Source organism: Novosphingobium sp. GV079, assembly GCF_003058045.1.
GTDB classification, from domain to species: Bacteria; Pseudomonadota; Alphaproteobacteria; order Sphingomonadales; family Sphingomonadaceae; genus Novosphingobium; species Novosphingobium capsulatum.
Genome location: NZ_QBUE01000003.1, coordinates 226022 through 282535, shown reverse-complemented (window position 1 = coordinate 282535; position 56514 = coordinate 226022). Strand labels below are relative to the sequence as shown.

The following is a 56514-nucleotide window of genomic DNA, read 5'->3' as shown; positions in this document are numbered from 1 at the left end:
GGGCAGGGCTGGTCACCGCGCGGGAGTGGCATAGACGGCAAGCATCTTGCAACCGGCCATTCCACCAACGACATGGGGGCAGCACCTGTCTTTATGGGAAACCCGATGCGCGCGCCTGTTTATGCTGTTCCGGTTCTTGCTGCCCTGGCTGCGCTGTCGCTGACCGGCTGTTCGCGCGACAAGGCGCCCGATGCGCTGGAAACGCGGGATGCGACGACCGCCGCTGGCGCAGCAGCGCCCGCCCCCGTGCCGGCGGACGCGCCGGTGATCCTGGCATTTGGGGACAGCCTCTATGCCGGATACCAGCTGGACCAGGGGCAAAGCTATCCGGCGCGGTTGCAGGCGGCGCTCAATGCCGCGGGGGTCAAGGCGCGGGTGATCAATGCCGGCGTTTCGGGCGATACCACGGCGGCGGCGCGGCAGCGGCTGGCCTTCACGCTGGACAACCAGCCGCGCAAGCCGGCGCTGGTGATGGTCGGCCTGGGCGGCAACGACATGCTGCGCGGCCTGCCGCCCGCACAGACCCGCGCCAACCTCGATGCGATCCTCGCGGAACTCAAGCGGCGCGGCATTCCCGTGATGCTCACCGGCATGCTCGCCGCGCCCAACATGGGGGCGGATTACGTGGCCGCGTTTAACCCGATTTGGCCGTCTCTGGCGAAAAAGTATGATGCCGCGCTGGTGCCGTTCTTCCTGCAACCGATCATTGCCCGGCCGGCGCTGCAACTGCCCGATCACATGCACCCGAATGCGCAAGGGGTGGATGTGATCGTTACCGCCACCCAGCCAGCCGTGGCCCAGGCCCTGGCCAAGGCCTTGCACCAAAATAACCCGTCACCCCGGGCTTGACCCGGGGTCCCGCTGTTTTCGTGACGCGCCAAGGAAAAGCGGGACCCCGGGTCAAGCCCGAGGTGACGTGGGTATTGCTGGTTGGGATCAATCCCGCACTGCCGCTCCATCGTGGACCTGCCACATCGCCGCTTCACCGGCGATTTCGGCAAAGGGCGCCGCTTCGGTGCCAGTCATCCACACTTGCGCGCCCGAGGCAGCGAGCCGTTCATAGAGCGCGGCGCGGCGCAGCGGATCGAGATGGGCGGCGATTTCATCGAGCAGCAGCAGGCGCGGGCGCGGTCCGGCGGTGAGTTCGGCATGGGCCAGCACGATGGCGATCAGCATCGCCTTCTGCTCTCCGGTGGAACAATCGGCCGCAGGGGCATCCTTGGTGGCCAGGCGCACGGCAAGATCGTCGCGGTGTGGGCCGATCAGCGTGCGCCCGGCCGCGCGATCGCGTCGGCGGCCCTGGCGCAAGGCGCTGCGCAGGGCCTCTTCATCGGCCGGGGTTTCGCTGGCATAGGCCAGCGACGGCCGGGCAAAAGGCTGTTCGGGAACGGTTTCCAGCACGGCGCCAAGATCGGCCACCAGGCTTGCCCGCGCCGCGACGATCGCTGCGCCGGTCTGCGCAAGCTGTGTTTCCAGCGCGTCGAGCCAGGCGGGATCGGGTTCGCGGTCGTCTGCCAGCAGGCGGTTGCGTTCGCGCAGGCCGTTTTCATAGCGGGCGCTGGTCTGGGCATGGCCGGGCAGGCGCGCCAGCACCAGCCGATCGAGGAAACGGCGGCGGTTGCCTGCGCTTTCGGCAAACAGCCGGTCCATCGCCGGGGTCAGCCAGGTGAGCGAGAGCCATTCCGCCAACCGCGCCGCCGGTGCCTGTGCGCCGTTGACCTTGACCAGGCGGCGGCCAGGCGCAGCGGGCTGGGTGTGGGTGCCCAGCACAAGTTCGCCCTCCTCCATCTCGGCCGCTACGGCAAAGCTGCCGTCACCATGGCGCGCGGCCATTTCGGCCGGCTGGGCACGGCGCAGGCCCCGGCCCGGCGCCAGCAGCGACAGCGCTTCGAGCACGTTGGTCTTGCCCGCGCCGTTTTCCCCCACCAGCACGTTGAAGCGCGCCATGCCATCAAGCCGGGTGGCCGCATGGTTGCGAAAATCGCGCAGGGTCAGGCGGGTTAGCGCCATGGGGTTTGCGGGGGGCGCTTGGCTTCCACCACCCCCCGACCCCCTCCTCTGAAGAGGAGGAGGAGAACCGCATCAAAAAGTCCCCTCTTCTTCAGAGGAGGTGGTTGGGGGTGGTGGAAACCTGAAACAACACCTGCAGACATCATCCCTGCCCACGCTCCAGCAACCCGTGCTTTTTCAGGCAGTGGCGCAACTGGTCATAGGTTACGCCCAGCGCCTTGGCGGTCTGCCGCTGGTTATAGCGGTTGCGGCCCAGGTGATGCTCCAGGATGGCGCGTTCGTGGGAATCCACCGCGGCGCGCAGATCCTGGATCGTGTCGAAATCGGCGGGGCTGGCCGCGTGCTGCATCACCGTGGTGCAGGCATCGGTGGTTGCCGGGGCCATCAAGGCGGCGGGTTTCCACGGGCTTTCAAACGGATCGAACTGCACATGCGCAATCGGGCGGTCGGGATCGTCCCAGCGATAGACCGCGCGTTCCACCACGTTGCGCAATTCGCGCACGTTGCCGGGCCAGGCGTGGGTTTCCAACTGCTGCTGCGCGTGGGCAGCAAAGCCCGGCCAGGCATCCCATTGCAGTTCGGCCGCCATGCGTCGGCCGAAATACTCGGCCAGCACGGCCACGTCGCCTTCGCGCACGCGCAGCGGGGGCAGGGTGATCACTTCGAAGCTGAGGCGATCGAGCAGGTCGGGGCGAAAGCGGCCCTGTGCCGCCATCCTGGGCAGATCCTCGTTAGTGGCGGCGACGATGCGCACGTCCACGCGGATCGGCCGGCTGGCGCCGATGCGCGTCACCTCGCCATATTCCACGGCGCGGAGCAGGCGTTCCTGCGCGCCCATCGACAGCGTGCCCAACTCGTCCAGGAACAGCGTGCCTTTGTCCGCCTCTTCAAAGCGGCCGACGCGCGCGCGGGTGGCGCCGGTAAAGGCGCCGGCCTCGTGCCCGAAGAGCTCCGCCTCGATCAGGGTTTCGGGCAGGGCGGCGCAGTTCATCGTCACCAGCGGTTCCTGCCAGCGTGTGGACAGGCGGTGCAGGCGTTCGGCGATCAGTTCCTTGCCGGTGCCGCGTTCACCGATCACCAGCACCGGGCGGCGCATCGGCGCGGCGCGGCTGGCCCGCTCGACCGCGTCGAGAAAGGCGCTGGATTGGCCGATGAACTGAACTTCGCGATCCATGGCCCAACATTTGGCATATTTTCCCAAGTGCGGGCAAGATGCGCCATTCTGCGCGGCGGAGAATTTTCGAAAAACGGCGAAAATCAGCCACTTTTCAAAATTGGCACGGGCCTTGCTGAACACAGGACAACCGCTTTGGAGTAACCCCGATGACCACCGCCCCGTTCTTCTCCACCCGTCTTGGCCGCGCCGCCCTGGTCAGCATTGCCGCGATGCTGGCGATGAATGCAGTGGTCCTGGCCAACCATATGCCGGAACTGCCCGGCCTGGGCCACAGCGTCCACGCCGCGTCGGCTGGCCACACCGGCATCACCCGCTCGGTCGCGGCGATCACCGGGGGCCTGGCATGAATTCCATTCTCGAACCCGTGCCGGCAGGCCCGCAGTCTTCCGGCGGCTCCTCGCGCTTTGACGATGCGCTGCGGGCCGCGCGGATGCGGCCCTCGTCGGGGACCGGCCAAAGTGATACGAACGCCGCAAGGCCTTTTTTCAACGGAGCAAACCTGATGGGCATCTTTTCGCGCACGCGCGATATCATTGCCGCCAATTTCAACGATCTGTTGGACAAGGCCGACGATCCGGCCAAGATGATCCGCATGATCATCCTGGAAATGGAAGAGACGCTGGTCGAGGTGCGTGCCTCGGCCGCGCGGACCATTGCCGACCAGAAGGAAATGCTGCGCCACGTGGCCAAGCTTGACCGCCTGCAGGCCGATTGGGCCGACAAGGCCCAGCTCGCCCTGTCGAAGGACCGCGAGGATCTGGCCCGCGCTGCCCTGATGGAGCGCAAGAAGGCGGCCGACATGGCCGACCAGCTGCGCAGCGAAGTGGCGGTGCTCGATGATTCGATGCGCGCCTATGAACAGGACATCGAAAAGCTGCAGACCCGCCTGCGCGAAGCCCGCAGCCGCCAGACCGCCATCGCCGCCCGCCTGGAAAGCGCCGAAAACCGCGTGCGCCTGCGCGCGTTGATGACCAGCGAGCGCGTGGACGAGGCGCTGTCGCGGTTCGACCAGCTCGAACGCCGCGTCGATTATGCTGAAGGCCGCGCCGATGCGCTGAGCATCGCTGAAAGCGGCACGCCCAGCCTGGCCGACGAGATTGCCGCCCTCGCCGGGCAGGACAAGATCGACGAGGAACTGGCCGCGATGAAGCGCGCCATGGGCAAGGAGGGCTGATCACCATGGGCGATATGGACCTGACGCCGTTCTTTGCCCTGGTAACGCTGTTCGTCGCGCTGCCATGGATCGTGCTGCACTACATGACCAAGTGGAAGACCGCCGCAACCCTGACCAGCGGCGATGAGCAGCTGCTGGAAGAGCTTTATCGCGTCGCGCGCCGCCTGGAAGAGCGGATGGACACGGTGGAGCGCCTGGTTGCCAGCGAAAATCCGCAATTCCGCCCGGCCAGCCTGGCAGCCGAGCGCGCCAACCACCAGGCCGACCTGTCGGAACTCGATCGGCTGATGACGCAAACCAAGGGGACCGTGAAATGAGCGCTGCCCGTACCCGTTTCTATCGTGACAAGGTCAACGGCAAGTTCATGGGCGTGTGCGCCGGGATTGCCGATTACACCGGGGTTGATGTGCTGTGGGTGCGGCTGGCGTTGATCGTCGGCACCTGCTGCGGGCTCGGCTTCCTGCCGATCATCTATCTCGCGCTGGGTTTCCTGGCCGAAAAGAAGCCCGCCGCGCTCTATGCCGATCGGCAGGAGCAGAAGTTCTGGCAGGGCGTGCGCCAATCGCCCGCCCGTTCGGCCCGCGAAGTGCGCGCCTCGTTGCGCGACATCGACCGCCGCCTGGCCGAAGTCGAACACTTCTACGTCTCGAGCAATCCGCGCCTGGCCCAGGAAATCGAAAGCCTGCGCTAAACCACCATTCCATTCCATCCCATCCCGGCACTTCGAAGGGGACTGCTGCCATGGATCACGGAACACTTGCCCTGCTTATCCCGCTTGCCCCGTTCATGATCGCAGGCCTTGCGATCTGGACCCGGCACAGCCGGCGGATGGCGGAAATCCAGGCCAACGCCACGGCCGAAAAGGCCGCCCAATATGCCGTCCAGAACCAGGCGCTGGAAGATCGCGTGCGCGTATTGGAACGCATTGTCACCGATGGTGGCTATGACGTGGCGCTGCAGATCGAGGCCCTGCGCGATGTCAACCGCATCGAAGGCAGCCAGCACGACGGCGCCGCCCGCGCCCCGGTTTCGGGCAAGCTGCAATGACTGCCGCCGGTGCCATCGTCCTGCTGGCCTTTGCTACCCTCGCCACCTTGCTGGTCGGCCTGGTAATGGCGGCGCAGGCCTGGTCGCGCCGGATGGATCAGCGCGAGCGGGAAATCATCGCCACCACCCGCGCCACGGCCGAGCAGGCCGCGCAATACGCCGCCCAGACCGCCCGTCTGGAACAGCGCGTGCGCGTGTTGGAAGGCATGATGCAGGGGCGCGAGGCTTCGGCCATGCCCCAGTTCAACTGATCGCGTTTACCCGCCCTCCCTTTTCCCCCCGCCCGATTTACCCGGTCCAGCCAAGGATTTCCTGCCCGTGAGCTTTGGAGCCACTCTTGTTGCCATCGTCGCGATCCTGGCCTGGGCCAGCCTGCGCCACCGCCGCCACTGCGCCCAACAGGATACCTATCCCATCGCCGATGCGGCGGAAAATGCCGCCCTCGCGCGCGAAGTGGCTGCGCTGCGCAGCCGGGTTGAGGTGCTGGAGCGCATCCTGACCGATCAGCGCGGCTCGACCGACCTTGCCCGCGAAATCGAATCCCTGCGCGATCGTTGAGGCTTGAGGTGGGCTGGTTCCCGCATTAGGCGGCGTGGACAAATTCCGCAGTGCCACGGCTGGAAGCAAAAACCGCCAGTTCAAGGAGGCGAGGAAGCGGAATATCGGGAATATTGCGCGACGAGCCGACGCGGAAATGGCGGTTTTTGGTCCAGCCCCGGAGGGGTTGCCCTGCAAGAGGCCCTGGCAGCGTTGCTCCGCCTTGAAAGAGGCCCACTCTTCCTGCGGCCTCGCGCCTCGCCAGGGCCTCTTGCAGGGCAACCGTGGCATTGCGGAATTTGTCCACGCCGCCTAAGGCCCAGCCTATGCGCACCCTTGCCGACATTCTCGAAGAGTACGAGTTCAGCGATGGCGATGAACGCTATCGCCTGCTGATCGACCTTGGGCGAGAGCTTGAGCCGATGCCCGATGCGCTGAAAACCGATGCCACGCTGGTGCGTGGCTGCTCGGCAGCGGTATGGGTCTATCCCACCGAGGGGGAGGGCGGCGCCCTGCATTTCCTGGCCGATAGCAACGCGGCGATCACTAAGGGCATCATTGCCCTGGTCCTGGCCGCCGTGCAGGACCGGCCCGCTGCCGAGGTGGCAGGCATGGACATTGCCGAGGCGCTGGCGCCGTTCAATCTCAAGAACCAGCTTTCGTCCAACCGCACGCAGGGCCTGCCCAACATGATCGCGCTGGTGCAGGGCCACGCCGCGCGCCTGGCTGCAGCGGGCTGACGGCGGGCATGGTCCGCCGCCATCTCTGGACGGCTGCGGGCCTGTTCTTTGTCGGGCTGGGCACGGTGGGCGCGTTCCTGCCGCTGCTGCCCACGGTGCCGTTCCTGCTGCTGGCAGTGTTCTGCTTTGCGCGCGGCAACCCCGCGTGGGAGCAGCGCCTGCTCGATCATCCCAAGTGGGGCCCGCCCTTGCGGGAATGGCGCACCCGGCGCGCCATCCCCCGCCGCGCCAAGAAGGCCGCGCTCGCCACCATGGCGCTGAGCGTGGGGATAACCGCGTTCACCGCCGGCTGGCCCTGGGTGCTGATCCCGGCAGCGGTCATGGTCTTGAGCGGCACCTGGATCTGGACCCGCGCCGAATAGGACATCGCATGCAGCTTGCCGCCATTCATCGCTATCCGGTCAAGTCCCTGGGGGGAGAGGCGCTGGAGCGCGCCACGATTACCGCGCAGGGCGTGGCGGGTGATCGGCGCTGGATGATCGTCAATCCGCAGGGGCACTTCCTTACCCGCCGCGAACTGCCGGCGATGGCCTTGCTGCGCGCCTTGCCGCAGGCCGATGGCGGCGTGACGCTGCACCATGCGGCTGCGCCATCGGTAAAGGTGGCGATGCCGACCACGGCCGAGCGCCGCGCGGTCAAGGTGTGGGGAGACAGCCTGGCAGCCACCCCCGCTGGCGCCGAGGCCGACGCGTGGCTTTCAGCGCGGCTGGGCCAGCCGGTTCACCTTTTCCACATGGGCGATGACGTGATCCGCCCGGTCGATCCGCGCTATGGTCAGCCGGGTGACGCCGTGGGCTTTGCCGATGGCTTTCCGCTGCTGGTCACCACGCAGGAATCGCTCGATGCGCTCAATGCGCAGTTGCCCGCGCCGATCGCCATGGCGCGCTTTCGCCCCAACCTGGTGATTGCCGGGGCGCCTGCGGCCTTTGCCGAAGAAGGCTGGACCAGCTTGCGCATCGGCGCGCTCACCCTGCGGCTGGTCAAGCCCTGCACGCACTGCGTGATCACCACGCAAGACCCTGACACTGGCGAAAGCCATGACCGCGAGCCGCTGGCCACGCTGCGTCGCATGGGGCGGGTGTGGCAGCGCCAGCCGGTGTTCGGCATGAATGCCATTCCCGATGGCGCCGCCGATCTGGCCGTGGGGGATGTGGTGGAGCTGGGCTGAACGCCCCTCCGTCAGGCCTGCGGCCTGCCACCTCCCCGCCATGCGGGGAGAATCTCTTACTCGACCGCTTCGCGCAGCACGGCGATGCCGGCGGCGCGCTGTTCGCGCAATTCGCGCTTGAGCACTACGGGATCGCGCGCGACGACAAAGCCGAAGCTGACCCCGCCTTCCTTGCCGATCGTGGCATGGTGCAGCTTGTGCGCCTGGACCAGCCGCTTGGCATAGCCGCGCTTGGGCACCCAGCGGAACCAGCGCTGGTGCACCAGGCCATCGTGGATGAAGGTATAGATCAGGCCATAGACCAGCACGCCCATGCCGATCCAGGTGCCCGGCCACCAGGCATGCGCGCCCAGCACCACGGGGCTGCCAACCGCGAACATCGAAATCGAAATGGCCGCGCCGACCACGGCATAGAGATCGTTCTTTTCCAGGAAACCATCGTGCGGTTCGTGGTGATCACGGTGCCACGCCCAGCCAAAGCCGTGCATGATGTATTTGTGGCTGGACCAGGCGACCAGTTCCATGGTGGCAGCAGCGCCCAGCACGATCATGATGGCAAGCAGGATATCCATGGCCAGCGCCCATAGCGCAATGCGCGCGCGGCGGCGATGCGTTTTATCGGGCAGGGCTGGGGGCGTTGGGCAAGTTATCAAGCGCACCCCGCCATCCTTGCTGAAACCCGAACGCGCGGATCGCGTTTGGTTCAGGATCACTTTGCCACACCATGATCATCAAACGGCGCCGGCGCTCAATCGCCAGGCGCCGCTGACAAGCAAGGAGTAAAGCCCATGAAAAAGCTCATTCTCGCCGCGCTGCTTCCGGCCACGGTGGGCCTGGCTGCCCCGGCCCTGGCACAGCCCGCGCCGCCGCCGCCCGGTGGCTGGCACCACGGCCCTGGCCCGGCGATGGGCGGCTGGATGACGCCGCGCCGTGACGCTGCGATCCGCCAGGATATCGGCCAGCTGCGCTTTGCCATCGACCGTGCTGTGCGCAACCGCACCATCTCTCCGCGCGAAGCAGCGCCGTTGCGCCGCCAGGCGATGGTCGTGCAGCGCCAGTACAAGATGTATGCCCGCGATGGCCTGAGCCGCGACGAAGTGCGCTGGCTGGCCAGCCGGGTCAACCAGATCCGCCAGCAGCTGCGGATGGAACGTGCCGACTGGGATCGCGATCGCTGGTGATCGGCGCCAGTCGGGCTCGCCTTGGCACCTCCCGAACCCCGGTTTGGGCCATGCCAGGGCACCGCTAAGACAGAAAATGACGCATGCCCCCGCGTGTTCTTGCCGTTTGGTGCTTGAAATGCGCGGGGGCGATGCTTAACCGCACTGCATGACCAGCACCGGCAAGACGCTCTACGAAAAGATCTGGGATGCCCACGTCGTGGAAAACCGCGAGGATGGCACCAGCCTGATCTATATCGACCGCCATCTCGTTCACGAAGTGACGAGCCCGCAGGCGTTCGAAGCGCTTCGCATGGCCGGGCGCAAGGTGCGCCGCCCCGATCTGACGTTGGCGGTGCCCGATCACAACCTGCCCACCACCGCGCGCCGCGATGCGGCCGGCCATCGCATTCCCATCGCAGATCCCGAAAGCGCCCAGCAACTCGCCGCGCTGGAGCGCAACGCGCCCGAGTTTGGCATCCGCTATATCGGCGATGCCGATGCGGCGCAGGGCATCGTCCACGTCGTCGGGCCAGAGCAGGGCTTTTCGCTGCCCGGCGCCACGATCGTGTGCGGTGACAGCCACACCGCCTGCCATGGTGGCCTTGGGGCCTTGGCATTTGGCATCGGCACGTCGGAAGTGGAGCATGTGCTCGCCACGCAGACCCTGCTGCTCAAGCGCAGCAAGACCATGGAAGTGCGCGTCGAGGGCACGCTCACGCCGGGCGTTTCGGCCAAGGACGTGGTGCTGCACATCACCGGCGTGCTCGGTGCGGCGGGCGGCACTGGCTATGTCATCGAATATACCGGCCAGGTTATCCGTGACCTGTCGATCGAAGGCCGCCTGACGGTCTCGAACATGGCGATCGAGCATGGCGCACGGGCCGGCCTGATCGCGCCCGATGACAAGACCTTCGCCTATGTGAAGGGCCGCCCCTATGCGCCCAAGGGCGCCGATTGGGAAAAGGCCCTGGCCTGGTGGAAGAGCCTGGCGACCGATGCCGGCGCGCAGTATGACAAGGTCGTGGTGATTGATGCGGCCGATATCGCGCCGTCGGTCACCTGGGGCACCAGCCCGGAAGACGTGCTGCCGATCACCGCCACGGTGCCGGCGCCCGAAAGCTTTGCCGATCCGTCGAAGCAGGATGCTGCGCGCAAGTCTTTGGAATACATGGGCCTGGCGCCGGGCACTGCGCTCGACACGGTGGAAATCCAGAACGTCTTCATTGGCAGCTGCACCAACAGCCGGATCGAAGACCTGCGCGCCGCCGCCGCGATCCTCAAGGGCCGCAAGAAAGCCGACAATGTGCGCTGGGCGATCGTCGTGCCCGGATCGGGCCTGGTCAAGGCCATGGCCGAGGACGAAGGGCTGGACGTGATCTTCAAGGACGCGGGCCTTGAATGGCGGGAGCCGGGCTGCTCGGCGTGCCTGGGCATGAACCCCGACAAGGTGCCGGCTGGTGAGCGCTGCGCCTCTACCTCGAACCGCAATTTCGTCGGTCGCCAGGGCCCCGGCGCGCGCACCCACCTGGTCAGCCCGGCCATGGCCGCTGCGGCAGCGGTGACCGGCCGGTTGACGGACGTGCGCGAGCTGGTGTGACCGCACCGGTTTGAACGACTCGCGCAAATCCGCCTTTGCCCCGGTAGTCGATGCGCAGACCCGCGTGCTGGTCTGCGGCAGCCTGCCGGGAGAGGCGTCGCTGGCCGCTGGCCGGTATTACGCGCATCCCAAGAACCAGTTCTGGCGGCTGGTGGGTGGGGTGATCGGGCGCGATCTGGTCACGCTGGATTATCCCGAGCGGCTGGATGTGCTGCGCAGCACGGGCATCGGCCTGTGGGACACCGTCGCCAGCGCCACGCGCCGGGGCAGCCTCGATACCGCGATCAAGGCGGCGCAACTGGCACCGCTGGCACAACTGGCCGCGCGCCTGCCAGCCTTGCGTGCGATTGGCTTCAACGGGGCGACCGCGGCGCGTCATGGCCGTGCGCAAATGGCCGATCTTGCTGAAATTTCATTCATTCAACTGCCGTCAAGCAGCCCGGCCTATTGTGCGGTGACACTCGCGCAAAAGCAGCTGGAATGGAATTCTCTGCGGAAATTCCTCGATTGAGCGTTGCATTGTGCGGCAAGCGGGCCAATTCTTGCAGCCCATAAGAAGGAGGAAGGCGTGTCCAAGAAGGAAAACTGGGCCGGAACGGCTGTCCTGGCAGGAGCGGCGGCCGTCGGGTCTGCGGCACTGGCGGCGGCGCTGCTCTATACCAACCGCCGCAAGGAACGCGCCCAGAAGGTGGCCGACAAGACCCCGCTGGGCGATGCCCCCGAAACCGATTGAGGCCCCAAGACCGAACGACAGCAGGTGGGGCTGATCGTTTCCTGCCTGCACAGGCTATTTCCGCCGTTGCGCAGGGCGCGGCGGCGGCTATAGCGGGGGTATGGAACCGGTAAACCACATCGAAGGCCGCGCCATTCCGTTCGGCCGCAAGAACATCGACACCGACGTGATCATCCCGGCCAAGTGGCTCAAGACGATCAGTCGCGAGGGGCTCGGCCGTGGCGCGTTCGAAACGCTGCGCGCAGACACGGACAACCTGTTCGACAGCGAGACGTTCAAGGGCGCGCCGATCCTGATCGCGGGCGACAACTTTGGCTGTGGTTCCAGCCGCGAACATGCCGCCTGGGCCTTGCTTGACCTGGGCATCAAGGCGGTGATCGCGCCGTCGTTTTCCGATATCTTTTCCGGCAACGCGTTCAAGAACGGCATCCTTACCGTGGTGATGCCGCAGGAACAGGTCGATCGCCTGCTCGAAGTGGCGCAGACCGATCCGATCGCGATCGATCTTGATGCGCAGTCCGTAACCACGCCGTTCCAGGACCGCTTCACGTTCGAGATCGACGCGTTCCGCAAGCACTGCCTGATCAACGGGCTGGACGAGGTGGGCCTGACCCTGGCACGCAGCGACGCGATCGGCGCATTCGAAGGCCAGGTGGCCGAGGCCCGCCCGTTCCTGGCACAGGGCACCGGCGTTCCGGCCTGATCGAAGCCGTCAGCCGACCGGCTCTGTCACCGGCGCCACGTCCACCGATACCGCCACGGTCTGCCCGCCGCCGCCGTGAAACACGCCGTCCATCGGCGCGACATCGGCATAGTCGCGGCCCATCGCGGTAAACACGTGGTCGGTTGAGGCCAGCATCGCGTTGGTGGGATCAAACCCCACCCAGCCCAGCGCGTCCCCACACCACAGCGCGGCCCAGGCGTGAGTCGCATCGGCGCCGACCAGGCGCGGCTGGCCCGGCGGGGGCAGAGTGCGCAGATAGCCGCTGACATAGGCTGCGGGCAGCCCGTGGCCGCGCGCCGCCACGATCATCACGTGGGCAAAATCCTGGCACACCCCATGGCGCGCGCGAAAGGCATCGAGCGGCGGGGTTTCCGCCGTCGTGGCGCTGCCATCATAGGTGAATTCATCGTGGATGGCGTGCATCAGGGCCAGCCCCGCATCCATCACGCTGCGCGCGCCGGCCAGGATCGGGCCGGCCCAGCCCACGATCTCGGGCGAAAGCGGGGTCATCGACGAGGGGTAGATGTAGCTTGCCGGGCCCAGCGCGGAAAGATCGCGATGGGCGGCCGCGCGCGCGCCGATCTCGGCCACGCTGGGTGTCTTGGCCAGCGCCAGTTCGGGATCGGGCGCGCGCACTTCCACGCGGAAGCTGCTTTCCACTTCCAGCGCATCGAGCGGCTCGCGAATGAACAGGCGGCTGCGGTTGACCAGGAACGGCCCGGCTTCTTCCTCCATCGACCACGGCACGGGCGCTACCGCCAGGCGGAAATCGCTGACGGATTGCGTGGGCCAGGGCGCGGGGCGCAGGCGCAGGTTGAAGCGGGCCAGCCGCACGGGCGCGGCATATTCGACGCTGGTCTTGTGGCGAATATCGTAGATCATGCGAGCAAGCTGCTGCTGACGCCGCCGCCAGACTTTTCAAACTGCAGGAAATAGCGGGTGGAAATCGTGTCGGACAGCGTCAGCAGGCGCTGTTCCACCTCGGCCAGCCGCGCCAGGCTCCAGGCCTCTACCGGCAGGCTGGACAGCGGCGCCAGGATCGCGCGCGCTTCCAGCAGCGGGGCTTCGGGCAGGTTGTCTTCGCGCAGCGCCGGGAGCGCCTCGATATGGCTGACCAGGGCCTGCGCCTGAAACGCCAGGGAGCGCGGGTTGGTGGGATCGAGCAGCAGCAGATCGAGCACCGGCGCCGTGCTGGGCGCGGCAAGATAGCGCGCGCGATAGGTAATCTGGCTGTCCGACAGATCGAGTAGCACGCCCAGCGCCTCTGGCGTGTCGATCCGGGCTGACAGCGCGCGCAGCGTCTGGCACAGCGCCACAGCGCGTTCCAGGCGGCGGCCCATGTCGAGGAAATGGCGCGAGGGGCCAAGCGTGAAGTTTTCCGCCAGCAGGCCCGACAGCGCCGAAAGCCGCTCGATCAACTCGCGCGCGGTGCGCAGCAACGCGCCGGCGCGATGGCCGTCCACCGGCGGCAGGGGGCGGCTGGCAATGCGCCAGAAATCGGTGGTGAAGCGATCGCGCAGGGTGAGGGCCGTGGCACGGATCGCGGCAAACAACGCGCCGACAGAGCCGTTCATCGCCGTGTCTGACAGCGCCGCGGCGCAGGCCTGGGGCATCGGCAAATCGGCCTCTTCGCGCGAGAGGGCGCCCCAGGTTACCATCAGATCAACCAGCCGCGCGATCACCTCGGGGCTGTGGCCGGCGGCGGCATCCACCTCGATCGAATTGCCCAGCACCGCGCGGATGATCCGCACCGTGGCTTCGGCGCGCTCGACATAGCGGCCGAACCAGAACAGGTTGTCGGCCGCCTGGCTTGCCAGGATGCCGCCACCGCGCCGCACCGGGGGCGGCGCGCCCAGCACCGAGGGCGTGGCGTTGACGGCAGCGGCATCGGCCTTGGTATCCACCACGCAGACATCGGCGGAAATATCGCCTTCGCCCATCATCGTGTTGACCATTTCGCCCGAGGAGGAGAGCCGGGCAAAGCCGCCGGGCATCACTGTCCACTCGCCCGCCGCATTGCGCGCCACGAACGCGCGGACGGTAAAGGCGCGCGGCACGAATGCCTCGCCGATTAGCGCCGGCGTGGTCGACAGGGTGACGATTTCCTGGCCGCAATAGTCCACCGGCCGGCGTGCCATGGCCGCCAGCAGGGCGCCGCGCTGCGCCTTGTCGAGGCTGCGCCCGGCTACGGCGCGGCCATGGGGCAGGCCTTCCACCCCGGCGCCGAACGCGGGGGTGATCATCAACTGGTCGAGGCGCGCGGCCACGTCCTGCGCCTCGCGCGGCTGGCCGCACCACCAGGTGGCGACATTGGGCAGGATCGGCGCTTCACCCAGCAGCACCGAGAACAGGCGCGGCATGAACGCGGCAAAGGCCGGTGCTTCCAGCACTTCGGCGCCGGGCCAATTGGCCAGCGTCAACCCGCCGCGGTCCAGCGCCTCGAACAGGTCGGGCACGCCGATCTCGGATCGCGCATCAAAGCGCAGCGGATCGAGCGCATTGGTATCGATCCAGCGCCACACCGCATCCACCCGCTTGGGCCCGGCGATGGTGCGCACATAGACGCGATCGTCGCTTACCGTCAGATCGCGCCCTTCCACCAGTGGAAAGCCGAGGTAGCGTGCCAGGTGTGCCTGTTCGGGATAGGACTGGTTGAAGCGGCCGGGGGTGAGCAGGGCGATGCGCGGGTTTTCGCGCTGGCATTCGCGGGCAATGCCGCCGCGCAGATCGGAAAAGAACTGCGCCAGGCGGCGCGCGCGCATGTCGGTGAGCAGCCCGCCGGTGACGCGCGAGAGCGCCAGGCGGTTTTCCAGGGCATAGCCGATGCCGTTGGCCAGCCGCAGCCGATCGCCCAGCACGCGCCACTGCCCGCGCGGCCCGCGCGCCAGATCGACCGCATAGACATGGATATGCGGCCCGCTGCGCGGCGCCACGCCCACCATCGAGCGTGCGAAATAGCGGCTGCCAGCAATCAGTGCAGCGGGCAGGTGGCCATCGGCGACCAGGCGCCCTTCGCCATAGATATCATCGACCACTGCTTCGAGCAGGCGCGCACGCTGCACCAGGCCGCGCTCCACCTCGGCCCATTCCTGCGCGCCGACGATCAGCGGCATGGGCGAAAGCGGCCAGTCGCGCTCGTCATCCTCACCCGTCAGGCGGAACGACATGCCCAGGTCCAGGATTTGGCGGCCGACCAGTTCCTGCACGGCCACGCCAGCCTCTTCGCGCAGCGCCAGCAGGCTTTGCGCCGCGCGTTGCCAGGTCTGCGCCACATCGGGGGCGGCATCGCGATAGAGATCGCCCGCCCCCACATCCACCGGATAGGCGGCCAGGCCCGGCGCCGCGCCGGGATCAGGTTTGGCCGCCAAGGTCTGGGCTGCCATGGGGTTCAGGCCAGCCCGGCGGGGCGGCGCAGATCGAGCGTCATGGGAAATTCCCCGGGCATTTCCGCCGGCGGCACGGGCAGGTGGCCAGGCGAATGGCCATGATCCTGGAACCGCGCCTGGCGCCGCGCCTGGGCTTCATAGCCGTTGACCGGTACGGAATCGTAATTGCGCCCGCCCGGATGCGCCACATGATAGACGCAGCCACCCAGCGAACGCTGGTTCCAGCTATCGAAGATATCGAAAGTCAGCGGGGCATGGGGCGCCAGCATGGGATGCAGGCAGTTGGCCGGCAGCCAGGCCTTGTAGCGCACGCCGCCCACGGCCTCTCCCGGCGTGCCGGTAAAGTTGAGCGGCACGCGGCGCCCGTTGCAGGTGATGACATGGCGCCCCGGCACCAGGCCGCTGGCGCGCACCTGCAACCGCTCGGTCGAGCTGTCGACATAGCGCACAGTGCCGCCGATCGCGCCGGTTTCGCCCAGCACGTTCCACGGCTCCAGCGCGTGGCTCACTTCCAGGTGCACGCCCCCGCCTTCCACTTCGCCGTGCACGGGAAAGCGGAACTGACGCTGCGCCTCGAACCACACGGGATCGAAATCATAGCCCGCGCCGCGCAGATCAGCCAGCACATCGAGGAAATCGGCCCAGACGAAATGCGGCAGCATGAACTTGTCATGCAACTGCGTGCCCCAGCGTACCAGCGGGCCATCGACCGGCTGGCGCCAGAACCAGGCGCATAGCGCGCGCAGCAGCAGTTGCTGGGCCAGCGACATGCGCGCGTCTGGCGGCATCTCGAACCCGCGAAATTCCACCAGGCCGAGCCGCCCGGTGGGGCCATCGGGCGAAAACAGCTTGTCGATGCAGATTTCGGTGCGGTGGGTGTTGCCCGTCACGTCGACCAGCAGGTTGCGGAACAGGCGATCGACCACCCAGGCCAGCGGCTGTGGCTGATCGGGGCCGGGCACCTGGGCCAGCGCGATTTCCAGTTCATAGAGCCCGTCGTGCCGTGCCTCGTCGATGCGCGGCGCCTGGCAGGTGGGGCCGATGAACATGCCCGAAAACAGATAGCTGAGGCTGGGATGCCGCTGCCAATAGATCACGAACGACTTGAGCAGGTCGGGCCGGCGGATGAACGGACTGTCGAGCAGCGTGGGGCCACCCAGCACGATGTGATTGCCCCCGCCGGTGCCGATGGCGCGTCCGTCGACCATGAACTTGTCGGCTGTCAGCCCCACCTCGCGTGCGCAGTGATAGAGCGTTTCGGTGATCTCTACCGATTCGGCCCAGGAGGCGGCGGGCTGGATATTCACCTCGATCACGCCGGGATCGGGCGTGACCTTGAGCACCATCAGGCGCGGATCGGGTGGCGGGGGATAGCCTTCGATGCGTACCGGCAGGCGCGTTTCCTCGGCCACCGCCTCCACGCTGGCGATCAGGTCGAGATAGTCTTCCAGCGTTTCGACCGGCGGGATGAACACGCAGAGGTGATCGCCCTTGGGCTCTACCGAGATAGCCGTGCGCACCGCGCCTTCGATGGCGATGGTCTGTTCCACGCGGGTCTGCCGGCCCGGGCTGGCGCTGTGCAGGTCATGGCCCTGGGCGCGCGCCTCGCGGCTGCGGTCTTCGTGCGACATGGCGTCTGGCGTTGCGGCGTCGCGGGTTTGCACCGCCCGCTCGATCGCCTGGGCGCGGAAATCGGCCAGGGGTTCGCGCGGCTCGGCCGTGTCGCGCGGGTGGATATAGGGATAAGCGGCCGGCGGCACGTGGGGCAGCGAATTGAGCGGCAGGCGATAGCCCAGCGCGCTGTCGCCGGGCACGGCAAACAGGGCGCCGCGGCGCAGCTTCCACTTTTCCGAATACCACTGCCGCAGCCCATGGGCGCGGCGCGCTTGCCATGGCTGCTGGCGCTGGATCGGCAGGACATGGCCAACCGGCTTGGTCAAGCCGCGCTGGAACGTGCGGACAAAGCGCTGGCGCACTTCGGGATCGTCCAGCTTGGGATCGGTGGGCTCGGTATTTTCGGGCAGTTCGGCCTCGCGCACGATCCATTCCAGCGCGTCTTCATAAACCGGGGCGACGTTTTCGGGCGCCACGCCAAGCACAGTCGCGGTTTCGCGCAGGAATAGCGCGGCGTCATCGGCGTCAACTGTGGCGATGGCATCGGGCGTCGGCCGGTCGGGCGCGATCAGGTTCTCGTCGCGCCAGATCGGCACGCCATCCTTGCGCCAATAGATCGAATAGCCCCAGCGCGGCAGGCTTTCCCCCGGATACCACTTGCCCTGGCCATGGTGCAGCAGCGATCCCGGCGCGAAATGGCCGCGCAGCTTGCGGATCAGCTGGTCGGCATACCACGCCTTGGTCGGCCCCACCGCGCTGCTGTTCCATTCCGGTGCCTCGAAATCGCCGTCGGCCACGAAGGTTGGCTCGCCGCCGATGGTCAGGCGCACGTCTTGCGCGGCGAGATCGGCATCGACCTGCTGGCCGAGCGCGTCGAGCGCGTCCCAGCGCGCCTCGGTGAACGGCTTGGTGATGCGCACCGCCTCGGCCAGGCGGGAAACCTCCATCTCGAAATGGAAATCGGAATGAACCGGCTCCAGCACCACGCCCTCGATCGGGGCGGCTGTGCGATAATGCGGCGTGGCGCACAGCGGAATGTGCCCTTCGCCGGCAAACAGACCCCAGGTGGCATCCAGCCCGATCCAGCCGGCGCCGGGCAGATAGACTTCGGTCCAGGCGTGGAGATCGCACACGTCCTGCGGCACGCCAGCCGGGCCATCCACCGCCGCGACATCGGGCGTCAGCTGGATCGAATAGCCCGAGACAAAGCGCGCGGCAAAGCCCAGGCGGCGCAGCAGCTGCACCAGCAGCCAGGCGGAATCGCGGCACGATCCAGTGCCCACGTCCAGGGTTTCTTCCGGCGCCTGCACCCCCGGTTCCATGCGGATGACATAGCCGATGCGCTGGTTCACCGCCTGGTTGATCGCCACCAGGAAGTCGATGGTGCGGCCCTCGTACCCGGTGAACTGGGTGAGGATTTCCTCGAACAGCGGGCCCTGCGCCTCGATCTCGCGGTAGGCGGCCAGGTCTGTCTGCAATTCCTCTGCATAGGCAAAGGGATAGGTTTCTGCATAGTCTTCAACAAAGAAGTCGAACGGATTGATCACGACAAGATCGGCCAAAAGATCGACGGCAATCTCGAAATGATCGATCGGATCGGGAAAAACGATCCGGGCCAGCCAGTTGCCGTAGGGGTCTTGCTGCCAGTTGATGAAGTGATTGGCCGGGCTGATCTTCAAGGAGTAATTGGGCACTGCGGTGCGGCTATGCGCCGCGGGCCGCAATCGGATCACCTGCGGCCCCAATCGAACCGGCTTGGCATAGGAATAGCGCGTGAGGTGATGGAGGCCCGCCTTGATCATGGCTGTGGAGGTTGCCCCAATTCATGCTGCGCTGCAACGCACAATCGAACGGCGCGCGTAGCCTCGCACCACCCCCAGCCCCTCCTCTTCAGAGGAGGGGGGCGGGGGGTGGTGGAAGCTGCTCACCGAGGTCAGCCTTCTTGCCCCCACCATAGGCCGGGATCGCCAGTTTCCAGCGGATCGCCGCAGCGCGCAGGGCAAAGCCGGCCAGCGCCGATACCGCCCAGACCCAGCCCTTGGGCAGATGCAGCGCCTGCCCCGCCGAACACAGCGCGGCGGCGAGCGCGGCGGCGGTGACATAGAGTTCGGGGCGCATGATGATCGATGGGCGCCCGGCCACGCAATCGCGGATCACGCCGCCCACGCAGCCGGTGATCACCCCCATCATGAAGGCCGGCACCGGCGGAATGCCATAGGCCAGCGCCTTGGTCGTGCCCAGCACGGCATAGGCGCCCAGTCCCACCGCATCGGCCCATTCCAGCGCGGCGCCGCGCCACCAGCGGTGCGGGGTGAGCCAGCACAATACCGCCATGCCCAGGCACACCAGCGCCACCCAGCGATCGTGCACCCAGAATACCGGCGCACCGATCAGCAGATCGCGCACCGAACCGCCGCCCACCCCGGTGATCACCGCGAAAAAGCACATGGTCACCAGGGTCTGCCGCATGCGCGCGGCCACCAGTGCGCCCGAAAGCGCAAACACCGCGATCCCCGCCAAGTCGGCAAAGCCGATCACGGCGGGCAGGGCGGGGGCCACCGCATGGGGCAGCGAGGCGGGCAGGGGTGGAACCAGGGGCATGGCACCACCCTTGCCTTGGCGGTCACTTCATGTCGAGGCTGACCGTGGCGGTTCCTGTGCCTTCGACCGGCAGATACAGCCCTTGGCCGGCTGCCTTGAGCTGGCCGGTGCGCACATCCTCGATCCGCGCGCGGATGATGAAATCGCCGGTGCGCTTTTCGGTCAGCGCGCGGTCGATCTTGCCCATCAGCTTGGCATAGTCGTTCTCGAAATTCTGGGCGAGCGCGGCCGCGATCGTTTCGGACAGGCCCGGCGCATTGGCGAGGCCGAGCAGGACATCGGTGCCGGTGCTGTCGGTCACGCCGGAAACCGCCAGATCGGCAAAGCCGACCTTGCGCGAATTGGGCGCGTTGACCGGGGTGCCGGTCAGCCACACCGTGCCATGTGCAGTGTGGGGCGCAGCATCGACGGCAAACTGCACGCCCACCGCCACTTTGCCGCCGCGCGTGCCATAGCACGTCACTTTGCCAAAGCGGGCGGTGATCGGCCCCAGGCCGGGTACGTCGAACGGACGGGCCGAACGCTTGACCAGGGCACGGGCGATCACTGGCTCCAGTTCGCGATAGTCGGCAATCACCGGGATGACGAACAGCATCCGCCCCGGCGTGGTTTCCAGCTTGCGCACCGGCGGCAGCGGCGTGACGGCCGGATCGGGCGGCCGGTTGCCGACAAAGGTTTCGGTCTGCGCATGCATGCCCAGGCGCAGCACCAGACGCCGCCCTTCCACGGCATAGCCGCCATAGCGCAAGTCGTGCGGCGTTACCCGCATCCACACCGGGGGATTGGCGTGGTTGAGTTCCAGCGAGGTGAACGCGCTGGCCCAGGCCTTGCCAATCTCGCGGTCGAGATGCAGCTTGTCCAATTCCTGTGGCAGCGTGCGCTCCAGCCGGGCGACCACGTCCTTGAGCTTGGCATCGGCCTTGTCGGTAAAGGTGATGCGCTGGCCCAGGAAATCGATGCCAGGGGCATTGGTCCAGTCATAGTCGATGTCGAGCGTGGCGCGCGGTTTCCAGTCGTTGGCCAGCGACAGCCGCACATGGGCGCGCACCACGGCATCGCCAGTGGCGGTTTCCTGCTTGAACACGCCGGCAATATCCTTGGCACGCAGCGTGGCATGCAGCGGCAGCGTCACCACCAGATCCTGGCCCTGGCCCGCCAGCGTGATCGGCCCGCGCACCACATCGCCCACGATGCGGCATTCCACACGCGGGGTCTTGAGCTTGACCCCCAGCACCTTGACCCGCTGCGAGGCCAGGCAATCCTGCCCGGGCTTATCGATCGACCACAACTGGCGCGGCACCTCGCGTTCGAGCGCGGCGCTCAGTTCGTCCAGCCGCGCGACGATCGGCACCGCGATGGTAGAGGCCTGGGGCGGCACGGCGATGGCATCGTTGGCGCGCGGCGGCGCCTCTGTCACCGGGCTATGGTGGCAGCCGGCCAGCAGGATCGATGCGGTCAGCGCTGCTGCGCTGCCGACCTTACGCGAGAGTGTCATGTGCTGTTGCCCCGTTTGGGCGCACTACGCACCAAGACCGGGCAAAGTTCCCGGCGCCATGATGGCGCCCGTTCGCCCATGAAAAAGGCCGCGCCCGGTTGCCCCGGCGCGGCCTTGTTTCATCGGTTGTGCCAAAAGGCGATCAGATGTGGATCGGCTTTTCGCGGATGCCCATTGCCGCTTCCTTGAGCGCTTCCGAATGGGTCGGGTGCGCGTGGCAGGTATAGGCGATGTCTTCCGAGGTAGCGCCAAATTCCAGCGCCAGCGCGGCTTCGGCGATCATCGTGCCGGCCACCGAGGCGATCGCCCACACGCCCAGCACGCGGTCGGTCTGCGCATCGGCAATGACCTTCACGAAGCCATCGGGCTCGTGGTTGGTCTTGGCGCGGCTGTTAGCCAGCATGGGGAACTTGCTGACCTTGATCTTCGACTGGTCGCCGCCGGCCTTCTCCAGCGCGGCTTCCTGGGTCAGGCCCACGCCGGCAAATTCGGGGAAGGTATAGACCACGCCGGGGATCACGTCGTGGTTGACGATGCCCGTCAGGCCGGCGATGTTTTCGGCCACGGCAATGCCTTCGTCCTCGGCCTTGTGTGCCAGCATCGGGCCGGGGATCACGTCACCGATCGCCCACACGCCGTCTACCTTGGTGCGGAAATCGTGGTCGGTTTCGATCTGGCCGCGGCCGTTCAGTTCCAGGCCGATCTTGTCGAGGCCGAGGCCATCGGTGTTGGGCCGGCGGCCGATCGCCACCAGCACGCAATCGGCTTCGATGGTTTCGGCAGCGCCGCCGGCCGAAGGCTCGACGGTGAGCGTCGCCTTGCCGCCTTCGACGGCTACGCCGGTGACCTTGGTCGAAAGCTTGAGCGCCATGCCCTGCTTCTTGAAGATCTTGGCGGCTTCCTTGCGCACGTCGCCGTCCATGCCGGGCAGCAGCTGGTCAAGGTATTCCACCACAGTGACCTTGGCACCCAGGCGGCGCCAGACCGAGCCCAGTTCCAGGCCGATCACGCCGCCGCCGATCACCACCAGGTGTTCGGGCACGCGGTCGAGCGCCAGGGCACCGGTCGAATCGACCACCACGCCCGCGTCATTGTCCACGGTCACGCCCGGCAGTGGGGTGACCGACGAACCGGTGGCGATGACGATGTGCTTGGCCGAAACCTTTTGCCCGGCCACCGTGACGCTGTGCGCGTCTTCAAACGTGGCATAGCCCTTGAGCCAGGTGATCTTGTTCTTCTTGAACAGGAATTCGATGCCGCCGGTCAGGCCCTTGACCGAGTCGAGCTTCTGCGCCTGCATGGCAGAGAGGTCCAGTTCCACCGGGCCGGTCTTGATGCCATAGCTGGCAAAGGTGCCGTTGACGGCTTCGTCGTACTTTTCCGAACCGTGCAGCAGCGCCTTCGACGGGATGCAGCCCACGTTGAGGCAGGTGCCGCCCAGCGTTTCGCGCCCTTCGGCACAGGCAGTCTTGAGGCCCAGCTGGGCCGCCCGGATCGCCGCGACATAGCCGCCCGGGCCAGCGCCGATCACCAGGACATCATAATCATATTCAGCCATTGCGGCCTCCTGTTCGCGCGTTCCCGAAAACGGTGGCGGGACTGGCGCGACTTATCACACAAGTTCGCGTGGATGCACGCTGGCGCGCCCGGCGGTGGTCACCGGGCGCGCCGTGCAGTGCCGATCAGAGATCGATCAGCAGGCGGGTGGGATCTTCGATCGCTTCCTTGATAGTCTTGAGCGCGGTAACCGCCTCGCGACCGTCGATGATGCGGTGGTCATACGACAGGGCGATGTACATCATCGGGCGGATCACGATCTCGCCGTTGCGGACCACGGGGCGGTCCTCGATGCGGTGCAGGCCGAGCACGGCCGACTGCGGCGGGTTGATGATCGGGGTGGACATCAGGCCACCGAACACACCGCCGTTGGAAATGGTGAAGGTGCCGCCCTTCATGTCTTCCATGGTCAGCGCGCCTTCGCGGGCCTTCTTGCCGAAATCGCCGATCGCCTTTTCGATGCCGGCGAACGAGAGCTTGTCAGCGTCGCGCACCACCGGAACGACCAGGCCGTTCGGCGCCGAGACGGCCACCGAGATATCGACATAGTCGTGATAGACGATTTCATCGCCCTGGATCTGGGCATTGACGGCCGGAATGTCCTTGAGCGCCAAGCACGAAGCCTTGGCGAAGAACGACATGAAGCCCAGCTTCACGCCGTGCTTCTTCTCGAACACGTCCTTGTACTTTTCGCGCGCGGCCATCACGGCCGACATGTCCACGTCGTTGAACGTGGTGAGCAGGGCAGCGTTTTCCTGCGCGCTCTTGAGGCGCTTGGCGATGGTCTGGCGCAGGCGCGTCATCTTGACGCGTTCCTCGTTGCGGCCGGGAGCAGCAACGGCCGCAGGCACGGCAGCCGTGGCGGCCGGCGCCGGCGAGGCTGCCTTGGCCTGGGCTGCGGCGAGCACGTCTTCCTTGGTCAGGCGGCCGTCCTTGCCGGTGCCCTTGACGGTGGAAGGATCGATGCCGTGCTCCAGCACCGCGCGGCGCACCGCCGGCGACAGCGCGGCAGCGCCGGCATCGTCACCAGCAGGGGCCGAAGCAGGGACAGCAGCAGCAGCAGCCGGGGCCGGCGCGGCGGCCGGAGCCACTGTGTCGGACGCGGGCGGCACGGGCTTTTCCTCGCGCGGGGCAACCGGCACGTTGCCGGCTGCGGCAACGCCGTCTTCCACGGTGCCGAGCAGCGCGCCAACCGTGACGGTTTCGCCTTCGGCAACCAGGATCTGGCCCAGCACGCCGGCAACGGGCGAGGGCACTTCGACGGCAACCTTGTCGGTTTCGAGGCTGACGATAGGCTCGTCCAGAGCCACCGCTTCGCCGGGCTTCTTCAGCCACTGGCCGACCGTCGCTTCGCTGACGCTTTCACCGAGCGTCGGAACCTTGACTTCGATGGACATGACTTGGTGTTCCTTGGGGAGAATTCAGGTGGACGAAACGGCCGGTCAGGCCTTCTTCTTGCGGCGGATTTCCTCGCGCACCGACAGCGCCAGCGCATCGGCAACCAAGGCGGCCTGCTCGGCATTGTGGCGCTTGGCCAGGCCCGTGGCGGGCGAGGCCGAGGCGGAACGGCCGGCATAGCGGGGGCGCGTGACCTTGCCCTTGGCAGCCTTGAGCGATTCCTCGATCAGCGGCTCGGCAAAGAACCACGAACCGTTGTTCTTCGGCTCTTCCTGGCACCACACCACGTCTTCCAGATTGGTCATGCGCGACAGGCGCAGGGCCAGCGGCTCACCCGGGAAGGGATAGAGCTGCTCGATCCGGATGATCTGGGTATCGGTGATGCCGGCCGCATCGCGTGCCTCGATCAGGTCATAGGCGACCTTGCCCGAGCACAGCACCACGCGGCGGGTGTCGCGGTCTTCCGGTGCCGAAGGATCGGACAGGATGCGCTTGAACTGCGCTTCGCCCAGGAAATCGGCCGCGGTCGACTTGGCCAGCGGGTGGCGAAGCAGCGACTTGGGCGTCATGATGATCAGCGGCTTGCGGAACGAGCGGTGCATCTGCCGGCGCAGCACGTGGAAGTAGTTGGCCGGGCTGGTGATGTTGCACACCTGCAGGTTGTCTTCCGCGCAGAGCTGGAGATAGCGCTCAAGGCGGGCCGAGGAGTGTTCCGGACCCTGGCCTTCATAGCCGTGCGGCAGCAGCATGACGAGGCCGTTGGCACGCAGCCACTTGGCTTCCGATGCGGCGACGTACTGGTCGATCACGATCTGGGCGCCGTTGGCAAAGTCACCGAACTGCGCTTCCCACAGCACCAGCGTCTTGGGATCGGCGCTGGCATAGCCGTATTCGAAGCCGAGCACGCCATATTCCGACAGCGGGCTGTCGAGCACTTCGAAGCGGCCGTGGGGCAGCGTCGCCAGCGGCACATACTTGTGCTCGTCGGTCTGGTCGACCCACACTGCGTGGCGCTGGCTGAACGTGCCGCGGCCGCAATCCTGGCCCGAGAGGCGCACGTTGTAGCCTTCGGTGACCAGGCTGCCATAGGCCAGCGCTTCGGCCGTGGCCCAGTCAAACCCGTTGCCGGTGTTGAACATCTCGCGCTTGGCGTCGAGCACGCGGCCCAGCGTCTTGTGGACGGTCAGGCTTTCGGGAACCGAGGTCAGTGTGCGGCCCAGGCTGTCGAACAGCTTCTGTTCGATGCCGGTGGCCACGTTGCGGCGCGCCGTCACCGGGTCGGCCGGCTTGTTGAGGCCTGCCCAGCGTCCGCCGAACCAGTCGGCCTCGTTGGCCTTGTAGCTCTTGGCGGCTTCGAACTCGTTTTCGAGCGTGGCGGTGAAGTGGTCTTCCACGTCACCCTTCCAGCTCTTGTCGATCACGCCCTCGGCGGCCAGACGCTCGGCATAGAGCGTCGAGACGGCCGGATGCTTCTTGATCTTGGCGTACATCAGCGGCTGCGTGAACGAGGGCTCGTCGCCTTCGTTGTGGCCGAAGCGGCGGTAGCACCACATGTCGATCACGATGTCGCGGCCGAACTGCTGGCGATAGTCGATCGCCAGCTTGCACGCGAAGGTCACCGCTTCGGGATCATCGCCGTTGACGTGGATGATCGGCGCCTGGACGCCCTTGGCCACGTCAGAGGGATAGGGCGAGCCGCGCGAGAACTGCGGGCTGGTGGTGAAGCCGATCTGGTTGTTGATGATGAAGTGGATGCAACCGCCGGTGTTGTAGCCCTGCACGCCGGAAAAGCCGAAGCATTCCCAGACGATGCCCTGGCCGGCAAAGGCGGCGTCGCCGTGGATCAGCACCGGCAGCACCTGCTTGTGCTTGCCCGGGCCCACGTCATCGCGGAACTGCTGCTGGGCCAGCGTCTTGCCCAGCACGATGGGGTCCACCGTTTCCAGGTGCGACGGGTTGGGCAGCAGGCTCATGTGCACCTTTGTGCCATCGAACTCGCGGTCGGTGCTGGTGCCCAGGTGATACTTCACGTCGCCCGAACCGCCCACGTCTTCGGGGTTGGCGCTGCCGCCCGAGAATTCGTGGAAGATCACGCGATAGGGCTTGGCCATCACGTTGGCGAGGATGTTCAGGCGGCCGCGGTGGGCCATGCCATAGATGATTTCCTTCACCCCGCGCTGGCCGCCGTACTTGATCACCGCTTCGAGCGCGGGGATCATCGACTCGCCGCCGTCCAGGCCGAAGCGCTTGGTGCCGACATACTTCTTGCCGAGGAACTTCTCGTACTGCTCGCCGCGCACCACGGCCGACAGGATCGCCTTCTTGCCCTCGGGCGTGAAGTCGATCGACTTGTCGCCGCCTTCGATGCGGTCCTGCAGGAACTTGCGCTCCTCCACGTCGGAGATGTGCATGTATTCCAGGCCGACCTTGCCGCAATAGTTCTTGCGCAGGATCTCGACCACTTCGCGCACGGTGCCCCATTGCAGGCCCAGCGTGCCGCCCAGATAGATCTTGCGATCCATGTCCTTGGGCAGGAAGCCGTGGTATTCGGGGCTGAGGTCGGCCGGCAGGTACTGCTTGGACAGGCCCAGCGGATCAAGGTCTGCCGCCAGGTGGCCGCGCACGCGATAGGTGCGCACCAGCAGCATCACGCGCAGGCTGTCGTTGGCCGCCTGTTCCAGCGCGGCTTCGTCCAGCGCGGCGCCGGCCTTCTTGGCGGCCTTGGCGACCTCGACCTTGATGGTCATGGGATCGAGCGCACGGGTCAGATCATCGCCGGCGAGCGCGTCGGTAATCGGCCAGCGCTTGGACTGCCAGGACGGACCCTGCTGCGGCGCATCCTGTGAAGGATCAACTTCGTACTCGTGCACGTCCTGTGCCATGGTCAATTCACTCCTGTGCCCCCGGGGAGGGGAGGGGCTTCGGAAAAAGGTTGTGGGCAGAGTGCATACCGGCGCAGCCTGCCTGTGACTGTCATCGCTTTCCCGCCGCCATGGCCGGACCCGCCGCCCTGCGCATGCCTTGCGCGCAATGGGCCAGGTATCCTTAATGGCGTCTGGTCAGCGCCCTTCGCAAAGGGTCTTATCGCTTTTGCCGGCCTGAAAAACAGCCCGGTAGAAGGTGCCGCGGCCGCCCGGGAAAGGACGGCCGCGAACCATGCTGCCATCAGGCGAGCGAGGGATCGATGCCCTTGCACGCCACCAGCAGTTCCTTGACCGCGTCGACCGAGACCTGAAGGTTGGCCTTGGCGGTTTCATCGAGGTTGATTTCGATGACCTTTTCCACGCCGCCGGCGCCGATCACTACCGGCACGCCGACATAGAGGCCGTCAACGCCATAGGCGCCGTCGACATGGGCGGCGCAGGGCAGGATGCGCTTCTGGTCGTTGAGATAGGCTTCGGCCATGGCGATGCCCGAGGCGGCCGGGGCATAGAACGCCGAACCGGTCTTGAGCAGGCCGACGATTTCGCCGCCGCCCGAACGGGTGCGGGCGACGATCGCGTCGATCTTTTCCTGGGTGGAAGCGCCCATCTTGATCAGGTCGGTGACGGGAATGCCGGCGACGGTGGAATATTCCACGACCGGAACCATGGTGTCGCCATGGCCGCCCAGCACGAACGAGTTCACGTCACGCACCGAAACGCCGAATTCCCAGGCGAGGAACGTGCTGAAGCGTGCCGAGTCGAGCACGCCAGCCATGCCGACCACCTTGTTGGCGGGCAGGCCGGAGAATTCGCGCAGCGCCCAGACCATCGCGTCGAGCGGGTTAGTGATGCAGATCACGAAGGCGTCGGGCGCGTTGTCGCGGATGCCTTCGCCGACCGACTTCATCACCTTGAGGTTGATGCCGAGCAGGTCATCGCGGCTCATGCCGGGCTTGCGCGCCACGCCAGCCGTCACGATGATGACGTCCGCGCCAGCGATGTCCTTGTAATCGTTGGTGCCGATGATCTTGGCGTCAAAGCCTTCGACCGGGCCGCACTGCGAGAGATCGAGGGCCTTGCCCTGCGGAACGCCTTCCACCACGTCGAACAGGACGATGTCGCCCAGTTCCTTCTGCGCGGCCAGATGCGCCAGAGTGCCACCGATGTTACCCGCGCCGATGAGCGCGATCTTCTTGCGTGCCATGTGCTTTACGGTCCTTTCCCGGAGTCGTCGCGGGACAAGCGTTCAAGCGTTGCCGACTCAAGCCCCCGGATGGAGGTCCCCCCGCGCCCGCGAGACGGGAAGGGTTGCCGGCAAGTGGAGGGGCACGTAGGCCTGCCCGAGAGGGATTGCAACCGCAAAAAACCCCGCATCTGCGGGTTTCTTTGATATCAGTTCGCAATAGCGTTAAGTGGTAAATCTACCGTTCATACGAATGCGACAGGCAAGCCCTTTGCCGCGTTTCAGAACGGTGCGGCCGCCGGGTTTTTCAGGCGTGCCGGCGATGGGCGCAGCCATGACCGGCTCGGCACGATGGTGCGACGAACCGGGCAGCGTTTGACGAAGCCATCTTGGCTTGCTGCGTGAAATTCATCCGAGCCCGGCAAGTTCCCGGCGCAGGGCAATGGCCTTGCGGCGATCGAGCGTGTGGCACACCTGCGCCCACCAATCGGCCTGTTCCGCGTCCCCGGCCATCGCCGCGCGGGTGGCGGCACGGGCAGCTTGCCCGGCGGCGGCATGGCCATGGCTGGCAAACAGGCGCAGTGCTTCGGCCAGCAGGGCGTCTTCGGCCAGCCGATCAGCGAGGCGCCCGGCCATGGCGCGTACTGGCGAGGGATAGTCCTGGGCTGCCTGGAGCGACCAGGCCGGATTGTCGTTGGCATGGCGCGGCACGCGGCCGGCGGGCCGGCGGAGACAGGGCGAGATCATGCCATAGCGAGGGGCGAAACGCAGCATGCGCGGGTGGTCTCCGTTCTTCATCGCGACACCGAAAGTTCGGCTTTTTTCGTGTTCAAAGCCGATTTCGGGGTAAACTTCCTGGCGGCTCTGCCGTCCTTCTACGGGGCGTTGCGCTAACAGGGCGTGAGATGAGACGGTAAACGGGACATTGATGTTCCCGCCGACGCGGCCAAGCGTGCCGATGCAGCGCCTGCCCGGGTTCAATCAGCCTTCAGCCATGCGGCTGGGCAATCCATTTTCCGGCGTTTTCATAGGTTTCCCGCGCTTCCGGGCGAAGCTGCGGGCTGGGGGCGCCGGGCAGCGGCGTGGCCGGTGGCGGCGCGGCGCTGGCAGGGATCGCACGCTGGGGCGATTCGCCCAGGCCCCCGGTGGCCGTGCCCGTCGTGGCGCCGGCCGAAGCACCGGTGTGTTCCAGCGCGCTGATGCGGCCTTCCTCGAACGCCTTTTCCAGCGTCACCGGATCGGCCACGTCGGCCGCGGCCGGCACCCAGCTGCGCGGATGGGGCGCGGCCAGCGGCTCGCCCCCGCGATAGCTGGCATTGAAGGCGGCGGGCTGCCCGGCCGATCCGGCCCAGCGATAGAAGCGATGCGCCCCGATCGTGCCGATGAAGGCCAGCTTGTCTGACCATAGCGGATGGACCGCGCTGGTGTGGTAATGCGTAGCCAGGCCCACCGGGGCAAACACGTTGCCGGCCAGGGCATCGGCCGCCACGCGCCGGGCGCGGTCCCAGAATTGTTGCACCGGGCGGCGCGCCATGGCGCCGTCGCAGGCAAAGCTGAACTGGCAGCCGGGGCGTTCCGATCCTTGGAACACCACGCCGCATACTGTCTTGGGAAAGGCCGGGTGCGCCACGCGGTTGAGCACGACCTGCGCCACCGCGCGCTGCCCGGCATCGGGTTCGGACGCGGCTTCGTAATAGATCGCGGTGGTCAGGCATTGCAGCGCGCGCCAGCGGTCTTCGCCGCTGCCGGTGGCAAATAGCGGCCGCGCTGCTGGATTGGCAGACCAGGGCGCGGTGGTGGTGCCATCATCGGCGTCGCTGCGGATTGCGGCCACCTGCCGGTCCCAGGCACGGGCGGCGTCCTGCGGGGCAAGCAGGCCGCTGTCTTGCGCCGAAACATAGTAGAACGCCGAGCCGGGAAAGCTTTCGCCCGCCCGCTCGAAAGGTTGCAGCCCGCCGTTGCGATCCTGCGCTGCGGCGGCATCGCTGCCGGGCGAACCCCAGCCGATCGCGCCGAGCACCAGGCCTAGCGCGCCGATCGCGGCAATACCGGCGGCCCGCTCGGCCAGGCGCGAGGGCGCGCGATGCTGGTGGCGCCACGAGGTCATGTCGCGGCGGCGGATGCGTGCGGCAAAATCGCGGGGGCGCACCGGCGGCAGCGTAAGCGCCGCGATCAGCGCGCCATCGGCCTGCCGCTGCCCGGCCAGGGCGACGCGCTCTTCCGGCCCCGGCGGCGGCATCAGCGCCTTGGGCGGAAGGGTGGGCGTGGCGCCGGTGAAGGGAATCGGGTCTGGCATAGGGCGTGAAACAGGGCAGGCTTGGTCTGCGCCATGGTGCGTTACGCGTTGCACTGCAACCATGCACGGCAGGAATCGTCCTCGTCCCGATAAGGCACAGGCTGCTACGGGTTGGTTAATCACGGCTGCGGGCTTGCCCCTTGGTGCAGGTGTCGCTATCCGCCCCGCCTGACGCCACCGGTGCCCGCAACCATGCGGGCTAAGAGGGAAGCCGGAACCAGCCGGCGCTGCCCCCGCAACTGTTTCCGGACGAGCGCCGCGCCCTTGCGCGCCACTGGCCCCTTGGCGGGCTGGGAAGGCCGGCGTGTCGCGTTGACTTCGGATGAGCCAGGAAACCTGCCGGTGTGTGGTCGTTCCGCGGCCGGGCGGGGTGTACCGGGCGCAAGCGTGACGAGTCTTCCGCCAGGGCCCGGCGGACCCTCGCGCCATGGACGGCAAGACTGTCCATGGGCCGGGAGGAAAAGAACCGTGAAGACATCGCTTGTTGCACTGGCCACCGCCGTGATGCTGGCCACCCCTGCCTATGCCGATGAAGCCCCCGCCAGCGATGGCGCGCAGATCACTGTATTGGCCACCGGCAACGACCTGTCGCTCGACCAGACCGGCCAGGCCATCACCGTGTTGCCGTTGCAGACGATCGAGGCGGTGCAGGGCGTTGACCTGACCCGCGTGCTCGATCGCGTGCCGGGCCTGACCTGGTCGCGCACCGGGGGTCTGGGTGCGCAAACCGCCGTGCGCCTGCGCGGCGGGGAAGGGCAGCACACCCTGGTGCTGGTCGATGGCGTGCGCGCGGAAGATCCCTCGGCGCCATCGGGCGGGTTTGACTTCGGCACGCTGACGAGCGGCGGGATCGAGCGGATCGAAGTGCTGCGCGGCTCCAACTCGGTGGTCTGGGGCAGCTCGGCGATCGGCGGGGTGATCGCGGTTACCACGCGCGAGATCGACGGCGTCGAAGCCTCGGCCGAGGCCGGCTCGCGCCGCAGCTATGATGCCGATGCCGCAGCCGGCGTGAAGCGCGATCGCTATGCGTTCTCGATCGATGGCGGCTATGCCACCACCGATGGCGTTTCGGCCGCTGCCAGCGGGACGGAGCGCGATGGCTATGACCAATGGCGCGTGGGCGGCAAGGCGCGGGTCAACCTCACCGATACGCTCTCGCTGGTCGCCAATGCCCGCTATGCCGATGGCAAGACCCAGATCGATGGCTATCCCGCGCCCGACTATGTCTTTGCCGATACGCCGGAATATACCACCACGCGGCAGTTCTTCGGCCGCGCCGGGCTGCACTATGCCGGCGGCCCGCTGACGCTCGACGCTGGCTATGCCCTGTCCGACACGCGCCGCCGCTATTACACCGGCGGGGCCGACAATGCGTTCGAATATGGCTACAACGGCCGCAGCGAGCGGGTGGAATTGAACGGCCGCTATAGCCTGCCTGCTGATTTCGCGATCGATTTCGGGGCGGATCGCGAATGGACCCGGTTCGACAGCACCTATGACACGCGCCAGAACGCGCATCTGACCAGCGGCCATGCCATGCTTGGCTGGTACACCGCCAAGGCCAGCCTCGCCGCCGGCGTGCGCTATGACGAACAGAGCCAGTTCGGCAGCAATGTCAGCCTGGGAGCCAACGGCACGGTGGAAGTGGTGCGCGGGCTGCGCCTCAATGCCAGCTATGGCGAAGGCTTCCGCGCGCCCACGCTCTATCAGCTGCTCTCGCCCGATTATGGCAATGCCGCACTCGCTCCCGAACGCAGCCGCAGCTATGACCTGGGCGTGGTCTATGCCAGCCAGGATGGCGGCTTCCATGCCGGGGTCACGCTGTTCCGCCGCGATACCCGCAATCTGATCGCCTATGTCTCGTGCTTCATGGCGCAAAGCGCGCTGTGCCAGGGCCATGCCTATGGCGTCTATGACAACGTCGGCAAGGCGCGCGCGCAGGGGGTCGAGCTCGATGTGGGCGCCGCGCTCAGCAGCCAGGTCAAGGGCACGATCGCCTATGCCTATACCGAGGCGACCGACCGCACGCCTGGCGCCGCCACGTTCGGCAACGACCTTGCTCGCCGCCCGCGCCACGCGCTGACCACCTCGCTCGACTGGACCACGCCCTGGGCTGGCCTGGCCCTGGCCGCAGACCTGCGCTTCCAGTCGGAAAGTTTTGACAACGCGGCCAATTCGATCAAGTTGGCGGGCGGTAGCGTCACCACCGTGCGCGCCAGTTTGCCGATCCTTCATCAGGCCGAACTTTTCGGCCGGGTGGAAAACGTGTTCAATCGGCTGCTGGTGACGGCAGCGGGCTATGGCGCGCTGGGTCGTTCCGTGTTCGGTGGCGTTCGCCTGCGGTACTGATGGCGTTGCGCCGGTTGGAGGAATGGCTTTGCCGTGAGCGGCCGCATCGTGCCTGACTTTGCCTTGCTCTGCCGGCGCATGGAGCGTGGTGCCGTGGCGCTGGCGCTGGCGCTGGCGCTGATGCTGGGCGGGTGCGCGCAGGTGGCTCCCGCCGATCCGCAGGCCACCGATCGTCTGCCCCGGATCGTGTCGCTCAATCCCTGCAGCGACGCGATCCTGGCAGAAGTGGCCGATCCCGCGCAGATCCTGGCGCTGTCTTCCTACAGCCGCGATCCGGCACAAACCTCGATGGACGTGGCGCAGGCCATGCGCTTTGCCACCACCGATGGCGCGGTAGAAAGCGTGCTGGCGCTGCACCCCGATGTGGTGGTGACCAGCACCTATGCCGATCCGCCCACGCTGGCGGCGTTGCGCGGGCTGGGCCTGCGCGTGGAAACGGTGGGCATTGCCGAATCGCTCGATGCCGCGCGCGCCCAGGTGCGCAGCCTGGCCGGCTGGGCCGGGCAGCCGGCGCGCGGCGCCGCGCTGATCGCGCGGATCGACCGCGCAGTCGCCGCCGCGGCGCCGCCGCCGGGCACGGCGCCGATCACGGCCGTGCTGTGGGAACCGGGCGGCCTGGTGCCGGGCCAGAATACCCTGGCATCAGACCTGATGATGCGTGCCGGCTTTGCCAATTTCAGTGCGCAACGCGGCCTGGGCCAATCCGAACGCCTGTCGCTGGAGCGCATGCTGGCCGATCCGCCGCGCGTGATCATGGCCGTGGGCACCCCGCGCGGCACCCTGGCCGATCAGGCCGCGCCGCAGGAAGACCGCCTGCTGTTCCATCCCGCGCTCGCGGCGCTGCGCCACACCGCGCGCGTGCCGATTTCCCCCAACCTGATCTATTGCGGCGGCCCAACCATTCCCCGGTTCCTGAACCGCATGGTGGCGGTGCGCCAAGAGCTGGAAGCGATGCCATGAACCGTGCTGCCTTGCCCCTGGTGCTGGGTGGCTTGCTGCTCGTGCTGTTTCCGCTGTGCCTGCTGGCCGGGCAGGTGTGGATCAATCCGTTCGATCCGGCCGGTGCCAATGCCACGGTGATCCTGGCGCAACTGCGCCTGCCGCGCGCGGTGCTGGCGGTGATGGTCGGGGCCGGACTGGGCGCGGCGGGTGCGGCGATGCAGGGCTATCTGCGCAATCCCCTGGCCGATCCCGGCCTGTTCGGGGTGGCGCCGCTCGCCGCGCTAGGTGCGGTGCTGTCGCTGTTTACCGGCTTTGCGGTGCAGCCTTTCGCGCTGCCGGCGATGGCCTTGGCGGGCGCGGCCGGGGGCATGGTGCTGCTGGCGCTGATCGCGTCGGGCCCGCGCACGGGCCTGGCCGGGGGCGTGGCGCTGTTCACGCTGGCCGGCATGATGCTGTCCAGCCTGGCTGGCGCATTGACCAGCCTGGCGATCAGCCTGGCGCCCAATCCCTTTGCCCTGACCGAGATTGTCACCTGGCTGATGGGCGCGCTGACCGATCGCAGCTGGCACGATGTGGCGCTGGCCGCGCCGCTCACCGCGCTGGGGCTGGTGCTGCTGTGGCGTGCCGGGCCGGCGCTCGATGCGCTCACCCTGGGCGAACTGGCGGCCCGCTCGATGGGCCTCGATCCGGTGGCCTTGCGCGGATTGATGGTGGTGGGCGTGGGCCTGGTTGTGGGCGCCGGGGTTTCGGCGGCCGGGGTCATCGGCTTTGTCGGGCTGATGGTGCCGCATATCGTGCGCCCGTTCACCGATCGCCGCCCATCCAGCCTGCTGCTTCCCAGCGCGCTGGCCGGCGCACTGTTGCTGCTGCTCGCCGATACGCTGTGCCGTTGCCTGCCGCTGGCGGGCGGTGAGCTGCGCCTGGGCATAGCGCTCAGCCTGCTGGGCGCGCCGTTCTTCCTGCATCTTCTGCTGCGCCTGCGGCGCGGCCTGGCTTGAGAGGCACCGAGGCCATGGATCTTGTTGCCGATGCCCTCACCATGGTGGGCCGCCTGCGCGATGTGCGGGTGGGGCTTTCGCCGGGGCGCCTGACCGCGATTTGCGGGCCCAACGGGGCTGGCAAGTCCACGCTGCTCTCGGCCCTGGCGGGCCTGGAACAGCCCGATGGTGGCCACGTGTTGCTGGGCCAGCATCGCCTGGCCGAACTGACCGCGCGCGAACGCGCCATTGCCATCGGCTATCTGCCGCAGGCAGGTGAGGTGGCGTGGAACGTGACGGTGGAAACGCTGGTGCGGCTCGGCCGCCTGCCGCACCGCACACCGATGCGGATCGACGCGGCCGCAACCATGGCAGCCTTGCAGGCGCTTGACCTTACCGGCCTTGCCGGGCGCGAGGTGGGCACGCTGTCGGGCGGTGAGCGGGCACGTGCGCTGCTGGCGCGGGTCTTGGCCGGGCAGCCGCGCTGGATTCTGGCAGACGAGCCGCTGGCCGCGCTCGACCTGGCGCACCAGCAGGCGCTGCTCGCCCATTTCCGCCGTCTGGCGGGGCAGGGCGTGGGCGTGGTGGTGGTACTGCACGATCTGGCCCTGGCGATGAACCATGCCGATCATGTCATCGTGCTCGACCGTGGCACCGTGGCCGCCAATGGCGCGCCGCACCTGGCGCTGGCCGAAGGCGTGCTGGCCGGGGTTTGGGGCGTCAAGGCACGCTGGGTGGGCGATGGGCGCACCCGCGCGCTTGCGATCGGCTGATCGGCTCCCCACATCAGGGGCCAATCGCCCTTGCCCACCGAGCCATCTTGCGCGGTTCTTGCTGCGCTGCGACAGGCTTGCGTGAATCGAACAAATCTGGAACATTGCCCTTCATGTCGACCGCCCCCACACGTGCGCCCGGCGCCGCTCGCTCCGCGCTGACCACCCTTTCCGTGCGCGGCGCGCGCGAGCACAACCTCAAGGGGATCGATGTCGATCTGCCGCGCGACAGCCTGGTGGTGATCACCGGCCTGTCCGGTTCGGGCAAGTCCAGCCTGGCGTTCGACACGATCTATGCCGAAGGGCAGCGGCGCTATGTCGAATCGCTGTCGGCCTATGCGCGCCAGTTCCTCGAAATGATGCAGAAGCCCGATGTGGAGCACATCGACGGCCTCTCGCCGGCGATCTCGATCGAGCAGAAGACCACCAGCCGCAACCCGCGCTCCACCGTGGCGACGGTCACCGAAATCTATGACTACATGCGCCTGCTATGGGCGCGGATCGGGGTGCCCTATTCGCCGGCCACCGGCCTGCCGATCAGCGCGCAGACCGTCAGCCAGATGGTCGATCGCGTGATGGCCCTGCCCGAGGGCACGCGCGCCTACCTGCTGGCGCCGGTGGTGCGCGGCCGCAAGGGCGAATACCGCAAGGAACTGGCCGAGTGGCAGAAGGCGGGCTATACCCGCGTGCGCATCGATGGTGAACTCTACGCGATCGAAGACGCCCCCGCGCTCGACAAGAAGTACAAGCACGATATCGAGGTGGTGGTCGACCGCATCGCGGTGAAGGACGGCATCCAGACACGCCTGGCCGACAGTTTCGAGCAGGCGCTCAAGCTGGCCGATGGCCTGGTCTTTATCGACCTGGCCGATACGACCGTGGCCGAATTGAATGGTGAGGCGGCGCCGGAAAAGGCCAAGAAGGGCACTGGCGCCAAAAGCGTGAAGGGGGGCCAGCTCAAGGGCGCCGGCCTGCCCGACAACCGCATTGTCCTGTCGGAAAAGTTTGCCTGCCCGGTCTCGGGCTTCACGCTCGATGCGCTCGAACCCCGGCTGTTTTCGTTCAACGCGCCGCAGGGTGCCTGCCCGGCGTGTGACGGGCTGGGCGAAAAGCTGCTGTTCGACCCGCAACTGGTGGTGCCGAACGAGCATTTGAGCCTCAAGCAGGGCGCGATCGTGCCCTGGGCTAAGTCCAACCCGCCCAGCCCCTATTACATGCAGGTGCTGGCGAGCCTGGCGGATCACTTCGGCTTCAACCTCGATACCCCGTGGGACAAGCTGCCGGGCGAGGTGAAGATCGTGATCCTGCATGGCACGGCGGGCAAGGCCGTGCCGCTGACCTTCATCGACGGCAAGAAGAGCTACACCGTTTCCAAGGCGTTCGAAGGCGTGATCGGCAATCTCAATCGCCGCATGCTGCAAACCGAAAGCGCCTGGATGCGCGAGGAACTGGGCAAGTTCCAGACCGCGCAGCCTTGCGAAACCTGCAACGGCGCGCGGTTGAAGCCCGAGGCCCTGAGTGTGAAAGTGGCGGGCAACGACATTTCCGCCAGCACGCGCCTGTCGGTCAGCGATGCACTGGACTGGTTCGCCACGCTCGATGGCAAGCTCACCAGCCAGCAGAGCCAGATTGCCAAGGCGATCCTCAAGGAAATCAACGAGCGTCTTGGCTTCCTCAACAATGTCGGGCTCGATTACCTCAACCTCGATCGCACCTCGGGCACGCTGTCGGGCGGGGAATCGCAGCGTATTCGCCTGGCCAGCCAGATCGGTTCGGGCCTGTCGGGCGTGCTCTACGTGCTCGATGAACCCTCGATCGGCCTGCACCAGCGCGACAACGACCGCTTGCTCGAAACCTTGAAGCGGCTGCGCGACCTCGGCAACACGGTGATCGTGGTAGAGCATGACGAGGATGCGATCCGCGCGGCGGACTATGTCGTCGATCTCGGCCCCGGGGCCGGCGTCCACGGCGGCGAGATCGTTGCCCAGGGTACGCTCGAGGATATCCTCGCCAATCCCGACAGCCTGACCGGGCAATACCTGACCGGCGCGCGCCGGATCGAGGTGCCCAAGAAGCGCCGCAAGGGCAATGGCTTGTCCCTGGTGGTGGAAGGCGCGCGGGCCAACAACCTCAAGAACGTGACGGCCAAGATTCCGCTCGGCACGTTCTGCTGCGTCACCGGCGTGTCCGGCTCGGGCAAGTCCAGCCTCACTATCGATACGCTGCAGGCCGGTGCTGCCCGTGTGCTCAATGGCGCGCGCGTGGTGGCCGGCGCCCATGACGCGATCAAGGGCCTGGAGCATTGCGACAAGGTGATCGAGATCGACCAGTCGCCGATCGGCCGCACCCCGCGCTCCAATCCGGCGACCTATACCGGTTCGTTCACCCTGATCCGTGACTGGTTTGCCGGTCTGCCCGAGGCGCAGGCGCGCGGCTATAAGGCCGGGCGGTTCAGCTTCAACGTCAAGGGCGGACGCTGCGAGGCGTGCCAGGGCGATGGCCTGATCAAGATCGAGATGCATTTCCTGCCCGATGTTTACGTGACGTGCGAGGAATGCGGCGGCAAGCGCTATAACCGCGAGACGCTGGAGGTGAAGTTCAAGGGCCACTCGATCGCCGACGTGCTCGACATGACGATCGAAGACGCGGTGGAGTTCTTCAAGGCCGTGCCCCCGATCCGCGATCGCATGGCCATGCTGGGCGAAGTGGGCCTGGGCTATGTCAAGGTGGGGCAGCAGGCCACCACGCTATCGGGCGGCGAAGCGCAGCGCGTGAAGCTGGCCAAGGAACTGGCCCGCCGCTCCACCGGCAAGACGCTCTACATCCTCGATGAGCCCACCACGGGCCTGCATTTCGAAGACGTGCGCAAGCTGCTGGAAGTGCTCCACCGCCTGGTGGAGCAGGGCAACAGCGTGGTGGTGATTGAACACAATCTGGATGTGATCAAGACCGCCGACTGGATCATCGACATGGGCCCCGAAGGCGGCGTGCGCGGTGGCGAAGTGGTGGCCGTGGGCACGCCGGAACAGGTCGCCAAGAACAAGGCGAGCTTCACCGGCCACTATCTGGCGCCGTTGCTCAAGCGATGAGCGCCAAGCCCCTCGCCGCCGTGCGGGGAGGGGCTACGCCGCAGGCCGCCCGATCACGCGCCCAGCCAGGCGGCTGATAGCTCGCCCCGGTGCCCCTCTGGCGCCAGCGCGGCGCGCAGCGCTTCGAGCATGGGCGGCAGTGCCTGGGTAAAGGCGTAGGGCGGGTTGACGATGAACAGCCCGGCGCCGTTGTAGATGCCGGGCTGGTCGGCATCATAGAGCCAATGTTCGATGGTCAGCAGTTTCGGGATGCGCAGCTTGCGCAGCTGTTCTTTCCACCGGACATGCGCGGCGCGGTCCTTGAGCGGGTACCAGATCACCGTCACGCCATGGGCCCATTTGCGCTGGGCTGCGGCAAGCGTCGTGACGATCCGCGCGCGTTCGTCGGTCTGTTCATAGGGCGGATCGACCACGACCAGCCCACGCGCCGTGCGGGGTGGCACCATCGCCAGCCATAGCTCATAGGCATCACGCTGATGCACGGCCGCGGGCGTATCGCGCATTGCGCCGCGCAGGGCACAGGCATCGTCGGGGTGTTTTTCGTTCAGGATCAGCAGATCCTGCGGCCGCAGCAGCTGCGCCAGAAACCGTGGCGAACCGGGATAGAGCTGTGGCTCCGCGCCCTCGTTCACGGCCTGCACGGCGGCGCGATAGTCGTCCAGCAGGGGGTTCTGGTCGGCAAAGGCCCGCATAACGCCCTGCGTCGCCTCGCCGGTGCGCTGGGCCGCATCGCCGCGCAGGTCGTAAATCCCGCAGCCGGCATGGGTGTCGATCAGGGTCAGCGCGCCGTCTTTTTGCTGCAAGGCCCGCACCAGCGCGATCAGCAGGGCATGCTTGACGACATCGGCGCTGTTGCCCGCATGGAAGGAATGGCGGTAATTCATGCTGCTTCAAAATCCTGACGGTCTGCCGAGATGCGGGCACGCGGGCTGGCACGCCCTGGCCGCACCGCTGCGACAGCGCCCTTAGCCTGCGACGTCACTCTTCACCAGACCAGCCGTGTCAGTCGCGCAGCGCCGCGTCCCGGCGCACGAACCACAGCGCCAGGACCGCGAGCGCGACCAGCACGCCGCATAGCAGCCACGCGGCATTGACGGCGGGAACGAGCGCGGCCTTTTCCACCAGGGGCCGCACCATCTCGGTGGTGAAATCGTCGAGCGGTTGGCCGCGCTGTTCCAGGAAAGCGTCGCGCGGAATGCCGATGCGCACGGCGGTGGCTACGTCGCCGGCGCGCAACTGGTCGGCGATGTGGTTGCCGGCGGTGGCGGCGCGGCTGAAGATCGTGGTGTCGATCAACGCCAGGCCAACCGCACCGCCCAGATTGCGCATCATGTTGAACAGCCCGCTGGCATCGGCCACGAGCCGATCGGGCAGCCGCCCCAGCGCCATGCGGGTGGGCGGCAGCAGGCAGAACATGATCGCCGCCCCACGCACGATCTGTGGCACGATCATCGCCTGAAAATCGGTCTGCTCAGTCTGCCCGGTGCTGAGCAGCAGGCCGATGGCGAACAGCACGAAGCCGAAACCGGTGAGCAGGCGCGGGTCCATCCGGCGTTCGGCATAGACGGCGATCGGCGCGACCAGCAGCTGGGTGCAGCCGGTTACCAGCATGATCTCGCCAATGCGCAGCGGGCCGTGTTCGCGCACCAGGCCCAGGAAGAAGGGCATGAGATAGGTGGAGCCGAACAGCCCGAAGCCGAGCACGAAGCTGAGCAGGCAGCCGATGGTGAAGTTGCGATCGGCAAAGCAGCGCAGTTCCACCAGCGGGGCAGAGGATGTCACCGTGCGCCAGACAAAGCCGATCGCGCTGATGCCCGACGCGCAAAGCAGCGCGACCACGCGCAGGTCTGCCCAGCCGCGCGACGGCGCGTCCTTGAGGCCGAGTTGCAGCGCCACCAGCGCGGCGGCGAGCAGCACCAGCGCCAGCGCGTCTATCGGCCGGCCAGCCTGGCGGCCGGTCTGCTTGCCGCGCAGGAACAGCAACACCCCCAGGCTGGCAACGATGCCGGGCACGATGTTGACGCGAAACAGCCAGTGCCAGGAATAGGACTGGGTGATCCACCCGCCCACGATCGGGCCGATGGTGGGCGCCAGCACCGCCGCCACGCCGGCGATCGTGGTGGCAAGGCCCTGGCTGCGCGGCGGAAACAGCAGGAACACGGCGGCGAACACCGCCGGGATCAGCGTTCCCCCGGCAAAACCCTGGACCACGCGCCAGGCGATCAGCTGGGCAAAGCCGCTACTGGCCGCGCACCCTGCCGATGCCAGTGTGAACAGGCAGGCCGCTGCCACGAACAGCCAGCGCATGCCGAGCCGCGCGGTAAGAAACCCGGTCAACGGGATCGCGACGATTTCGGCGGTGAGATAGGCGGTCTGCACCCACACCATGCGATCGGGCGCGATGCCGATCGCCGCCTGGATGGCGGGCAGCGAAGTGGCGACGATCTGAATATCGAGGATGGCCATGAACATGCCCAGGCACATCAGGATAAAGCCGATCCATTCGCGATAGCTTGCGCCGTCTCTTTCGCCTAGGCTCGGGGCGTCCGTGCCAACCATGCGTCCAGCCATCGATTCTCCTGTGCGAAATCGCCCTTGTCCTATCGCAGGCAAGGAACTCGCTCTCGTCAAAATCGTTTCGGGCTGCACCTTTTTCACCGGTTCGCCGGTCTTGCAGGCGATACCGTAGATGCTGCCCGTTTCAATTCTCTCGCTTGCCACCGAAACTCCCCCGAATATCCTGCCCCAGGAAGAGGCGATCGCCACGGCGCGTACGCTCATTGGCGGGCATTTCGCCGATTTCGAGCGGCTGGCCGCGGTCTATACCAACGCCGGTGTCCACACCCGGCAACTGGCGCGGCCGGTGGCCTGGTATCGCCAGGAACGCAGCTTTGCCGAACGCAGCGCGGTCTATCTGGAGGTGGCGCTCGATCTGTGGGTCGCGGCGGCGGAGCAGGCGCTGGCCCAGGCCGATCTGCGCGCCGACCAGGTGGATACCATCGTTACCGTGTCGTCCACCGGCATCGCCACCCCCAGCCTGGAGGCGCGCGCTATGGCACGGATGCTGTTCCGCACCGATGTGGTGCGCGTGCCGGTGTTCGGGCTGGGCTGCGCCGGCGGCACAACCGGGCTGGGCCTGGCAAGCAAGCTCGCCCGCGCCACGCCGGGGTCGCATGTGCTGTTCGTGACGGTGGAGCTATGCAGCATGGCCTTGCGCACCGACCGGGCGGACAAGGCAGATATCGTATCGACCGCGCTGTTCGGCGATGGCGCGGCGGCCTGCGTGCTGCGCAGCGGCGAGGGCGGCTTTGCCGAGATTACCGCCAGCGCCGAAAAGACCTGGCCCGATACGCTCGACATCATGGGCTGGCAGGCAGAGCCAACCGGCCTGGGCGTCGTGCTCAACCGGGCCATTCCCGCCTTTGCCCGGCAGGAAATGCGCCAGGCGATGGAGGAGATGCTTGCCCCGCAAGGCTTGCGGATCGAGGACGTTGATCGCTTCATCTGCCATCCCGGCGGGGCCAAGGTGGTCGATGCATTGGAAAGCGCCCTTGCTCTGAACCAAGGCGCATTGGTCAAGGAGCGCGAGGTTTTGCGGGATCACGGCAATATGTCTGCGCCAACGGTGCTGTTCGTGCTGGATCGCTATCGGCAAGAGGGACTGCCGCCGCTTTGCGTGATGAGCGCGCTGGGGCCGGGGTTTACCGCGTCGTCGCTCACGCTGCGGTGCGCGGCATGAACGCGGCCTATGCCATCATGGCCTTTGTCACACTGCAACGCCTGAGCGAGCTGGTGATCGCGCGGCGCAACACCGCGCGCCTGATGGCGGACGGGGCGCGCGAAGTGGGCGCCAATCACTATCCGGTGATGGTGGCCATGCACACCGCATGGCTGGCGGTCTTGTGGTTCACGGTGGGTGGCCGCCCGATCTTTCTGCCGCTCCTGGCGGTATTTGCCGTGCTGCAGCTGCTGCGGGTGTGGGTGCTGGCCACGCTGGGGCCGCGCTGGACCACGCGCATTATCGTCACGCGTGACGCGCCGCTGGTAAAGCGTGGGCCGTTCCGTTTCGTGCGCCACCCCAACTATATGGTGGTGACCGCCGAAATCGCGGTGTTGCCGTTAACGTTTGGCCTGGTGTGGGTGGCGCTGCTGTTTACCGTGCTCAACGCCGCCATGCTGACGGTGCGGATCAGGGCAGAGAACAGCGCGCTCTACGGCAGCGCCGGAATCAGCGCTTAGCGGCCGCCTGGCGTTCTGCGCGGATGCGCAGCATCGCGGCGTGGCACACGGGGGAAGTCTCATTGATCTTGGCGATCATGCAGGCTTCCACCTTCTTGCGGCTCAACGATTTCATCTCGGCCGGGCACAGCCGCCGCGCTTCCTGCACGCAGGCCTTCTTGCCGGGATCAGCCTCGGCCAAAGCGGGCGTCTGGCTCATGCCGATCAGCATGGCACCAAGACCCAGAATAACGCTGGCAGCACGTGCATTCATGAACGGTTTCCTTGCAAACAGGGTGCAGTTGCGACGGCCCACCGTATTGATTGGACTGCCTGAACCCAAGCTTGTCAACGCAGCTTGGCAATGCTCAGGCCATCGGCCTTGGCCCGATCCTTGACCGATTCCTCGGTGCGGGTGAGCGCCTTGGCAATGGATTTGAGGCCCATGCCCTTTTTGGCGAGGGTGTGAAGCTTCTGGAGTTCAGCAGGAGTCCAGGGCTGGCGATGACGTTCGAACTTTTCGGCCATGGCCGCGCGGTAGGGCATGACGGGGCGCCTGTCCAAGAAAACGGTAATACCAACCTGCACGGTTTCCAACCCATGAGGACGCCTTCTGGCGGCCTTCGGCAAGGCGCATCCGCCGGCGTGATGTGGTGCATCATGCCAAGGATGCAACGCAGTCCGAAGGTCGCCAGAAGGCGCCCGCAGGGTTGCGCTCCCCCGTCCGTTGGACTTTGTCGCGACCTTGCAACGATGCTCCCACATCGCTGCTGCGGCCGCTCCTCGCCAACGAACGGGGGAGCGCAATCCTCATGGGTTGGAAACCGTGCAGGTTGGTATAAGCCACAGAAAACGGGGGCCGGCATCGCTGCCGGCCCCCAATGCGCCTGTGGCCGTTTAACCGGCGTTGTGTTCGGCCATGGCCGACGGGCCGAGGGCGGGGGCCTTCCAGGGCACGAAGCCCCTGGGCCGTTGGCGGCGTCCGGCATGGCCAGGCGGCGCCAAAGCTCCCGTGCACGGTCCGTATCGCCCGCTCGGGGAAGAGCGAGGCCTGACCTGCTGCGCAACGCCGCTTGCGGGCGGCATCACGGGCGTGGCCTTTGCCTCGAAGCACCGCTCCCACGCGCGCCGATCATGAACGCACGGGACGGACCCCGCCGGGGCAAAGGACAGGCATATGGTGGTTGCGAAACAGTTCCAGGCCGCGTGTCCAGACACCAGCCAAGGCGGAATTGCTGCGCACAAAACCATTGCCGCAAGCCCCCTCGCGGGCGCCGTCACACCCGCTCACCATGCCGTGAAGGCACGAGCGGACATGGCCGGTGTTCCGTTTGGCAAAAGGCTTGCACTTCAAGAAAATAGCGCCGTAAATCATCGGCTTGTACCAGCTGATCGGCGGCACGTTTTCCTGTCGATAAAGGGATGCTGCGCCTGTCTTTCGAGTCGCGCAAGAGGGAATTTTGCGGATGGTTTGACAGGCGGGACGAGCGGTTCAACCTGTCACAAACCATCGCGCCACGCGGCGAGCTTTCCCACGGCGGCGCGCAGCATGGGCGGCGGCTTGCAGTGGCACAGCCGCACGATATGGCGCGGCGCGGGCGGGCCTTCCCACAGCGCGGAAAGCGGAATGGTTGCCACGCCCGCTTCGGCGACGGCGCGCGTGGCGAAGGTGCGATCATCCAGGGGCACGCCGCTCTGCGCCAGATCGATGCACGAAAACCAGGTGGCGCTGCCGGGCAGGGTGGCAAAGCCATGGTGGGCCAGCGCTTCCAGCAGCGCCTGGCGCGATGCCGCCCAATCGGCCACCTGGGCATCGATCAGCGCATCATCGGTCAGCCCTTCTGCCACGGCCCATTGCAGCATCGGCGGCGTGGTAAACGTCAGGAACTGGTGCGCGCGCGCAACCACCGTGGCCAGTGCCGGATCGGCCACGAGCCAGCCCACCTTCCACCCCGTGGCGCCAAAGATCTTGCCGGCCGATCCCACCTTGATCGTGCGCGCGGCCATACCCGGCTCTGCCATCAGCGAGGCATGGCGCAGGCCATCGAACCGCACCACCTCCCACACTTCGTCACAGATGGCGATCAGGTTGGCGGAAACGCAGAGCTGCGCCAGCGCCGTCCGCTCTGCCGCGCTGGTCACCGTGCCGGTGGGATTGAGCGGATCGTTGAGGATCAGCGCGCGGGTGCGCGGCGTGATCGCGGCGCGCAGCGCATCGATTGGCATGGCCCAATCGGGCGGCGCCAGGCCCACGAACACCGGCACCCCGCCAGCGCGGCGCACCAGCGGGGCATAGGCATCATAGGCCGGCGCCAGCACCAGCACCTCGTCTCCCGCGCGGACAGTGGCAAGGATCGCCGCTGCCACCGCCTCCGTTGCGCCCGACGTAACGATGACATGCTCGCGCGCCAGGGCCAGGCCCTGCCGCCGGGCATAGAACGCGGCGACCGCATCGCGCAGTTCGGGCACGCCGGCCATCGGGGGATATTGCTGCGATCGTTCCGCCATGGCGCGTGCGGCGGCTTGCGCCAGGGCGGGCGGCGGCGGGCCATCGGGAAAGCCCTGGCCGAGGTTGATCGCGCCATGCTCCCGCGCGAGGGCCGACATCGCCTCGAAAATCGTGGTGGGCATGGTGGCATAGAGCGGGTTCAGCGAAGGCGCGGTCATCCCGCGATCTTAGGCACCCGATGCGACGACGCAAAGCCTGTTGCACTGAGATCACAATTTGCTAGCCTCTTTCAGGCGAACCGGGGGGCAAGGCAATGCGCAAGGCGTGGCAGGCAGGCGTGGCGGGATTGGCACTGGTGCTGTGCGGCGCCAGTGGGGCACAGGCGCGCCAGATGGCAGACCTGATCCTGCACAATGGCCAGGTGCTGACGGTGGACAAGCGTTTTGCCGTGGCGTCTGCTGTGGTTGTGCGCGGCGATCGTATTGTCGCGGTGGGCGGGGAAGGGCTGCTCAAGCGCTTTGCGGCGCGCAATGTGGTCGATCTCAAAGGCCGCACCCTGATGCCCGGCTTCATCGATACGCATCTGCATCCCGCGCCGATCAAGCCCAGCGACATTGCCGTGGCCAGCGCCACCAGCATGGCACAGGTGCAGGGCATGCTGCGCGACAAGGCCCGCGCGCTGGGGCCGGGGCAATGGATCACCGGCTATGGCTGGCAGGAAGCCAACCTGGCGGAAAAGCGCAATATAACCCGTGCCGATCTCGATGCGGCCGTGCCTGACAATCCCGTGCTGCTGGTGCGCGCCGGATCGCATTCGGCCGTGGCCAACAGCCTGGCGCTGAAGCTGGCGGGGATCGACCGCAACACGCCCGATCCCGCCGGTGGGCTGATCGAGCATGATGCCAATGGCGAGCCCAACGGTATCATCCGCGAAAGCTATGGCGCGGTGCTGCGCCTGATCCCCCAGCCCGGCTGGGACGTGATGAAGCCGGCAACGGTCACCTGGCTCCGCTCCATTCTGGCGCTGGGCATCACCAGTTTCCACGATGCCAGCGGATCGATCGACGACGAGCCCTATGGTGCGGGCGGCCCGGCGCCCGGCGAACAGGGGCTGGACCTGCTGGGCGCGGGAATGACCTTTCGCCGCGCGCGCGAACTCTATGCGGAAATGGGTGACCGCCTGCCGCGCGTGACCATGTACATCAGCTATCCCGGCGCCGCGCGGCTCAAGGCCTTCCCGCATCACACCGGTTATGGTGACAATCATGTGCGCCTGGGCGCGATTGGCGAGAACGCGGTAGACGGCGGCTTTACCGGCCCCACCGCGTGGCTGCTGGCCGATTACAAGGGGCAGCCTGGCTTTCGCGGCAAGGGCCGCTTCACCGACGCGCAGCTTCAGGAGATGGTCGATACCGCGGCTGCGGCCGGCTGGCAGATGGGCCTGCACTGCATTGGCGACGCGGCCATCGTGCAGACCGTCAATGCCTATGACATGGCGCTCAAACGCCTGGCGGCGCAGGGCAAGATGCCGGCTGACCACCGCTGGTTCACCGATCATTTTACGATCATGCCGCCCGATGCCACGATGCAGACTATGGCGCGCGACAAGGTGATGATCGCCCAGCAGCCCAATTTTCTCTACAACCTGGAAGACCGCTACACCCAGGTGCTGGACGATTGGCGCCTGGCGCATAACAATGCGGTGGCCACGCCGGTAAAGAAATTCGGCCTGTTCATGGCCTTCGGCAGCGACAACCTGCCGGTGGGGCCGCTCGTCGGCCTCTATGCCGCGATCACCCGCAAGGGGCCCAGCGGCGTGGTGCACGGCGCGGAAGAAGCCGTTTCACGTGCCGAGGCGATTCGCATGTACACCGCCAATGGCGCCTATCTGTCTTGGGAAGAAAGTCAGAAGGGCACGTTGGAACCGGGCAAGCTGGCCGACATGATCGTGCTGCCGTTCGATCCGCTGACCGCGCCGCCCGAAGCCCTGCTCAAGGGCAAGGTGGATATGACGTTCGTGGGTGGCAAGCTGGTCTACGACAGCCGCTTGCGTCGCTGACGGGGCATCGGCCCTGCGTCGATCGACGCGGGTCAGTGCGCCGTCGCGGGATTGTAGCCAGGATAGAGCAGCTTGATATCCTGCGGGGCATGGCACTGCTTTACCGCAGTCGTGGCATGGCGCAGCCGCTCTGCGGTGAGCGAGGCGTTGGACAGCGCATGCTGGCGCTCGCGGCCCACTTCATCGGCGGTAAACGGACGGGTGCCGGCCGGCACGCTATGCCCGCCCAGCACGAAGACCACATAGTTCATCAGATCGGCCAGCTCGGCATTGTCGCGGATGCGGCTGTGCGCGACGTTGGGCAGGCGCAGCAGATAGGCACGGCTATCGGGCGTGCACATGAACCAGCCGACGCGGCCCAGCAGTTCGGGCAGTTGCGCCGGCACCGTGCTGCCGTTCACGCCGTGGCAGCCGCCGCAATTCTCGATATAATCCACCCGCGCCTGGTTGGGATCTTCCATCACCGGTTGCGCTAGAGCGGGGGCGGGCGCGGCATCGTGCGCGGCGCTCAGCCGCGTGGCGAGGCTGGCGCTGAGCAATGCCGTGGCCGCCAGCAGGGAAAGACGCGCGATCTTCATGGCCGCTGCGCTCAGGCCGCGCCGACCAGCACGGCGGTGGAGCAGTGGTATTCCATGCTCTGCGTACCGAAGCACCAGATGATATCGTTGTTGAGCTGCGGCACATAGATCTGCGTTTCGCGGTCGGCATTGTCGCAATTGCACTTGTTGCAATAGGATTTGCCGCAGCAATCGCGATAGGCGATCAGGTACGACTTGCCGTCTTCGGGATTGACGCAGGTGCCCACCCACGACACCGGAGAGGGTTCGGCCCCGGCCGGGCAGGTGTGTACCCCGCCGCCGCAGCAGGTGCACAGCGCGCCGTCGATCGCGCAATAGCGCCAGTAATCGCACTTGGTATTGTCGGTTACCTGCGCGCCACGGGCAAAGGTGGTCTTGGCCTCTGGCCCGCGATCGGGCTTGGCCGGCGCGGCATTGGCGCGGCTGACCGGCAGCACGGGGAATAGCGGCGCGGCCACCAGCGCAGTGCCCAGCCGGGCGAGGATGCCTCGGCGCGACGTGCCGCCGGCAAAGCGCCGCAAGACCTTTTCGCCCAGGCTGTCAGCATCGAAATGGATCATGATGGTTGCCCCTAGAACTTTTCTCGTAGCGTTTGCGTCAGGCCACCGCGCCATGCATGCGGGCGACATAGTCCTGCACCGAATGAACCCCCATTTCGTGAGCAATCACCAGGCTTTCGAGGTGCTCGCGGCTGTTGACCAACCCCTTGGACAGGACCACGCCCTGGTCATCGAGCAGCACCGCAAACGGCAGCTTGCCCACGGCAAAGGCCTGACCCACTTCCGGCCCATTGACGAAGGGATAAGCTTCCAGGCCATGGCGGGCGATCATCTCGCGCTGAGCATCCACCGTATCGTCGCCCACGAAGGTCAGCGCCACGCGCTCGTCGCGGGCAAACGATTTGGCCATGGGGATCAGGTTCTTGCACAGCGGGCACGAAGCCGAAACGAACATCAGCAGGCGCAGCGGCGTGCCCCGTGCCGCGCCGCCCACGCTGATCGCCGCGCCATCGAGCGTGTGGCTGGCCACGGCCTGGCTGGCCGCCCCAACGGCGGGGCCGCCCGCCGTGGTCAGCGCGCCGGCCGGGGCCACGCGCATGTGCAGCACGCCCACCTGGCGCGCCAGGGCCAGCAGCGCCACCACCAGCAGTGCGATGATCACCCAGGAAATGCCTTGTGAAACGATCAGAGCCGTCATCATCGCCCGCTACCCTTTTCGCGCCGGGGCCAGCGGAGAACCCGCCAGGGCCACGATCGCATTGAACAATTGCACCAACAGAAACAGCACGATCCCGCCAGCCGCGCCCAGCAGCCAGGCCTGGCCCGGCAGCGGCGCGATGGCCAAGGCCGGCAGCAGCAGCGCGGCTAGCACCACGTTGCGCATGACCAGCGGCCAGGACAGCGGCTGGCGCAGCGCGGCATGGCCGCAGCCGCAATCGATATGCCCACGCCCGCGCCGCAGGTTGACCGCCATGGCCCAGGCGAAAATGCCCAGCAGCAGCGCGGCAAGCGCGGCTGCTGGCGGCGCCATCAGGCCAGACAGCAGCCAGGCGCCCAGGACCAGTTCTGCCACGGGTAGGGCGCTGGCCACAGGCGCCACCAGGGCCGGCGGCAAGAGGCGGTAATTGGCGATCACGCCCGGTAGCAAAACCCGATGGCGCAGCTTGCCCGCTGCCGCCGAAACGAACACCAGCCCCACGCCCACCGTGGCAATGCGCCCGGTCAGCGCCACGGCCATCAGGCCGATCGCCGCAGGGGCCGCATCCGGGGCGCCGAGCGCGATCACTGCGGCTGTGCCACCGTGATCACGCCATTGCCGGCATGATCCAGCTTCCACGCCTGCTTGCCGGTGGCCAGATCATAGACGTAGACCGTCTCGTCCTCGCCAGCAAAGACCAGGTGGGGGGCGGCTTCCTGCGTCACGGCAATCATGCGCGGTTCGCCGGGCACGGCCATGCGCTTGACCACCTTGTGGCTGGCCAGGTCGAGCTGCCACACTTCGCTCGCGCCGGCTTTGTGCGACCAGAACTCGCCCATGTGCATCAGGATATAGACCTGGCCGGTGGCGCGGTGCAGGGCCATCTGTTGCACCCCGCCCGGATACCAGTTGACCTGGTTGGGCGCGGCCGATCCGGCCGGCACGCCGGCGGCTTCCTGCAAAGAGAACGGCGCGGCAATCACCGGCTTGGCCCCCAGCGTAGCGGTATAGACCTTGCCGGTATAGCTCAGCATCACGATCTGGTTGTGCCCGCGATCGACTTCGAAATTGTCGAAGATCGGATCGTCGGTGGCGGAAAAGAACGGATCGCTGCGGGTGATCTGGCTTTTCCCGCCGGCCAGGCTCAACGTGGCGAGCGAGCCATCGGAGCACAGCGCCGACAGGCCCACGCCGGGCACCGGAACCAGGCTGGCGCAGCCGGGCAGTTCCACCGTCTTGACGAACTTGCGCGCCGTCAGATCGATCACGTTGACCGAAGAGGCCGGGCTCATGTTGTAGACATAGCCTAACTTGCCGTCGGGGCTGACCACGAAATTGTTCATCCGGCCGCCCACCAGCAGCCGGCCCGGCATGGCAATATCGGCCTGAAGCTTGAGATCGACGCTGTCGAACACCGAGACATAGTCCTGCCGCGTTCCGCGCAGGCCCTTGGTCCACAAGGTGGACGACACGTAATAGAACTTGCCCGCAGGATCGAGCGCCAGGTCGGTCAACTGCGGGGTTTCGACGTGGCCGATCAGCTTGCCACTGACGGTATCGTAGATGACCGAGGAATTGGACGTGAACCCGCCGTTGATGAAGAACCAGCTGGTTTTGGGCGGCGTCAACTGCGCCACGTCAGACTGTTCGGGTTCCACCGACGCGATCGGTGCGGCGACCGGGGCCGCCATGGCCGACGGCGCCAGCGCCCCAGGCAGGCCGCCGGCCAGCGCCACGGCCAGTGTTGCAGTTGCGAGAAAACGCCCCTTGATGGCAGCAAACGTCATCGTGGCCGGCCCCTGTTCGAATGTGACAGCCCGTGGTGATCGCGGCATTGGCAAGGGCGCGAAGGACCGGGTGTTTGCCCGAGTCCGGCATGCCCCCACATGCCATTGCGATCACAAGTTTTGACGAATGTCCTATTTCAGTCAAGCGACATTCGCAGGTGCCGCAAAACTTTTCGCGCTATCTGGCATCACATGGATCGCGGGTGGGCATGCCCAGCCCGGCAATGTCGTCCGGGGTGATGGTACAGGCCAGTTCCACCAGCGCCTTGCCGGCGATCGCGATGAACGCCGGCATGCGATCGGCCCAGGGCTTGCGATAGCCGAGAAAGGGTGTCGCCCCTTCCATCGAGGCGCTGATGTAGAGCGCCACGATCTGGGTTTCGGCCGCAGACAGCGCGGGGTTCAGCACGCTGACATATTCGCAGATCACCCCGTGGACGCGGGCATAGAACTGCGCCACCCGCTCTGCCACCACCGGGTTGTGGTTGGCCATGGCCCACAGTTCGGTAAACAGGCGCGTGGTGCGCATGCCGGCAATATCTTCCAGGCACAGCGCGATCACCCGGCGCAGCCGCTCCTGCGCGGTAAGGCCGGGCTGGCGCACCTCGTTGTCGAGTACCTTGTCATAGCTTTCCAGCATGTCGTCGAGCATGAGCTGGACCAGCATTTCCTTGCGCGGGAAATGATAGCTGACATTGCCCACCTTCATCCCACATTCGGCGGCGATGCGGCGCACGGTGAACTGCGCGGCGCCTTCCTCGATCAGCACCTTGTGCGCGGCCTTGACGATGGCTTCGGCCGTGGCTGCGCCACGGGCATAGCCACCGGGGCGCGGGGTGGTGATGGCACGGTCTGCTGGTGTCATTTCCGCCAGGCTACCACGGGCAGAGCGAAACGGCCAGTTGTCCGTGGCAGCTGCGCCGGCAGATAAAACGACCCCCGCCGTGCCGGGGCGCGACGGGAGCAAGGGTGGAAAGTGCTCTGGCGGTTGGCGAGAGCGCCGCGTCAATAGCGCATGGAATATTTCAGCCCGAAATACTGAGGCTTGATCGGCATGGTGCGCGAAGAGCCCGAGCAGTATTCGATCGCGCAGAACGTGTTCTTGGACAGCTCGCCACGGCGATCGAACACGTTTTCGATGAAGGCCGTCAGCGTCCAGTTGTCCTTCGACACGCCGGTGGAGAAATCGAAGCTGACGAAGCCCGGCGTGTTGCCCAAGAGGCTGTTCTTGTAGGTGTCGAGGTTGGAGGTCGACAGCGTCTGGGCGTGCATGGTCACTTGCGCGAAATCGTTGAGCGAGCCCAGATCGCCTTCATACCGCGCCGAAAGCTGGCCCTTGAAGCGGGGTTGGCGCGGCAGGCGCGTGCCCTTGGCGGCGGCGATCTCGTCGGGCTTGCCGGTGCAATCGCTGATCGGGGTGAGGGTGGCAGGGTCGAGCACGCAGAAATCCTGCGTCAGCTTGGCATCGTTATAGGACCCGGAACCGCTGATCGTGAACTGCCCGAGCTTGAGATCGAAATCGGATTCGATGCCGAACACCCGCGCGGCGCCAGCGTTGACCGTGCCGCCGTTGCCGAAATATCCCAACGGGATGACTGTGTATTGCACACCGGTCCACTTTTCATAATAGACCGCCGCGTTCCAGCGCAGCTTGTTGTTCCAGCTGGTCTTGACGCCTACTTCGTAATTGGCCAGCCGATCGGCCTTGTAAGTGCCCATCTCTGGCAACTGGTTGGTGCCGCCAGGGCGGAACCCGGTGGAATAGGTGGCATAGACCATCTTGTCGGACGTGACCTGCCAGGTCACGCTCACCTTGTGGGTTTCGCCGGTCTCGTTGTAGGCTGGCTTGTTGTTGTTGACGCAGGAAAACCGCTGGTCGGCCGGGAACGGCACGGTACAGCCAAGTTTAAGCGCCTGGCTGGCGACGCCGCTGAATCCATAGACCGAGTTGTTGGCCTTGAACACGCGGATGCCGCCGGTCACCTTGATCTGCGAGGTGATCGGCACGGTGCCTTCGGCAAACACCGCATAGTCGCGGAATCGCTGGTTGAGATCCTGGTTGTAGAACGCGTCGCGCTTGATCGCCGGGTTCCACTGGCAGCCATCGGCGCATGAGGTGGCGAGGTCGATCTGGCTCAGGCCCGGGATCTGGTAATCATCGTCCTGCGCCATCTTCTGGAACTGGAAGAAGCCGCCCACGGTCAGGTCGAAGCCCCATTCCTTGGGCACCGAAAGGCGCAGTTCCTGCGTCACCTTGGTCTGGGTCAGGCGGCCGATGTAGGACTGCGTCGGGTTGATGAAGTTGCCGCTCTTGTCGCGGAACTTGAGATAGTTTTCATAGCCGGGGCCAAGCTGGTCATAGTGGACCGAGTAATAGGTATAGTCGCTGGTATTGTGGATCTTGCGACGGAAATAGCCTGATGAGGACACCAGGTCGAAATCGCCGATCTTGCCCTGGATGGTCAGCGAGGCCTGGACCCACTTGTCGACATTTTCGGTCGGGCTGTAGTCATGGACTTCCAGATCGCCGACGCGCGGATCATAGTTGAAGAAGCCCTTGGCATCGAGATACTGGTAGGTGACAGACGGGTAGAGCTTCCAGTCGCCCGCCTCAATGGTGGCGTTGATGCGTCCGCCATAGCTGTCGACCGGGTTGTAGTTCTTCTGCACCAGCGTGGCGTTGTCGACGGTGTAGGTCGTGGTGGGATCATCATCGCCCAACTGGTAGGTGTACTTGCCGTGGGTGTTGTCGATGTAGCCGCCCTCGTGATCGTAGAAGCCCATCATGCGCACGGCGATGTGTTCGTTCACCGGGATGTTGACGAAGCCTTCGACCATCGCCCCGGCCGCGCCCTTGCCATAGGCATCGACCTGCACATCGGTGCCGGCCTCGAACTTGCCGATCTTGGCCTTGTTGGTGATAATGCGCAGCGTGCCCGCCAGCGAGCCGGCGCCATAGAGCGTCCCCTGCGGGCCCGACAGCGCCTCGACCCGCTCGATATCGTAGATGTGCACTTCGGGCATCCGCCCCGGCTGCGAAATCGGCACGTCATCGAGATAGGTGCCGCTGGTCGACAGTGCGCCACCATCCACGGCAATGCCGCGGAAATAGACTTCGCTCTGCCCTGGCCCTAGCCCGGAAAAGCTGACCGAGGGCAGCATGCTGGCGTAATCGGCGAAAGTGCTGACCTGGTGCTGTTCCAGCTTTTCCGCGCCCAGCGCCTGGATCGAGATCGGCACCTTCTGCACGCTTTCGGCCTTGCGCGTGGCGGTGACCACGATTTCGCCAAGGCCGCCGGTGCCATTGTCTGCAGCGGCCGCATCGGGGGCCGGGGCGGGCGCGGGTGCCGACTGGGCCAAGGCCGCAACCGGCAGCGCCATGCTGGAAAGGACGGTCGAGGCGCCGAGAATACCCAGTGCACGCCTCATCTGCGACCGTTGTTCAAACACCATTGTTCATGCCCCCTGATGGCCTGAAGTTCTTTTTCTGCCGTCTTCCTGCGAACGCTCGTTTTTATGATTATCGTTTGGTGATGATCTTGGCGGCGGTGTTGTAATTATGCCGCTTTTTGTGCAGTCGCCGTGCCGATTTGCGCACCTGTGCGATCAAACGCTTGCGGCGCCCGATTGCCGTGGCGCGCCATGCCGCCAACAGCGCGAGTGATCTGCGGCATTGCAGCGCAGCGATTGCAAGCTGTTGATTCTACACAATAGTGCCGCGATGCGGCGCGGTCTCAATCACTATCTTGTTGCGGATAGTGCCAGCAAAACGCCGGCTGTCAACAAAATTCAGCGATCTGGCATCGCAGATTGTGCGGGCGATTGAGCCGGTCTGGGGGACGAGCTGTTCGCAGTTGCGTAATCGCGCGGGCATGTCATGTTTCCGGTCATGTTGATCGGGGCAAAACCGCAAGGCAGGATCTGTGATGGCAAATGACGTGGCCGGCCGGCATGGCGTGGGAACCGCACCTGCTGATGCGGGTGGTTCGGCCAGCGGAACGGTTGATGCGGCGCTGGGCCATGCGGCCCGCCTGATGGCGCGCCAGCCCGCGCTGGCGCTGGCGCAGGCGCGCGAGATCCTGCGCGCGGTGCCGGGCCACCCTCACGCCATTCTGCTCGAAGGCCAGGCCCTGCGCGTGCTGGGCCACCTGGCCGAGGCGCGCGGCGTGCTTGCCGCGCTGGTGGCAAGCCAGCCGCGCGCGGCAGCTGCGGCGGCCGAACTGGGGCTGACGCTTGCGGCCTTGGGCGAAGACGCCGCAGCGATGGCGCAATTGCGCCGGGCCGTGGCGCTCAAGCCTGATCTGGCCCATGTCTGGCAGGCGCTCGCCACGCTGCTGCGCGCCAGCGGTGACGAAGCCGGCGCCGGCCAGGCCGAAGTTGCCGGTATCGAGGCTGCGGCCAAGGACCCCGTGCTGCTGCGGGCCGCCCTGGCCATGGGGGAAGGGCGGCTGGACGAGGCGGAAACCCATGTCCGCGCGCGCCTGGCGATGATCCCCACCGATCCTGCCGCGCTGCGCCTGCTGGGCGAGGTGCTGTGGCGGCAGGGAGAGATCGAGGCGGCGCTGCCGCTGCTGCGTGCCGCCGTGGCGCGCGCGCCCGCTTTCGTGGCGGCACGTGAATTGCTGGTGCGCATCCTGGCCATGGGGCCCGATGTGGCCGAGGCGCTGGACCATGCCAGCCGCCTGGTGGCCGATGATCCCGAGCATGGCGGCCATGCCATGCTCAAGGCCTCGTTGCTGGTGCGCATTGGTGACCAGGAGGGCGCGCGCGATCTCTATCGTGCCATCCTGGCGCGCGATCCTGGGCGGCCACGGGTGTGGCTCAATCTCGGCCACGTTGAAAAGACCATCGGCAACCAGGCCGCCGCGATCGAGGCCTATCGCCGCGCCGCCGCGCTCGATCCGGCAACGGGAGAGGCGTGGTGGAGCCTGGCCAACCTCAAGACCGTGCGACTGGAACAGGCCGATATCGCCGCGATGCGCGCGGCCCTGCCTCACGATGCTGTGGGGGATGAGCGTGCCGAAGATGTGGCGCAGATGCACTTTGCCCTGGGCAAGGCCTTTGAAGACCTGAGCCGCGACGATCCCGCCGCTGCCGAAAGCGCCTTTGCCCATTATGCGCGCGGCAATGCCCTGCGCCGCAGCGTGCTGGATTATGATCCGGCGCGCACCGCCGCCGCGGTCGATCGCCATGCCGCCCTGTTCACGCCTAAGTTTCTGGCAGAGCGGGCCAGCTGGGGCTGCCCGGCCGCCGATCCCATCTTCGTGGTGGGCCTGCCGCGCAGCGGATCGACGCTGGTGGAGCAGATCCTGGCCAGCCATTCGCAGATCGAGGGCACGATGGAACTGCCCGACATGATGCTGATTGCCGACCGCCTGCAATCACGGGTGGATGCCAATGACGGCGAAGGGGGCGAGTTTGCCGACATGGCAGCGCTGCTCGCCGCGCTTGGACCGGACGATTGCCGCCGGATGGGCGAGGAATATATCGAGCGCACGCGCATCCACCGCAAGACCGATCGTCCCTACTTCGTCGACAAGATGCCCAACAATTGGCAGCATGTGGGGCTGAT

The 56514-nt window shown here is 66.6% G+C and carries 52 protein-coding genes and 1 riboswitch (2 of these 53 only partly in view); of the genes, 25 read left to right on the top strand and 27 right to left on the bottom strand.

The window, feature by feature from the left end; genetic code table 11:
• Positions 1 to 16 carry the 5' end (the start) of an ABC transporter ATP-binding protein gene (locus C8K14_RS05135; protein ID WP_107715912.1) on the bottom strand. It extends 674 nt beyond the left edge of the window, so only the first 16 of its 690 coding nucleotides appear in the window; it begins with the start codon at positions 14 to 16; its stop codon lies off the left edge, out of view.
• Positions 17 to 105: 89 nt separating this feature from the next.
• Here C8K14_RS05135 and C8K14_RS05130 point away from each other — a divergent pair, with 89 nt between their 5' ends.
• Positions 106 to 849: an arylesterase gene (locus tag C8K14_RS05130; RefSeq protein WP_107716019.1), complete on the top strand. Its 744-nt coding sequence runs from the start codon at positions 106 to 108 to the stop codon at positions 847 to 849.
• An 87-nt stretch (positions 850 to 936) separates the two neighbouring features.
• On the opposite strand, the gene recF is transcribed toward C8K14_RS05130, so the two are convergent.
• The gene (recF, locus tag C8K14_RS05125) at positions 937 to 2010 is read right to left on the bottom strand and encodes a DNA replication/repair protein RecF (protein WP_107715911.1); all 1074 of its coding nucleotides are present in this window, start codon (positions 2008 to 2010) and stop codon (positions 937 to 939) included.
• 142 nt (positions 2011 to 2152) lie between these two features.
• Complete coding sequence (gene pspF, locus C8K14_RS05120) at positions 2153 to 3184, bottom strand: phage shock protein operon transcriptional activator (RefSeq protein ID WP_107715910.1); 1032 nt, start codon at positions 3182 to 3184, stop codon at positions 2153 to 2155.
• A 149-nt stretch (positions 3185 to 3333) separates the two neighbouring features.
• Here pspF and C8K14_RS05115 point away from each other — a divergent pair, with 149 nt between their 5' ends.
• The 10 genes from C8K14_RS05115 to C8K14_RS05070 all read left to right on the top strand — a co-directional run bounded on the left by C8K14_RS05115 (position 3334) and on the right by C8K14_RS05070 (position 7853).
• Complete coding sequence (locus C8K14_RS05115; RefSeq protein ID WP_022677116.1) at positions 3334 to 3534, top strand: hypothetical protein; 201 nt, start codon at positions 3334 to 3336, stop codon at positions 3532 to 3534.
• 83 nt (positions 3535 to 3617) lie between these two features.
• Positions 3618 to 4361: a phage shock protein PspA gene (pspA, locus tag C8K14_RS05110; RefSeq protein WP_231627549.1), complete on the top strand. Its 744-nt coding sequence runs from the start codon at positions 3618 to 3620 to the stop codon at positions 4359 to 4361.
• A 5-nt stretch (positions 4362 to 4366) separates the two neighbouring features.
• Positions 4367 to 4678, top strand: coding sequence for an envelope stress response membrane protein PspB (pspB, locus tag C8K14_RS05105; protein WP_022677114.1), 312 nt, complete (start codon positions 4367 to 4369; stop codon positions 4676 to 4678).
• A complete protein-coding gene (pspC, locus tag C8K14_RS05100) occupies positions 4675 to 5052 on the top strand; it encodes an envelope stress response membrane protein PspC (protein ID WP_062786270.1) in 378 nt (125 codons plus the stop codon). Before pspB ends, pspC begins: the two co-directional genes overlap by 4 nt.
• Before the next feature lie 50 nt (positions 5053 to 5102).
• Entirely contained in the window at positions 5103 to 5408 is a 306-nt protein-coding gene (locus C8K14_RS05095; protein ID WP_022677112.1) for a hypothetical protein, read from the top strand.
• The gene (locus tag C8K14_RS05090; protein ID WP_022677111.1) at positions 5405 to 5659 is read left to right on the top strand and encodes a hypothetical protein; all 255 of its coding nucleotides are present in this window, start codon (positions 5405 to 5407) and stop codon (positions 5657 to 5659) included. Before C8K14_RS05095 ends, C8K14_RS05090 begins: the two co-directional genes overlap by 4 nt.
• A gap of 67 nt (positions 5660 to 5726) precedes the next feature.
• On the top strand, positions 5727 to 5966 hold the full coding sequence (locus C8K14_RS05085; RefSeq protein WP_022677110.1) for a hypothetical protein: 240 nt from the start codon (positions 5727 to 5729) through the stop codon (positions 5964 to 5966).
• A gap of 305 nt (positions 5967 to 6271) precedes the next feature.
• Positions 6272 to 6685 (top strand): SufE family protein, encoded by a 414-nt coding sequence (locus C8K14_RS05080; protein WP_022677109.1) that lies wholly within the window; start codon positions 6272 to 6274, stop codon positions 6683 to 6685.
• Between the two features lie 8 nt (positions 6686 to 6693).
• Entirely contained in the window at positions 6694 to 7047 is a 354-nt protein-coding gene (locus C8K14_RS05075) for a YbaN family protein (RefSeq protein WP_107715909.1), read from the top strand.
• Between the two features lie 8 nt (positions 7048 to 7055).
• Positions 7056 to 7853: an MOSC domain-containing protein gene (locus C8K14_RS05070; RefSeq protein WP_107715908.1), complete on the top strand. Its 798-nt coding sequence runs from the start codon at positions 7056 to 7058 to the stop codon at positions 7851 to 7853.
• Between the two features lie 56 nt (positions 7854 to 7909).
• Here C8K14_RS05070 and C8K14_RS05065 read toward each other — a convergent pair whose 3' ends face one another.
• Positions 7910 to 8425 (bottom strand): sterol desaturase family protein, encoded by a 516-nt coding sequence (locus C8K14_RS05065; protein WP_054130629.1) that lies wholly within the window; start codon positions 8423 to 8425, stop codon positions 7910 to 7912.
• Between the two features lie 216 nt (positions 8426 to 8641).
• Between C8K14_RS05065 and C8K14_RS05060 the strand changes: the two genes are divergently transcribed.
• From C8K14_RS05060 to leuD, 5 genes are all read left to right on the top strand, one after another.
• On the top strand, positions 8642 to 9034 hold the full coding sequence (locus C8K14_RS05060; protein WP_062786276.1) for a hypothetical protein: 393 nt from the start codon (positions 8642 to 8644) through the stop codon (positions 9032 to 9034).
• A gap of 148 nt (positions 9035 to 9182) precedes the next feature.
• Positions 9183 to 10613, top strand: coding sequence for a 3-isopropylmalate dehydratase large subunit (leuC, locus tag C8K14_RS05055; protein WP_107715907.1), 1431 nt, complete (start codon positions 9183 to 9185; stop codon positions 10611 to 10613).
• Between the two features lie 10 nt (positions 10614 to 10623).
• A complete protein-coding gene (locus C8K14_RS05050) occupies positions 10624 to 11124 on the top strand; it encodes a DNA-deoxyinosine glycosylase (RefSeq protein WP_022677103.1) in 501 nt (166 codons plus the stop codon).
• Between the two features lie 57 nt (positions 11125 to 11181).
• Positions 11182 to 11346: a hypothetical protein gene (locus C8K14_RS05045; RefSeq protein WP_022677102.1), complete on the top strand. Its 165-nt coding sequence runs from the start codon at positions 11182 to 11184 to the stop codon at positions 11344 to 11346.
• A 100-nt stretch (positions 11347 to 11446) separates the two neighbouring features.
• Positions 11447 to 12049 (top strand): 3-isopropylmalate dehydratase small subunit, encoded by a 603-nt coding sequence (gene leuD / locus C8K14_RS05040; RefSeq protein ID WP_107715906.1) that lies wholly within the window; start codon positions 11447 to 11449, stop codon positions 12047 to 12049.
• A gap of 9 nt (positions 12050 to 12058) precedes the next feature.
• Here leuD and C8K14_RS05035 read toward each other — a convergent pair whose 3' ends face one another.
• The 11 genes from C8K14_RS05035 to C8K14_RS04985 all read right to left on the bottom strand — a co-directional run bounded on the left by C8K14_RS05035 (position 12059) and on the right by C8K14_RS04985 (position 30524).
• Positions 12059 to 12952 carry a transglutaminase family protein gene (locus C8K14_RS05035; protein WP_107715905.1) on the bottom strand — a complete coding sequence of 298 codons (894 nt, stop codon included), beginning with the start codon at positions 12950 to 12952 and terminating at the stop codon, positions 12059 to 12061.
• Entirely contained in the window at positions 12949 to 15453 is a 2505-nt protein-coding gene (locus tag C8K14_RS05030; protein ID WP_107715904.1) for a circularly permuted type 2 ATP-grasp protein, read from the bottom strand. Before C8K14_RS05030 ends, C8K14_RS05035 begins: the two co-directional genes overlap by 4 nt.
• Before the next feature lie 5 nt (positions 15454 to 15458).
• The gene (locus C8K14_RS05025; protein ID WP_107715903.1) at positions 15459 to 18872 is read right to left on the bottom strand and encodes a DUF2126 domain-containing protein; all 3414 of its coding nucleotides are present in this window, start codon (positions 18870 to 18872) and stop codon (positions 15459 to 15461) included.
• 88 nt (positions 18873 to 18960) lie between these two features.
• Entirely contained in the window at positions 18961 to 19671 is a 711-nt protein-coding gene (locus C8K14_RS05020) for a trimeric intracellular cation channel family protein (RefSeq protein WP_107715902.1), read from the bottom strand.
• A 22-nt stretch (positions 19672 to 19693) separates the two neighbouring features.
• Entirely contained in the window at positions 19694 to 21166 is a 1473-nt protein-coding gene (locus tag C8K14_RS05015) for a DUF4403 family protein (protein WP_107715901.1), read from the bottom strand.
• A gap of 142 nt (positions 21167 to 21308) precedes the next feature.
• Positions 21309 to 22724: a dihydrolipoyl dehydrogenase gene (gene lpdA / locus C8K14_RS05010; RefSeq protein WP_107715900.1), complete on the bottom strand. Its 1416-nt coding sequence runs from the start codon at positions 22722 to 22724 to the stop codon at positions 21309 to 21311.
• A gap of 124 nt (positions 22725 to 22848) precedes the next feature.
• Complete coding sequence (gene odhB, locus C8K14_RS05005) at positions 22849 to 24120, bottom strand: 2-oxoglutarate dehydrogenase complex dihydrolipoyllysine-residue succinyltransferase (protein ID WP_054130621.1); 1272 nt, start codon at positions 24118 to 24120, stop codon at positions 22849 to 22851.
• A gap of 45 nt (positions 24121 to 24165) precedes the next feature.
• Positions 24166 to 27003, bottom strand: a complete 2838-nt coding sequence (locus C8K14_RS05000; protein ID WP_107715899.1) for a 2-oxoglutarate dehydrogenase E1 component — start codon at positions 27001 to 27003, stop codon at positions 24166 to 24168.
• Positions 27004 to 27286: 283 nt separating this feature from the next.
• Positions 27287 to 28249 carry a malate dehydrogenase gene (gene mdh, locus C8K14_RS04995; protein WP_022675965.1) on the bottom strand — a complete coding sequence of 321 codons (963 nt, stop codon included), beginning with the start codon at positions 28247 to 28249 and terminating at the stop codon, positions 27287 to 27289.
• A 387-nt stretch (positions 28250 to 28636) separates the two neighbouring features.
• The gene (locus C8K14_RS04990; RefSeq protein WP_233250913.1) at positions 28637 to 29026 is read right to left on the bottom strand and encodes a hypothetical protein; all 390 of its coding nucleotides are present in this window, start codon (positions 29024 to 29026) and stop codon (positions 28637 to 28639) included.
• Positions 29027 to 29216: 190 nt separating this feature from the next.
• Complete coding sequence (locus C8K14_RS04985) at positions 29217 to 30524, bottom strand: cell wall hydrolase (RefSeq protein ID WP_233250912.1); 1308 nt, start codon at positions 30522 to 30524, stop codon at positions 29217 to 29219.
• Between the two features lie 161 nt (positions 30525 to 30685).
• A riboswitch (cobalamin riboswitch) is annotated at positions 30686 to 30883 on the top strand.
• A 109-nt stretch (positions 30884 to 30992) separates the two neighbouring features.
• On the opposite strand from C8K14_RS04985, the gene C8K14_RS04980 reads away from it, so the two are divergent.
• The 5 genes from C8K14_RS04980 (at position 30993) to uvrA (ending at position 38654) form a co-directional block, all read left to right on the top strand.
• Positions 30993 to 32873 (top strand): TonB-dependent siderophore receptor, encoded by a 1881-nt coding sequence (locus C8K14_RS04980; RefSeq protein WP_233250911.1) that lies wholly within the window; start codon positions 30993 to 30995, stop codon positions 32871 to 32873.
• Positions 32874 to 32906: 33 nt separating this feature from the next.
• Positions 32907 to 33833 (top strand): ABC transporter substrate-binding protein, encoded by a 927-nt coding sequence (locus tag C8K14_RS04975; protein WP_233250910.1) that lies wholly within the window; start codon positions 32907 to 32909, stop codon positions 33831 to 33833.
• Positions 33830 to 34813, top strand: coding sequence for an iron ABC transporter permease (locus C8K14_RS04970; protein WP_107715897.1), 984 nt, complete (start codon positions 33830 to 33832; stop codon positions 34811 to 34813). The genes C8K14_RS04975 and C8K14_RS04970 overlap by 4 nt, the downstream gene beginning before the upstream one ends.
• 14 nt (positions 34814 to 34827) lie before the next feature.
• Positions 34828 to 35565: an ABC transporter ATP-binding protein gene (locus C8K14_RS04965; protein ID WP_107715896.1), complete on the top strand. Its 738-nt coding sequence runs from the start codon at positions 34828 to 34830 to the stop codon at positions 35563 to 35565.
• Positions 35566 to 35678: 113 nt separating this feature from the next.
• Entirely contained in the window at positions 35679 to 38654 is a 2976-nt protein-coding gene (gene uvrA, locus C8K14_RS04960; RefSeq protein ID WP_107715895.1) for an excinuclease ABC subunit UvrA, read from the top strand.
• 53 nt (positions 38655 to 38707) lie between these two features.
• Here uvrA and C8K14_RS04955 read toward each other — a convergent pair whose 3' ends face one another.
• Together C8K14_RS04955 and C8K14_RS04950 are read right to left on the bottom strand one after the other, a co-directional pair.
• A complete protein-coding gene (locus C8K14_RS04955) occupies positions 38708 to 39538 on the bottom strand; it encodes a 23S rRNA (adenine(2030)-N(6))-methyltransferase RlmJ (protein ID WP_107715894.1) in 831 nt (276 codons plus the stop codon).
• Positions 39539 to 39656: 118 nt separating this feature from the next.
• A complete protein-coding gene (locus C8K14_RS04950; RefSeq protein WP_233250909.1) occupies positions 39657 to 41225 on the bottom strand; it encodes a DHA2 family efflux MFS transporter permease subunit in 1569 nt (522 codons plus the stop codon).
• Positions 41226 to 41343: 118 nt separating this feature from the next.
• Here C8K14_RS04950 and C8K14_RS04945 point away from each other — a divergent pair, with 118 nt between their 5' ends.
• Together C8K14_RS04945 and C8K14_RS04940 are read left to right on the top strand one after the other, a co-directional pair.
• A complete protein-coding gene (locus C8K14_RS04945; protein WP_107715892.1) occupies positions 41344 to 42393 on the top strand; it encodes a type III polyketide synthase in 1050 nt (349 codons plus the stop codon).
• Positions 42390 to 42893 (top strand): isoprenylcysteine carboxyl methyltransferase family protein, encoded by a 504-nt coding sequence (locus C8K14_RS04940; protein WP_107715891.1) that lies wholly within the window; start codon positions 42390 to 42392, stop codon positions 42891 to 42893. Before C8K14_RS04945 ends, C8K14_RS04940 begins: the two co-directional genes overlap by 4 nt.
• Here the strand turns inward: C8K14_RS04940 and C8K14_RS04935 are convergent.
• From C8K14_RS04935 to C8K14_RS04925, 3 genes are all read right to left on the bottom strand, one after another.
• Positions 42883 to 43188 carry a hypothetical protein gene (locus tag C8K14_RS04935; protein ID WP_233253932.1) on the bottom strand — a complete coding sequence of 102 codons (306 nt, stop codon included), beginning with the start codon at positions 43186 to 43188 and terminating at the stop codon, positions 42883 to 42885. The two genes, C8K14_RS04940 and C8K14_RS04935, sit on opposite strands and share 11 nt — an antisense overlap.
• Before the next feature lie 32 nt (positions 43189 to 43220).
• On the bottom strand, positions 43221 to 43400 hold the full coding sequence (locus C8K14_RS04930; protein ID WP_054130888.1) for an SANT/Myb-like DNA-binding domain-containing protein: 180 nt from the start codon (positions 43398 to 43400) through the stop codon (positions 43221 to 43223).
• Positions 43401 to 44372: 972 nt separating this feature from the next.
• Positions 44373 to 45539, bottom strand: coding sequence for an aminotransferase class I/II-fold pyridoxal phosphate-dependent enzyme (locus tag C8K14_RS04925; RefSeq protein ID WP_107715890.1), 1167 nt, complete (start codon positions 45537 to 45539; stop codon positions 44373 to 44375).
• A 95-nt stretch (positions 45540 to 45634) separates the two neighbouring features.
• On the opposite strand from C8K14_RS04925, the gene C8K14_RS04920 reads away from it, so the two are divergent.
• Positions 45635 to 47380: an amidohydrolase gene (locus C8K14_RS04920; RefSeq protein ID WP_107715889.1), complete on the top strand. Its 1746-nt coding sequence runs from the start codon at positions 45635 to 45637 to the stop codon at positions 47378 to 47380.
• Between the two features lie 32 nt (positions 47381 to 47412).
• Here the strand turns inward: C8K14_RS04920 and C8K14_RS04915 are convergent, their stop codons facing one another.
• The 7 genes from C8K14_RS04915 to C8K14_RS04885 all read right to left on the bottom strand — a co-directional run bounded on the left by C8K14_RS04915 (position 47413) and on the right by C8K14_RS04885 (position 54371).
• The gene (locus C8K14_RS04915) at positions 47413 to 47958 is read right to left on the bottom strand and encodes a hypothetical protein (RefSeq protein ID WP_054130608.1); all 546 of its coding nucleotides are present in this window, start codon (positions 47956 to 47958) and stop codon (positions 47413 to 47415) included.
• Positions 47959 to 47969: 11 nt separating this feature from the next.
• Entirely contained in the window at positions 47970 to 48518 is a 549-nt protein-coding gene (locus tag C8K14_RS04910; RefSeq protein WP_022676185.1) for a methylamine dehydrogenase light chain, read from the bottom strand.
• Between the two features lie 37 nt (positions 48519 to 48555).
• The gene (locus C8K14_RS04905; RefSeq protein WP_107715888.1) at positions 48556 to 49158 is read right to left on the bottom strand and encodes a methylamine utilization protein MauD; all 603 of its coding nucleotides are present in this window, start codon (positions 49156 to 49158) and stop codon (positions 48556 to 48558) included.
• A gap of 6 nt (positions 49159 to 49164) precedes the next feature.
• A complete protein-coding gene (locus C8K14_RS04900; protein ID WP_233250908.1) occupies positions 49165 to 49743 on the bottom strand; it encodes a MauE/DoxX family redox-associated membrane protein in 579 nt (192 codons plus the stop codon).
• Complete coding sequence (locus C8K14_RS04895) at positions 49740 to 50942, bottom strand: amine dehydrogenase large subunit (RefSeq protein ID WP_107715887.1); 1203 nt, start codon at positions 50940 to 50942, stop codon at positions 49740 to 49742. The genes C8K14_RS04900 and C8K14_RS04895 overlap by 4 nt, the downstream gene beginning before the upstream one ends.
• A 178-nt stretch (positions 50943 to 51120) precedes the next feature.
• The gene (locus tag C8K14_RS04890) at positions 51121 to 51807 is read right to left on the bottom strand and encodes a TetR/AcrR family transcriptional regulator (protein WP_107715886.1); all 687 of its coding nucleotides are present in this window, start codon (positions 51805 to 51807) and stop codon (positions 51121 to 51123) included.
• Positions 51808 to 51947: 140 nt separating this feature from the next.
• Positions 51948 to 54371, bottom strand: a complete 2424-nt coding sequence (locus tag C8K14_RS04885) for a TonB-dependent receptor (protein WP_107716014.1) — start codon at positions 54369 to 54371, stop codon at positions 51948 to 51950.
• Positions 54372 to 54868: 497 nt separating this feature from the next.
• On the opposite strand from C8K14_RS04885, the gene C8K14_RS04880 reads away from it, so the two are divergent.
• Positions 54869 to 56514 carry the 5' portion of a tetratricopeptide repeat-containing sulfotransferase family protein gene (locus tag C8K14_RS04880; protein ID WP_107715885.1) on the top strand. Its footprint extends 460 nt past the window's final position, so 1646 of the gene's 2106 nt are visible here — the first part of the coding sequence; it begins with the start codon at positions 54869 to 54871; its stop codon lies off the right edge, out of view.

What these genes read in the sequence shown, in the direction of transcription:
- pspF (WP_107715910.1), bottom strand. Translation starts at nt 3,184, where the DNA reads ATGGATCGCGAAGTTCAGTTCATCGGCCAATCCAGCGCCTTTCTCGAC.
- lpdA (WP_107715900.1), bottom strand. Translation starts at nt 22,724, where the DNA reads ATGGCTGAATATGATTATGATGTCCTGGTGATCGGCGCTGGCCCGGGC.
- C8K14_RS05115 (WP_022677116.1), top strand. Translation starts at nt 3,334, where the DNA reads ATGACCACCGCCCCGTTCTTCTCCACCCGTCTTGGCCGCGCCGCCCTG.
- C8K14_RS05000 (WP_107715899.1), bottom strand. Translation starts at nt 27,003, where the DNA reads ATGGCACAGGACGTGCACGAGTACGAAGTTGATCCTTCACAGGATGCG.
- pspA (WP_231627549.1), top strand. Translation starts at nt 3,618, where the DNA reads ATGCGGCCCTCGTCGGGGACCGGCCAAAGTGATACGAACGCCGCAAGG.
- C8K14_RS04945 (WP_107715892.1), top strand. Translation starts at nt 41,344, where the DNA reads ATGCTGCCCGTTTCAATTCTCTCGCTTGCCACCGAAACTCCCCCGAAT.
- C8K14_RS04970 (WP_107715897.1), top strand. Translation starts at nt 33,830, where the DNA reads ATGAACCGTGCTGCCTTGCCCCTGGTGCTGGGTGGCTTGCTGCTCGTG.
- uvrA (WP_107715895.1), top strand. Translation starts at nt 35,679, where the DNA reads ATGTCGACCGCCCCCACACGTGCGCCCGGCGCCGCTCGCTCCGCGCTG.
- pspC (WP_062786270.1), top strand. Translation starts at nt 4,675, where the DNA reads ATGAGCGCTGCCCGTACCCGTTTCTATCGTGACAAGGTCAACGGCAAG.
- C8K14_RS05030 (WP_107715904.1), bottom strand. Translation starts at nt 15,453, where the DNA reads ATGGCAGCCCAGACCTTGGCGGCCAAACCTGATCCCGGCGCGGCGCCG.
- C8K14_RS05035 (WP_107715905.1), bottom strand. Translation starts at nt 12,952, where the DNA reads ATGATCTACGATATTCGCCACAAGACCAGCGTCGAATATGCCGCGCCC.
- C8K14_RS05065 (WP_054130629.1), bottom strand. Translation starts at nt 8,425, where the DNA reads ATGGATATCCTGCTTGCCATCATGATCGTGCTGGGCGCTGCTGCCACC.
- C8K14_RS04910 (WP_022676185.1), bottom strand. Translation starts at nt 48,518, where the DNA reads ATGATCCATTTCGATGCTGACAGCCTGGGCGAAAAGGTCTTGCGGCGC.
- C8K14_RS04895 (WP_107715887.1), bottom strand. Translation starts at nt 50,942, where the DNA reads ATGACGTTTGCTGCCATCAAGGGGCGTTTTCTCGCAACTGCAACACTG.
- C8K14_RS04990 (WP_233250913.1), bottom strand. Translation starts at nt 29,026, where the DNA reads ATGAAGAACGGAGACCACCCGCGCATGCTGCGTTTCGCCCCTCGCTAT.
- C8K14_RS04885 (WP_107716014.1), bottom strand. Translation starts at nt 54,371, where the DNA reads ATGAGGCGTGCACTGGGTATTCTCGGCGCCTCGACCGTCCTTTCCAGC.
- C8K14_RS05130 (WP_107716019.1), top strand. Translation starts at nt 106, where the DNA reads ATGCGCGCGCCTGTTTATGCTGTTCCGGTTCTTGCTGCCCTGGCTGCG.
- C8K14_RS05060 (WP_062786276.1), top strand. Translation starts at nt 8,642, where the DNA reads ATGAAAAAGCTCATTCTCGCCGCGCTGCTTCCGGCCACGGTGGGCCTG.
- odhB (WP_054130621.1), bottom strand. Translation starts at nt 24,120, where the DNA reads ATGTCCATCGAAGTCAAGGTTCCGACGCTCGGTGAAAGCGTCAGCGAA.
- C8K14_RS04940 (WP_107715891.1), top strand. Translation starts at nt 42,390, where the DNA reads ATGAACGCGGCCTATGCCATCATGGCCTTTGTCACACTGCAACGCCTG.
- C8K14_RS05090 (WP_022677111.1), top strand. Translation starts at nt 5,405, where the DNA reads ATGACTGCCGCCGGTGCCATCGTCCTGCTGGCCTTTGCTACCCTCGCC.
- leuC (WP_107715907.1), top strand. Translation starts at nt 9,183, where the DNA reads ATGACCAGCACCGGCAAGACGCTCTACGAAAAGATCTGGGATGCCCAC.
- C8K14_RS05095 (WP_022677112.1), top strand. Translation starts at nt 5,103, where the DNA reads ATGGATCACGGAACACTTGCCCTGCTTATCCCGCTTGCCCCGTTCATG.
- C8K14_RS04965 (WP_107715896.1), top strand. Translation starts at nt 34,828, where the DNA reads ATGGATCTTGTTGCCGATGCCCTCACCATGGTGGGCCGCCTGCGCGAT.
- C8K14_RS04930 (WP_054130888.1), bottom strand. Translation starts at nt 43,400, where the DNA reads ATGGCCGAAAAGTTCGAACGTCATCGCCAGCCCTGGACTCCTGCTGAA.
- C8K14_RS04955 (WP_107715894.1), bottom strand. Translation starts at nt 39,538, where the DNA reads ATGAATTACCGCCATTCCTTCCATGCGGGCAACAGCGCCGATGTCGTC.
- leuD (WP_107715906.1), top strand. Translation starts at nt 11,447, where the DNA reads ATGGAACCGGTAAACCACATCGAAGGCCGCGCCATTCCGTTCGGCCGC.
- C8K14_RS05070 (WP_107715908.1), top strand. Translation starts at nt 7,056, where the DNA reads ATGCAGCTTGCCGCCATTCATCGCTATCCGGTCAAGTCCCTGGGGGGA.
- recF (WP_107715911.1), bottom strand. Translation starts at nt 2,010, where the DNA reads ATGGCGCTAACCCGCCTGACCCTGCGCGATTTTCGCAACCATGCGGCC.
- pspB (WP_022677114.1), top strand. Translation starts at nt 4,367, where the DNA reads ATGGGCGATATGGACCTGACGCCGTTCTTTGCCCTGGTAACGCTGTTC.
- C8K14_RS04915 (WP_054130608.1), bottom strand. Translation starts at nt 47,958, where the DNA reads ATGAAGATCGCGCGTCTTTCCCTGCTGGCGGCCACGGCATTGCTCAGC.
- C8K14_RS05020 (WP_107715902.1), bottom strand. Translation starts at nt 19,671, where the DNA reads ATGCCCCTGGTTCCACCCCTGCCCGCCTCGCTGCCCCATGCGGTGGCC.
- C8K14_RS05075 (WP_107715909.1), top strand. Translation starts at nt 6,694, where the DNA reads ATGGTCCGCCGCCATCTCTGGACGGCTGCGGGCCTGTTCTTTGTCGGG.
- C8K14_RS04905 (WP_107715888.1), bottom strand. Translation starts at nt 49,158, where the DNA reads ATGATGACGGCTCTGATCGTTTCACAAGGCATTTCCTGGGTGATCATC.
- mdh (WP_022675965.1), bottom strand. Translation starts at nt 28,249, where the DNA reads ATGGCACGCAAGAAGATCGCGCTCATCGGCGCGGGTAACATCGGTGGC.
- C8K14_RS05015 (WP_107715901.1), bottom strand. Translation starts at nt 21,166, where the DNA reads ATGACACTCTCGCGTAAGGTCGGCAGCGCAGCAGCGCTGACCGCATCG.
- C8K14_RS05080 (WP_022677109.1), top strand. Translation starts at nt 6,272, where the DNA reads ATGCGCACCCTTGCCGACATTCTCGAAGAGTACGAGTTCAGCGATGGC.
- C8K14_RS04950 (WP_233250909.1), bottom strand. Translation starts at nt 41,225, where the DNA reads ATGGCTGGACGCATGGTTGGCACGGACGCCCCGAGCCTAGGCGAAAGA.
- C8K14_RS05025 (WP_107715903.1), bottom strand. Translation starts at nt 18,872, where the DNA reads ATGATCAAGGCGGGCCTCCATCACCTCACGCGCTATTCCTATGCCAAG.
- C8K14_RS04920 (WP_107715889.1), top strand. Translation starts at nt 45,635, where the DNA reads ATGCGCAAGGCGTGGCAGGCAGGCGTGGCGGGATTGGCACTGGTGCTG.
- C8K14_RS04985 (WP_233250912.1), bottom strand. Translation starts at nt 30,524, where the DNA reads ATGCCAGACCCGATTCCCTTCACCGGCGCCACGCCCACCCTTCCGCCC.
- C8K14_RS04925 (WP_107715890.1), bottom strand. Translation starts at nt 45,539, where the DNA reads ATGACCGCGCCTTCGCTGAACCCGCTCTATGCCACCATGCCCACCACG.
- C8K14_RS04890 (WP_107715886.1), bottom strand. Translation starts at nt 51,807, where the DNA reads ATGACACCAGCAGACCGTGCCATCACCACCCCGCGCCCCGGTGGCTAT.